The 43,510-nt window shown below is 44.3% G+C and carries 44 protein-coding genes, 3 pseudogenes and 1 riboswitch (1 of these 48 running past the window's edge); of the genes and pseudogenes, 12 read left to right on the top strand and 35 right to left on the bottom strand.

Annotated elements, in window-relative coordinates; genetic code table 11:
• Positions 1 to 337: 337 nt before the first annotated feature.
• The 3 genes from OKX56_RS04025 to OKX56_RS04015 are packed head-to-tail and all read left to right on the top strand — an operon-like array spanning position 338 to position 2,301.
• Positions 338 to 1,021 (top strand): DUF421 domain-containing protein, encoded by a 684-nt coding sequence (locus OKX56_RS04025; protein ID WP_019225535.1) that lies wholly within the window; start codon positions 338 to 340, stop codon positions 1,019 to 1,021.
• A gap of 39 nt (positions 1,022 to 1,060) precedes the next feature.
• Positions 1,061 to 1,441, top strand: a complete 381-nt coding sequence (locus OKX56_RS04020; RefSeq protein WP_019225536.1) for a DUF4363 family protein — start codon at positions 1,061 to 1,063, stop codon at positions 1,439 to 1,441.
• A gap of 44 nt (positions 1,442 to 1,485) precedes the next feature.
• The gene (locus OKX56_RS04015; protein WP_068883342.1) at positions 1,486 to 2,301 is read left to right on the top strand and encodes a YihY/virulence factor BrkB family protein; all 816 of its coding nucleotides are present in this window, start codon (positions 1,486 to 1,488) and stop codon (positions 2,299 to 2,301) included.
• Here the strand turns inward: OKX56_RS04015 and OKX56_RS04010 are convergent.
• The 6 genes from OKX56_RS04010 to OKX56_RS03985 all read right to left on the bottom strand — a co-directional run bounded on the left by OKX56_RS04010 (position 2,294) and on the right by OKX56_RS03985 (position 9,274).
• Positions 2,294 to 3,547: a diaminopimelate decarboxylase family protein gene (locus tag OKX56_RS04010; RefSeq protein WP_068883340.1), complete on the bottom strand. Its 1,254-nt coding sequence runs from the start codon at positions 3,545 to 3,547 to the stop codon at positions 2,294 to 2,296. The two genes, OKX56_RS04015 and OKX56_RS04010, sit on opposite strands and share 8 nt — an antisense overlap.
• A gap of 166 nt (positions 3,548 to 3,713) precedes the next feature.
• Positions 3,714 to 3,884, bottom strand: a riboswitch (Lysine riboswitch).
• 80 nt (positions 3,885 to 3,964) lie between these two features.
• The gene (scpB, locus tag OKX56_RS04005) at positions 3,965 to 4,501 is read right to left on the bottom strand and encodes an SMC-Scp complex subunit ScpB (RefSeq protein ID WP_019225540.1); all 537 of its coding nucleotides are present in this window, start codon (positions 4,499 to 4,501) and stop codon (positions 3,965 to 3,967) included.
• A complete protein-coding gene (locus tag OKX56_RS04000) occupies positions 4,498 to 5,274 on the bottom strand; it encodes a segregation and condensation protein A (protein ID WP_019225541.1) in 777 nt (258 codons plus the stop codon). Before OKX56_RS04000 ends, scpB begins: the two co-directional genes overlap by 4 nt.
• The gene (gene trpS, locus OKX56_RS03995; protein ID WP_019225542.1) at positions 5,274 to 6,248 is read right to left on the bottom strand and encodes a tryptophan--tRNA ligase; all 975 of its coding nucleotides are present in this window, start codon (positions 6,246 to 6,248) and stop codon (positions 5,274 to 5,276) included. The genes OKX56_RS04000 and trpS overlap by 1 nt, the downstream gene beginning before the upstream one ends.
• Positions 6,249 to 6,292: 44 nt before the next feature.
• A complete protein-coding gene (locus OKX56_RS03990) occupies positions 6,293 to 8,896 on the bottom strand; it encodes a CBS domain-containing protein (RefSeq protein WP_019225543.1) in 2,604 nt (867 codons plus the stop codon).
• Between the two features lie 30 nt (positions 8,897 to 8,926).
• Positions 8,927 to 9,274: a hypothetical protein gene (locus OKX56_RS03985; RefSeq protein ID WP_019225544.1), complete on the bottom strand. Its 348-nt coding sequence runs from the start codon at positions 9,272 to 9,274 to the stop codon at positions 8,927 to 8,929.
• Positions 9,275 to 9,485: 211 nt separating this feature from the next.
• Here OKX56_RS03985 and OKX56_RS03980 point away from each other — a divergent pair, with 211 nt between their 5' ends.
• Positions 9,486 to 10,820, top strand: a complete 1,335-nt coding sequence (locus tag OKX56_RS03980; RefSeq protein WP_282432042.1) for an ArsB/NhaD family transporter — start codon at positions 9,486 to 9,488, stop codon at positions 10,818 to 10,820.
• Between the two features lie 126 nt (positions 10,821 to 10,946).
• Here the strand turns inward: OKX56_RS03980 and OKX56_RS03975 are convergent, their stop codons facing one another.
• On the bottom strand, positions 10,947 to 12,275 hold the full coding sequence (locus OKX56_RS03975; protein WP_019225546.1) for an MFS transporter: 1,329 nt from the start codon (positions 12,273 to 12,275) through the stop codon (positions 10,947 to 10,949).
• Positions 12,276 to 12,881: 606 nt separating this feature from the next.
• On the opposite strand from OKX56_RS03975, the gene OKX56_RS03970 reads away from it, so the two are divergent.
• Positions 12,882 to 13,805: a DUF3102 domain-containing protein gene (locus OKX56_RS03970; RefSeq protein WP_038603193.1), complete on the top strand. Its 924-nt coding sequence runs from the start codon at positions 12,882 to 12,884 to the stop codon at positions 13,803 to 13,805.
• A 235-nt stretch (positions 13,806 to 14,040) separates the two neighbouring features.
• On the opposite strand, the gene OKX56_RS03965 is transcribed toward OKX56_RS03970, so the two are convergent.
• From OKX56_RS03965 to OKX56_RS03925, 9 genes are all read right to left on the bottom strand, one after another.
• Positions 14,041 to 14,610: a YdcF family protein gene (locus tag OKX56_RS03965; protein WP_083221873.1), complete on the bottom strand. Its 570-nt coding sequence runs from the start codon at positions 14,608 to 14,610 to the stop codon at positions 14,041 to 14,043.
• Positions 14,611 to 15,032: 422 nt separating this feature from the next.
• On the bottom strand, positions 15,033 to 15,839 hold the full coding sequence (locus OKX56_RS03960) for a dihydropteroate synthase (protein ID WP_025205523.1): 807 nt from the start codon (positions 15,837 to 15,839) through the stop codon (positions 15,033 to 15,035).
• Positions 15,840 to 15,881: 42 nt separating this feature from the next.
• A complete protein-coding gene (locus OKX56_RS03955) occupies positions 15,882 to 17,000 on the bottom strand; it encodes a uroporphyrinogen decarboxylase family protein (RefSeq protein WP_025205521.1) in 1,119 nt (372 codons plus the stop codon).
• 1 nt (position 17,001) lies between these two features.
• Positions 17,002 to 17,622 (bottom strand): cobalamin B12-binding domain-containing protein, encoded by a 621-nt coding sequence (locus OKX56_RS03950; protein WP_025205519.1) that lies wholly within the window; start codon positions 17,620 to 17,622, stop codon positions 17,002 to 17,004.
• A 53-nt stretch (positions 17,623 to 17,675) separates the two neighbouring features.
• Positions 17,676 to 18,131, bottom strand: coding sequence for a hypothetical protein (locus tag OKX56_RS03945; RefSeq protein WP_019225551.1), 456 nt, complete (start codon positions 18,129 to 18,131; stop codon positions 17,676 to 17,678).
• A gap of 4 nt (positions 18,132 to 18,135) precedes the next feature.
• Positions 18,136 to 18,744, bottom strand: coding sequence for a GTP-binding protein (locus OKX56_RS03940; RefSeq protein WP_025205517.1), 609 nt, complete (start codon positions 18,742 to 18,744; stop codon positions 18,136 to 18,138).
• 111 nt (positions 18,745 to 18,855) lie between these two features.
• Positions 18,856 to 19,596 (bottom strand): GntR family transcriptional regulator, encoded by a 741-nt coding sequence (locus tag OKX56_RS03935; RefSeq protein ID WP_019225553.1) that lies wholly within the window; start codon positions 19,594 to 19,596, stop codon positions 18,856 to 18,858.
• 27 nt (positions 19,597 to 19,623) lie between these two features.
• The gene (locus OKX56_RS03930; protein ID WP_019225554.1) at positions 19,624 to 20,262 is read right to left on the bottom strand and encodes a cobalamin B12-binding domain-containing protein; all 639 of its coding nucleotides are present in this window, start codon (positions 20,260 to 20,262) and stop codon (positions 19,624 to 19,626) included.
• Positions 20,263 to 20,550: 288 nt separating this feature from the next.
• Positions 20,551 to 20,823 carry a DUF4229 domain-containing protein gene (locus OKX56_RS03925; RefSeq protein ID WP_025205516.1) on the bottom strand — a complete coding sequence of 91 codons (273 nt, stop codon included), beginning with the start codon at positions 20,821 to 20,823 and terminating at the stop codon, positions 20,551 to 20,553.
• Positions 20,824 to 20,994: 171 nt separating this feature from the next.
• Here OKX56_RS03925 and OKX56_RS03920 point away from each other — a divergent pair, with 171 nt between their 5' ends.
• The gene (locus tag OKX56_RS03920) at positions 20,995 to 21,420 is read left to right on the top strand and encodes a hypothetical protein (RefSeq protein ID WP_025205514.1); all 426 of its coding nucleotides are present in this window, start codon (positions 20,995 to 20,997) and stop codon (positions 21,418 to 21,420) included.
• A 96-nt stretch (positions 21,421 to 21,516) separates the two neighbouring features.
• Here OKX56_RS03920 and OKX56_RS03915 read toward each other — a convergent pair whose 3' ends face one another.
• Genes OKX56_RS03915 through spoVAC form a run of 4 tightly spaced genes read right to left on the bottom strand, consistent with a single transcriptional unit; the run spans position 21,517 to position 24,926 of the window.
• A complete protein-coding gene (locus OKX56_RS03915; RefSeq protein WP_025205513.1) occupies positions 21,517 to 23,040 on the bottom strand; it encodes a spore germination protein in 1,524 nt (507 codons plus the stop codon).
• Between the two features lie 4 nt (positions 23,041 to 23,044).
• Positions 23,045 to 23,407 (bottom strand): stage V sporulation protein AE, encoded by a 363-nt coding sequence (gene spoVAE, locus OKX56_RS03910; RefSeq protein WP_025205511.1) that lies wholly within the window; start codon positions 23,405 to 23,407, stop codon positions 23,045 to 23,047.
• 13 nt (positions 23,408 to 23,420) lie between these two features.
• On the bottom strand, positions 23,421 to 24,431 hold the full coding sequence (gene spoVAD, locus OKX56_RS03905; protein WP_025205510.1) for a stage V sporulation protein AD: 1,011 nt from the start codon (positions 24,429 to 24,431) through the stop codon (positions 23,421 to 23,423).
• Between the two features lie 24 nt (positions 24,432 to 24,455).
• Positions 24,456 to 24,926 (bottom strand): stage V sporulation protein AC, encoded by a 471-nt coding sequence (spoVAC, locus tag OKX56_RS03900; protein WP_025205509.1) that lies wholly within the window; start codon positions 24,924 to 24,926, stop codon positions 24,456 to 24,458.
• Positions 24,927 to 25,117: 191 nt separating this feature from the next.
• Between spoVAC and OKX56_RS03895 the strand changes: the two genes are divergently transcribed.
• Genes OKX56_RS03895 through sigF form a run of 3 tightly spaced genes read left to right on the top strand, consistent with a single transcriptional unit; the run spans position 25,118 to position 26,700 of the window.
• Entirely contained in the window at positions 25,118 to 25,435 is a 318-nt protein-coding gene (locus OKX56_RS03895) for an STAS domain-containing protein (RefSeq protein ID WP_019225561.1), read from the top strand.
• Between the two features lie 30 nt (positions 25,436 to 25,465).
• Positions 25,466 to 25,903, top strand: coding sequence for an anti-sigma F factor (spoIIAB, locus tag OKX56_RS03890; protein ID WP_015042555.1), 438 nt, complete (start codon positions 25,466 to 25,468; stop codon positions 25,901 to 25,903).
• A 14-nt stretch (positions 25,904 to 25,917) separates the two neighbouring features.
• Positions 25,918 to 26,700: an RNA polymerase sporulation sigma factor SigF gene (gene sigF, locus OKX56_RS03885; protein ID WP_019225562.1), complete on the top strand. Its 783-nt coding sequence runs from the start codon at positions 25,918 to 25,920 to the stop codon at positions 26,698 to 26,700.
• A 79-nt stretch (positions 26,701 to 26,779) separates the two neighbouring features.
• Here sigF and OKX56_RS03880 read toward each other — a convergent pair whose 3' ends face one another.
• From OKX56_RS03880 to OKX56_RS03860, 5 genes and pseudogenes are all read right to left on the bottom strand, one after another.
• On the bottom strand, positions 26,780 to 27,952 hold the full coding sequence (locus tag OKX56_RS03880) for a D-alanyl-D-alanine carboxypeptidase family protein (RefSeq protein WP_019225563.1): 1,173 nt from the start codon (positions 27,950 to 27,952) through the stop codon (positions 26,780 to 26,782).
• 92 nt (positions 27,953 to 28,044) lie between these two features.
• Positions 28,045 to 28,533, bottom strand: coding sequence for a CoA-binding protein (locus OKX56_RS03875; protein WP_019225564.1), 489 nt, complete (start codon positions 28,531 to 28,533; stop codon positions 28,045 to 28,047).
• 422 nt (positions 28,534 to 28,955) lie between these two features.
• On the bottom strand, positions 28,956 to 29,423 hold the full coding sequence (locus OKX56_RS03870) for a hypothetical protein (RefSeq protein WP_025205506.1): 468 nt from the start codon (positions 29,421 to 29,423) through the stop codon (positions 28,956 to 28,958).
• A 634-nt stretch (positions 29,424 to 30,057) separates the two neighbouring features.
• Positions 30,058 to 30,246, bottom strand: a pseudogene (locus tag OKX56_RS03865) (transposase); the annotation flags it as partial.
• A gap of 640 nt (positions 30,247 to 30,886) precedes the next feature.
• On the bottom strand, positions 30,887 to 31,279 hold the full coding sequence (locus OKX56_RS03860; RefSeq protein ID WP_025205501.1) for a pyridoxamine 5'-phosphate oxidase family protein: 393 nt from the start codon (positions 31,277 to 31,279) through the stop codon (positions 30,887 to 30,889).
• A gap of 157 nt (positions 31,280 to 31,436) precedes the next feature.
• On the opposite strand from OKX56_RS03860, the gene OKX56_RS03855 reads away from it, so the two are divergent.
• On the top strand, positions 31,437 to 31,778 hold the full coding sequence (locus tag OKX56_RS03855) for a winged helix-turn-helix transcriptional regulator (RefSeq protein ID WP_025205499.1): 342 nt from the start codon (positions 31,437 to 31,439) through the stop codon (positions 31,776 to 31,778).
• 691 nt (positions 31,779 to 32,469) lie between these two features.
• Here the strand turns inward: OKX56_RS03855 and OKX56_RS03850 are convergent.
• Entirely contained in the window at positions 32,470 to 32,937 is a 468-nt protein-coding gene (locus tag OKX56_RS03850) for a hypothetical protein (protein ID WP_025205498.1), read from the bottom strand.
• Between the two features lie 8 nt (positions 32,938 to 32,945).
• A complete protein-coding gene (locus OKX56_RS03845; protein ID WP_025205496.1) occupies positions 32,946 to 33,998 on the bottom strand; it encodes a CHAP domain-containing protein in 1,053 nt (350 codons plus the stop codon).
• Between the two features lie 21 nt (positions 33,999 to 34,019).
• On the opposite strand from OKX56_RS03845, the pseudogene OKX56_RS03840 reads away from it, so the two are divergent.
• Positions 34,020 to 34,589 (top strand): annotated as a pseudogene (locus OKX56_RS03840) (tyrosine-type recombinase/integrase).
• A gap of 109 nt (positions 34,590 to 34,698) precedes the next feature.
• On the opposite strand, the gene OKX56_RS03835 reads toward OKX56_RS03840, so the two are convergent.
• The 6 genes from OKX56_RS03835 to OKX56_RS03810 form a co-directional block, all read right to left on the bottom strand.
• Positions 34,699 to 36,000 (bottom strand): pyrimidine-nucleoside phosphorylase, encoded by a 1,302-nt coding sequence (locus tag OKX56_RS03835; RefSeq protein WP_025205494.1) that lies wholly within the window; start codon positions 35,998 to 36,000, stop codon positions 34,699 to 34,701.
• A 582-nt stretch (positions 36,001 to 36,582) separates the two neighbouring features.
• On the bottom strand, positions 36,583 to 37,416 hold the full coding sequence (locus tag OKX56_RS03830) for a purine-nucleoside phosphorylase (protein WP_025205493.1): 834 nt from the start codon (positions 37,414 to 37,416) through the stop codon (positions 36,583 to 36,585).
• Positions 37,409 to 38,593, bottom strand: a complete 1,185-nt coding sequence (locus OKX56_RS03825; RefSeq protein WP_019225569.1) for a phosphopentomutase — start codon at positions 38,591 to 38,593, stop codon at positions 37,409 to 37,411. The genes OKX56_RS03830 and OKX56_RS03825 overlap by 8 nt, the downstream gene beginning before the upstream one ends.
• Entirely contained in the window at positions 38,562 to 39,533 is a 972-nt protein-coding gene (xerD, locus tag OKX56_RS03820) for a site-specific tyrosine recombinase XerD (protein WP_019225570.1), read from the bottom strand. Before xerD ends, OKX56_RS03825 begins: the two co-directional genes overlap by 32 nt.
• 101 nt (positions 39,534 to 39,634) lie before the next feature.
• On the bottom strand, positions 39,635 to 40,234 hold the full coding sequence (spoIIM, locus tag OKX56_RS03815; protein ID WP_019225571.1) for a stage II sporulation protein M: 600 nt from the start codon (positions 40,232 to 40,234) through the stop codon (positions 39,635 to 39,637).
• Between the two features lie 78 nt (positions 40,235 to 40,312).
• A complete protein-coding gene (locus OKX56_RS03810) occupies positions 40,313 to 40,837 on the bottom strand; it encodes an NUDIX hydrolase (RefSeq protein ID WP_025205492.1) in 525 nt (174 codons plus the stop codon).
• Between the two features lie 137 nt (positions 40,838 to 40,974).
• Between OKX56_RS03810 and OKX56_RS03805 the strand changes: the two genes are divergently transcribed.
• Complete coding sequence (locus OKX56_RS03805) at positions 40,975 to 41,541, top strand: hypothetical protein (RefSeq protein ID WP_019225573.1); 567 nt, start codon at positions 40,975 to 40,977, stop codon at positions 41,539 to 41,541.
• Between the two features lie 101 nt (positions 41,542 to 41,642).
• On the opposite strand, the gene spo0A is transcribed toward OKX56_RS03805, so the two are convergent.
• Both spo0A and spoIVB read right to left on the bottom strand, forming a co-directional pair.
• A complete protein-coding gene (spo0A, locus tag OKX56_RS03800; RefSeq protein ID WP_034362028.1) occupies positions 41,643 to 42,452 on the bottom strand; it encodes a sporulation transcription factor Spo0A in 810 nt (269 codons plus the stop codon).
• Between the two features lie 216 nt (positions 42,453 to 42,668).
• Positions 42,669 to 43,510: pseudogene (spoIVB, locus tag OKX56_RS03795) on the bottom strand (SpoIVB peptidase); its annotated part runs 259 nt beyond the window's last position; the annotation flags it as partial.

Here is a 43,510-nt window from a genome sequence, read left to right as displayed (position 1 = left end):
TTTTGTAACTTTTTCCCATATCTTTTTGGGAATGAGATGGTTTCTTATTGTCTTTTTTACCCACTGATTATTAACTTACTGAAAAATTGACTCGCTTAGGGTCTTGACATATTACCGAAGGACTTATTCTACAAAAAATATGAATTTCCAAATTAATTCTATCATTCTATTCATTGTATATCAAAACAAAGTTCTTGGGAAGATTTTAAACACTCCATTTTCTTGATTTTTTTGGTAATCATATGGCATTTTCCTCATAACTTTCAGGAAATTGAGAATAAATTGCCCGGACAGGGAAAAAATTAATAGAGATATGGACCGAAAGGAGCACACGCCATTGCTGATCGGTATTGTTCGAACGATTATCCTCTATTTGATTATTGTCCTCGTCTTAAGAGTCATGGGTAAAAGACAAATTGGTCAGCTCCAGCCTTTTGAGCTTGTTATTATTCTGATGATTTCCGAACTTGCCGTTATCCCGAGTCAGGATTCCGGTATTCCGCTGGTGGCGGGCTTATTTCCGGTCCTGATCCTGCTTCTGCTCGGTCTAGCCATTTCGGAGATCGCTTTAAAGAGTGAAAAAGCCCGCGGTATCATCTGCGGTACACCGACCATTCTGATCAATAAGGGGCAAATCCTTGAAGGAGAACTCAGAAAACTCCGCTACAACCTCAGTGATCTGCTTGAACAGCTCCGGGCGAAAAATCTGCCGAACATCGCCGATGTAGAATATGCGATTTTAGAAACCAACGGTCAGCTTAGTGTTATCCCCAAAACAGGCAAACGTCCGGTGAATACGCAGGATTTGAAGCTGCAGGTAATAGCTGAAGGTCTGCCTTTAGCCTTGATCATGGACGGTAAGCTCCAGCAAAAGAATCTGGAAAAATCGGGTGTCAATATTCAATGGTTAAATAAGGAACTGACCAAAGCAAATGTTCCGGATATTAAGAAGGTGTTTTTTGCGAGCATCGACTCCCAGCGCAAGCTCTATATTCAGCAAAAAGCAGACCCAAACAAATAATTCCAAATAAATATTCTCTTTTGAAAAGGAGGAGACAGCATGCGTTCGACGCTCACCATTATCCTGGGTTTCGTGATTCTAATCGGATCGACCTTATGGGTGGCCGACAGGATCGATTCTACTTCCGGCGCTGTTCTGGATAATCTGGATCAGGTCGAGCTTCTGATCGCCTCTGATAAATGGGACGAAGCCTCCCTAACGATACAGCAAACCTATGATCATTGGACCAAACTGCACGATTGGTGGTCCATTTTTCTTAATCACAGTATCCTGAACAATATAGAAATTTCCTACAAACGCCTTTCCCAATACGTTAAGTACAAAGAAAAAAGCCATTCCATGGCTGAATTGAATACTCTGACGTTCCTGCTACAGGAGGTCCCGAAATCAGAAACATTGAAATTAAATAACATTTTATAAAAGTTAAACGATCAGACTTGTTCAAAACTGCGGGGCTAACAAATATGAACTGGCGTAGCTTTTTCCGGAAGTATGTTCGAATTATCTCCATCAATGAATTATTTGCGCTTAGCGGACAGGTTGCCTACTACATCATCCTGTCCTTTTTCCCGTTTGTTATTTTCCTTCTGACCTTGGTCGGTTTTTTGGACATCAGCAATGTGGAGTTCTTCGACAGTTTTAAGTTCCTGCTGCCTGCCGAAACCATCCAAATGGTTGAGACCATTGTCATTGAGGTCTTCAGCGTCCGCAGCAGCCCTGCTTTGCTTGTCTTAAGCATGATTGGCGCTCTGTGGGCATCTTTGAATGGTATCAATGCCTTGATGAGAGGAGCCGGCAAAGCCTACGGTCTTCAGGAAACCTGGTCGTTTTTTCGTTTAAAACTTTCGGCTTTGCTTTTTTTTGTTATCGTTGCGCTGGCTATTGTTGGTTCATTCCTGGTATTAATCTTCGGTCAAAAACTGGCCAATATTTTTGTCTATCTTTTAGGGCCGGACAACATATTTCCGCTCATCTGGCAGAACCTTCGCCTGCTTATCCAGTTTATTTTTCTGATTATGATCTTCATCCTGCTGAATATCATCGCAACCCACAACAAATATCCGATCCGGAGTTACTTTGCTGGTTCATTATTTTCCGCAGGCGGATGGATTATTATTTCTCTGGCCTTTGCCTATTACGTGAATCATTTCAACAGCTATACCCTGGCCTACGGAAGCATTGCAGGCATCATCATTCTTCTGTTGTGGCTGTACTGGAGCTGTGTTATACTCCTGCTCGGCAGCGCACTGAATGCTGCGTTAATTGACAGGGCTAATTGAGCCCGTCAAAATCCAGCGTCGCAAAATAATCCTCAATGGTTTCGGCTCTTCTGATCGTCTCAACCCGGCCGTCAGTTTTCAGAAGAAGTTCTTTTGATCTGAGCTTGCCGTTATAATTGAATCCCATGGCATGTCCATGGGCACCCGTATCATGAATGACCACAAGATCCCCGATATCCATTTTGGGCAAAATCCTGTCTACCGCAAATTTATCGTTGTTCTCACAAAGCCCTCCGGTCACATCATACTGATGGTCCGGTATCAACTGTTCTTTCCCAACAACCGTGATATGATGATAAGCCCCGTAAATCCCCGGACGCATCAGATCAGCCATGCTGGCATCGAGTCCGATGTAGTTCTTGTAGATTTCTTTTTTATGAAGCACTCTGGCGACCACATAACCGTAAGGTCCTGTAATCATCCGTCCGCACTCCATGGCGACCTTCAACGGGTCCAGTCCTGCCGGAACAAGCAGTTGTTCGTAAACCTGTTTGATCCGTTTCCCGACATATTCCAGATTTACAGGATCCTGACCCAGCCGGTACGGAATTCCGATCCCACCGCCAAGGTTAATGATCTCAATCCGGATACCGAGCTTTTCTTTCAGTTCCACCGCCAGTTCAAACATCATCCGGGCCGTCTCGACAAAAAACTCCGGATCAAGTTCATTGGAAATTACCATGGTATGAATACCGAATCTTTTGGCACCGAGACTTCTCACTTTGGCATACGCTTCAAAAAGCTGCTCTCTTGTCAGTCCGTATTTGGCATCTTCGGGTTTTCCGATAATCGTATTGCCCTCGCGCAGCGGACCGGGGTTATAGCGGAAAGAGATCATTTCAGGGATTCCGGCTTCTCTGTCCAGAAAATCGATATGGGTGATATCGTCCAGATTGATGATCGCTCCGAGGTCCCTGGCCTTGCAGAATTCGGCTGCCGGCGTATCATTTGAGGAGAATACGATGTTTTCTCCTTTCAACCCGGCCTTCTCGGCCAAAATAAGTTCTGGAAGAGAACTGCAGTCTGCGCCTGTTCCCTCTTCGGCCAGAATTTTTAAAATATACGGATTTGGTGTTGCTTTTACCGCAAAATACTCCTTAAATCCTGGATTCCAGGCAAAGGCAGCCTGAAGCCTGCGTACGTTCTCCCGAATTGCTTTTTCATCGTAAATATGAAAAGGCGTTCCATACTCCTGGGCAATTCTTTCAATTTCCTGACTGGAAAAAGGCAATGATTTATTCGACATGGTCGCATCCTCCTATTAAGGTAAATTGGCGGCAGCCTAAGCTGAAATTCGATGTATCAGAAAGCGCTTACCGTATTTTCAAATACACGAAAAAAGTTTACGGATACTACCCGTAAACCTGAAAAATCCTATTTTCCCGGCATATCAAACGCCGGTAATTTGAAAGGTTCCGAATAGCGCTTCATTCCGTTTCAGAATGACAGTTTTATACTCTTTCAGTATAAACCCAGCCCGACTCTTGGCCATCATCCGGCTTCGGCAGTGTTTCCTTTCTTTATTCGTCATCGACTGGCATCTCGGAATCATTACTCTTAAGCACTGCGCCTCTATCCCTAAAAATATTCAATTTGCCCAATTATTTTAGCACATCCGACAGAAAAGGACAACTTCCGATAAGAATAATTCCTGTCTGATCGATTAAGCTTCCTCTTCCTCTTCTGCCGTATGCTCCAGCGGCGGGAGATCCTGAATAGATTTCAGGCCAAAGTGGATAAGGAAATCTTCGGTTGTCCCGTAAAGGATCGGCCGTCCCGGACCATCCTTCCGTCCCAAGTCTTTGACCAGCCCTCTTTCAACCAGCGTGGCCAGCGCCCGGTCGGATTGGACGCCGCGGATGAAATCAATTTCGCCGCGGGTAATCGGCTGTTTGTAAGCAATAATCGACAGGACTTCCAACGCTGCATTCGATAGTATCTGAGAAGGATGTTTGTACAAGACTTCGATGTAACCGGCAAGTTCAGGCTTCGTTCCGAGCCGGAAACCCTGTTCCAGCTCAATAAGCACCAAACCGCTCGCGGGATCTTCATATCTGTCTTTTAGTGCCTGCAGAAATTCAGGCACATGATCGGCCGGTATCTCCAGTATCTCTGCAATTTTCGTCATGCTCAGCGGTTCCTTGGCCACAAAAAGCAAAGCTTCCAGGGCAGCAATTTCCGTATCCTGAAACAGCATCATCCCGATTCCTCATTTCGAAAGTCCCAAGCTTTTTCGGTTGGAACCAAAAATATTTCATTGGCCTCCTTGCTTTGCTCCGCCCTGACCTTTCCTTCTTTGAGCAGCTCAAGCAAAGCGATAAAGGCTACCACAATTTCTACCCTCGATCCGTATCTTAGAAGCTGACTGAACTTCAGCCCTTTGGGATGTAGGATCATTCTGCGCATGATGTCGCTCGTCATCATCTCCACAGGGATTTCTTCGACCTGTACATACTGGATATCCTCACCTTTTTCAACCCGCTCCAGAACAGCTTGGAACGCCTTGAACAAATCCTCCATGACAATGCCCTGCAAAGGGTTCGGCGGCGGGATTCTGGAAAGGATCTCTTCAAGATCGATTTCCCGGAAATACCTGCTGCCCAGTGTTTCGTCCCTCGAACTCAAAAACGAGGCAATGTTTTTAAAAGCCCTGTAGGTGACAAGCCTTTCCACAAGGTCTTGTTTCATCTCTTCTTCCAGCAGCAGTTCCTCTTCGGTCTTTTGCGGTTTTGGCAGCAGCTGCCGTGATTTCAGATACAACAGATGGGCCGCCAGCACCAGAAATTCCGAAGTCACTTCCATATCCAGCGCTTCTAATCTGCGGACAGTAGCGATGAATTGATCGGCAATGAGCGCGATCGGAATATCATAAATATCAACTTTATGCTCCTGGATCAGATGAAGGAGTAAATCCAAAGGGCCTTGAAAATTAGGGATTTCAACATAAGGGGCACGTTTTAGAGCATCATCCATCAGATCCCCAGCGCTGACCGGACTTCCGCCATGGTTGCTGCAGCGGTAATCCTGGCTTTTTCGGCGCCCTCCTGCAGTACTTTTTCAACCTTGCCGTCTTCATCCCAGAATAATCTTCTTTCCCGATAGGGGGCAAGCACTTTATCGATGTTTTCAGCCAGATACTTCTTACAGGCGACGCAGCCGATTTTGCCGGCGCAGCATTCTTCTTCGACCCGCTTTATATCCGGCGTATAAATATGATGAAACTTGGAAACCACACAGACTTCCGGATGTCCCGGGTCGTCCTTGCGGAGGCGCTCGGGATCCGTGATCATCTGTTTGACCCTGATATTGATTTCTTCCGTTGAGGCTGTAAGCGAGATTGCGTTGTTATAGCTTTTGCTCATTTTTCGACCGTCAACACCCGGCAGCAGCGGCACTTTGCCGATAAGGGCCTGCGGTTCGGGAAAAACGTTCCCATACAGGTAATTAAAACGGCGTCCGACTTCCCGGCAAAGTTCGATATGCGGGATTTGGTCTTCTCCTACCGGGACGGCTTTGGCCTTGTAGACGAGAATATCCGCCGCCTGCAGTAAAGGATAACCGAGAAAACCATACGTATGCAGGTCTTTGCCTTCGTTTCCGAGCTGCTGGAGCTGATCCTTATACGTCGGCACTCTTTCCAGCCACGAAATCGGCGTAAACATGGAGAACAAAAGGTGAAGTTCCGCATGTTCTTTGACCTGGGATTGAATGAACACCGCGCTCTTTTCAGGATCTATTCCGACACTCAGCCAGTCCAGAGCCATTTCTCTGATTAAAGCCTTAAGGTCAAGCTTATCTTCATAACCAGTGGTCAGCGCATGCCAGTCGACAATGCCAAAATAGCATTCATATTCATCCTGGAGCGCAGCCCAGTTCTGCAGAACGCTTAAATGTCCTATGTGCAGCGAACCTGTCGGCCGCATACCGCTAAAAATTCTGTTTCTCAAAGTCATTTCTCCCTTCAGAATTTTACAATTCATAAAGATCTATTTTATATTGGTTTATTATCTATGCAATCAGCTCTATCATTCTTTTCGAGCAGGATTTCGAGATACCTTTTTTCTTCATCCGGAGTCCGGATTTTTCCTTCGAGCCAGGCCAGCCGAATTTGTTTCAGGATGCTGCCGATTTCCGGTCCTTCCCTGACGCCTGATTGCCGCAGATCTTTTCCGGTTGTTTTCATCTGGATTCCCTCGCGCAGCAAACGGTATTTTTTCAGAGGGTCCGTATAGGCATCATCACTGCCAAGAATATTAAACAACAATAACGGAACTCCTGCAAGTAATTCATCAAGGTTTTTCAGATCGCTAAGATCTTCCAGTTTCAAGGCTTGCTTCAGCCGCAGGTATTCCAGCGTAATCCTTTTGAGAGATTTAGGTAAGGTCAGTCTGTCCAAAACAGCGGAAATCTCATTACTGTCCAGATTTTTCAGGCTGATGAGCCATCGTTCAGTCAATGACCTTTGCTCACCGACGGACTCCGCCTCCTCAAAATTCCAGGCATAATCTGCTTTAAACCAGGCTTTGAAAATACCGTTCCGTATTAATTCGCGGCCCATGCGCTGAAACTTGGCTTCCTTATAGATCAGGATCAGTTCTTCCGTAAAGCGTTCCGCACTGATTTTGGCAAAAACGTCCTCTTTTAAGGCGATTGGTATCGCATCCACCGTCACCTTGGCAAGTTTGAACGCATACCGAACGGCAAACTTTATCGCTCTGAGCATCCGGGTAGGATCGTCAATAAAGCTGAGGTTATGCAAGAAACGAATTTCCTTTTGCTGCAGGTCACGAAAACCGCCATAATAATCAATGATATCGCCAAAGTTGTCTTCGTTCAAACATAAAGCCATGGCATTAATGGTGAAATCTCTCCGGAGCAAATCCTCTCTGAGGGTTGACTCCTCCACAACCGGCAAAGCTCCGGGAAAATCATAATCCTCCCGGCGGGTTGAAGCAATGTCCAAATGTGTGCCGTTGCAGAAAATCAGACTGGCCGTGCCAAAGGATGCATGCAAGACCAATTTGTCGCAAGTCAGTTTTTTACTCAGAATCCTGCCCAGCTCAATCCCGTTGCCTTCGACAACTATATCCAGATCATTGTTCGGCATATTCATTAGTAAATCCCTGACAAAACCGCCAACCAGATAGACCTGGTTCCCCATTTCCGAAGCGGCTTCCCGAATTACCGCCAGATCATCCTGAATGTACTGGGGAAGCCCTGTAATATGCCGCAGGATCTCTTCCCGTCTGGCTATGCTTCTGTCTCTGGCAAGCTCATTTAAGGTCGGTACGACGCTGCCATAAATGAGCCGCATCACATCGGATCTCGACACAATGCCGGTAAGGATCTCGTTTTCCACCACCGGGATTCTGCCGATATCATGTAAAACCATCAGCTTCTGGACTTCTTCCCAACTTAAATCCGGCTGGACCGTGATCACGTCCCGGGTCATAAACCCCTTCACCGGAGCGTGCTGCAGCCCGTGTTTCAAGGCCTTGTCCACGTCCCTGCGCGAGATAATCCCGACAAGTTTTTCATCCTGGACAACAGGCAGACCGGTATGCCCGTACTTTAGAAGCATCTTGCCTACCTCTTCGATCGAGGTATCCGGGAAAACCGTTTTAACAGGATAACTCATGATGTCGCGTATCGTCGTTGGTTTCTCTGCCCTCAGCTTGATCTCTTCTCGTAACAGCCTGATGATGCTGTCTATATTGCCATTTTTGATTACGGCTGAAGCGGCTTTTTCATGGCCTCCGCCGCCAAAAGCCTGAACAATTTCATTGAGTGGCAGGCTGCTGCCTCCTCTTGCTCTGCCGACAAGATAGACCCGGTCTTCCATCTTCACGACGAGGAAAAAGATCTCCGCATTCTCAAATTCACCGATCCGGTGCGCAAGCAAAGCCAGCCCTGAAAAATACTCCCTGCTTTCGGCATAAGAGATAAAAACCGGCATTTCATTATATTTTTCGATCACGCCGTTATCCAGTAACTGCTGGAATAAGTCCTTTTGCTCCGAGGTAAGCGGTCTCTGCAGATACTCCGCCATAACGGCAAGCTCAGCCCCTTCTTCCACAAGATAGGCGGCTGCCAGCAGATCCCTCGGTGTTGTGTTTGCAAAAAGCAGGCTTCCGGTGTCATCATAAATTCCCAGAGCCATTAACGTCGCATCGAAACTGGTCAGGTTTATGCCTCTTTGCTGAATCTGTTCGACCAGAATCGTCGTACAGGCTCCGACCATTTCAATAATCTGGTTCTGACCATCCGGTTCGACGACAGGATGATGGTCAATGATCTCAATTGGGATGGTCCGAAGCCTGTCCATAAGCTTTTTATTGCCGATGGACCGTTCGATTTCCTGTGTATCCACGAGAATGATCTTTTCTACCTTGTCCACGTCAATATCTTTGAAGCGGTAGTAAGGCAATTGTTCTTTGGCCAGCGATAAAAATTCCTGTACATAAGAACTGTATTTGCCGTCGATTACCAATACGGCTTCCGGACATAGCTTTTGGGCTGCGGCCATCGCTGCAAGCGCATCAAAATCAAGAAATTGATGTGATAGGATAATGATCATCGCTGATTCTCCATCCATGCCCTTTTCGCCGATAAATCCAGAACGTCTTTACTGCTCAGCATCCTTATTTATCTCACCCATTGCCACGTCAATTTCATTCTGCGTCATACCTTCTTTTTTCAGCCGATGATCAATCGCATCGACCCAGAACCCGCATTTGGCAGCCATTTTTTTGAAAGCTTTACCGTTCACTTTACTTCTCTGGGCACGAGATTCGGCATTGCCCTGAATGATACTGCAGATATACCTGGCTTGGAAACAGGCAGCCTGGTCCATCTCGCTATATGTTTTGTTCAGCTGTTCAATCACACCGGTATAATACGTCTTGAATTCTTCAAATGCAATCTCCGTCTCCATTTGAAGGTATTCCTTCAATTTGGCCATTTTTTCGTCCATTGTACCCTCCTGTATCTCCTCTTCAGATAGAAACGATCTTTTTGATCTTGATTTTAATCTCTATCTATCTTAATTCCTATCCTATTATATAAGAAAATAAAGAATTTGGAAAATAAAAATATATTGAACCTGTTAGCCGGATACTTGTTGATTAATTTGCCAGGAGTGCCATAATGTATTAGGAAAAAGTTTACTGTCGAAGCCGTACCCTATGTATACCGATGCAGAAAAGACGAAGGAAAAAGACGAAGGAGGCCTTTCAGCAATGGAATTCACACCTGCCATGACACTGTCTGTCATTATCTTTGCAGCTGCCTATCTGCTCATCGTTACTGAAAAGATCGACAGAGTGATCATCGCGCTCGGCGGCGGCGTTCTGATGGCGCTTACGGGGCTATTAGACCATGAGAATCCTTACGAAGCCATCGACTTTAATACACTTGCCCTGCTGATCAGCATGATGGTGATCGTTATGATCACCCAGCGCACCGGTGTGTTCGAATTTCTGGCCATTAAAGTTGTCAAGCTGGCCAAAGGAGAACCCTGGAAAGTGTTGGTGTACCTTTCCTTCATTACAGCGATTGCTTCAGCCTTTCTGGACAATGTAACCACAATTCTGTTGATTCTCCCGATCACGCTGGATGTAACAAAAGACCTTAAGATAAAGCCCATCCCGTTCGTCATCAGCCAGATCTTTGCTTCGAATATCGGCGGCACGGCGACCCTGATCGGCGATCCGCCAAATATCATGATCGGGACGAAAACAGGCTTAAGCTTTATGGATTTTGTTATTAATGTTGCGCCAATCATTGTTCCTATCCTGTTCGTCACCATTGGAGCATTTCTGCTGGTCTATAAAAAATATCTCCATACAAAAGAAGAGAATAAAAAAAAGGTCCTGCTGCTCAACGAATATGAAGCAATCAAGGATAAAAAGCTCCTTACTAAATGCCTAATCGTACTGGGCCTGACCATCCTGGGCTTTATCTTGCATAGCGTTTTAAATTATCCGTCTTCGGTCGTAGCAATGACCGGAGCAGTCCTTCTTCTGCTGATTTCCGGAGTCAACCCGGAGAGAGTATTTAAAGAAGTCGAGTGGAAAACGATCTTCTTCTTTGCCGGTCTTTTTATGCTGGTGGGCGGTCTGGAACGGGCCGGAGTTTTGGAGGTGCTTGCGAAAAGTATTGTTCAGCAAACCAACGGTGATATGTTTTTACTCGGAATGGCCGTTCTCTGGGTTTCCGCGATCGCTTCGGCCTTTGTTGACAACATCCCGTTTACCGCGACCATGATCCCGCTGATTCAGGAAGTCGGCGTGCTGACCGGAATGGACATTACACCGTTATGGTGGGCGCTCTCACTGGGGGCCTGTCTGGGCGGAAACGGCACCATTATCGGGGCAAGCGCCAATGTCGTGGCTTCCGGTATGGCCGAGGAAGCGGGATACAAAATAACCTTCGGCCAGTACTTTAAAGTCTGCTTCCCCATAATGCTGATCACCGTCGCCATCAGTACGGTTTACCTTGTTCTGCGCTATTTGATTTAGTTTAATACAAGATGCCTCTCAACAATTATTACCCTGTATCCCTGCTTTTTTAAAATTAAATATCTAGATATGCTTCCTGACTCCGGAAATTCTTGCAGACAATTGATTGCTGTTTCAATCGACTATCTATTCCCTATTAATGGGAGATGCAGCTTTCTTAGCGATTAGTTGAGAAACCACAACACAGATCACTATCAAAAGAAACGGTACCGTTGCGAATACGATAAAGTTTGTTATCAAAGACGCCTCTTGGGCTATCAACATTCCTCCAGTCATCGGTGCGAAAGATCCGCCGAAACGCCCCACTGCATTAGCCCATCCTAATCCGGTCCCACGGAAGGCAAGTGGATAGCTGACTGATATGAATGTAAAGATCAATCCCAATAACCCATACATACCAGCTCCAAGGACAAACAGAACAATTGATACCAGAATTGTATCTAGTTTCAGCATCAAGAGCAGAACAACAAGGGCAGGAACCGCTGCATATAAGGATAGTGTATTTTTAAGTCCAATTTTATTGGCTAACGGACCCGATAGAAGGATACCAGGTATTGACCCGAGGATGAAAGTGAAAAAGAACGTGAGACTGGATCCTAAGTTATATCCTGCACCCATCATCATTTTAGGCAGCCATGTTACTAAGCCGTAAATGATAAACATACATAGTGCCATGATTAACCAATATAAAATAGTATTCACAGCCATGCCATTTCTAAATAGACTTAGGAATGATCCTTTGTCGGAAGGTCGGATTTCTGTTTCGTATTGCTCGTCTATGCTAGGAGTGTATTCAGGGGCAACTAATTTTAAGATCTTTTGAATTTTTTTTCTTTTATCGTCTTTTATCAATTTTTGCATAGATTCAGGTAAGTAAAAAATACAAAAAACAATTAAAATCAGGGGAATAAAACCAATCAGAAACATTGGTCTCCACCCAAACGATGGCAAAATAGCCATACCTGCCAAAGTGCTCAACATTCTTCCAAGCGGCATTCCCAGAGTCGTCGTGTTCATCAATTGAATACGATTTTTTAAAGGACTATATTCAGCAAGCATAGCAAAGGTAACTGGGGCAATTCCGGCAGCACCCATTCCTGTTAAAACTTGGTATAAAGAAAACTGCCATACTGTTGTTGCAGTTCCCATCAGACCTGTGAACATCGCGTAAAAGCCAATAGCTAACATGAATACTTTTTTATTACCTATTTTATCAGCTAACATTCCAAATATTATTCCGCCGGCAATCATTCCATATAGTGTATAACTACCAATTAGGCCAAAAACTGTTGGCTCAATACCAGTATCTTGAATCAGCGAAGGAAGGGAAGTACTGTAAACCCCCTGAGCGTATCCATCAAATAATAGACCCAAGAAAGCTAATACCGCCACGATAACAAAAAATCTATTCATTTTGCTTTGGTCGATGGTTTTTGGAACATTTACAGTACTCAATTAACTTATCTCCTTTTTATTAATCCTAATCTTTAAATTGCGTTCTTAAAAGTAAAACCTCGCAAAAACATACAACATCACCGTAACCGCTTAATTTCTGACTATTTCTTCTCTATCAAAATCAAAACGCAGCTCTCAACATGCCTTGAATATAAAAATTTTTATACACTTCATGCGTATCAAGATCCTTGGCAGCAAACTTGCTCAGCACCTCAGTTATACGGTTATTCTTCCCACAGGCTGGATCATGTAGTCTTTTAAAAAGAGCTTTGAACCGTCATCGGCACCATCTTCACCATCACCATTCCGACGCCGAAACCGGACTTGACCGGCAAGCAAGATATCAAGATCATTGATACCACAATCAATGATCTGTATGAGAGGACAAGCTAAACCAGGGTAACGTTACCTCAGCCAAATTAAAACAGGCGGCCGCAAGGCCGTCTTTATTTATGTATTTATTTACTTCCTTCAATAACTGAAGCGTTTGAAAGCGCTTTCAAATTCTTCGATTTCAGAAATTTTACCGCATGGAAGATTCACATCGCAAGGCTTGACAACATATCATACGAAATAAGAGTACAACCAGTAGGAGGATCATTAACCATGGATGCCAATAATATAAACGATATAAACGATATAATCGAAAGGACGCCGGACATTATCGCCGCTGAAATAACCATGATCAAAGAACAGGCCAAAAAATACATGTTAGTCAGCGCCATTGAAATAGGCCGACGCCTTTTGGAGGCCAAAGAAAAGATCCCTTATGGTAAATATGGTTTATGGCTGGAGAACGCCGTGCAGTATACCGAGCGCACAGCCTATCATCTTATGCGCATAGCGGAAGAATACGGTCCTGAGCTGCACGGCATCCCCGACTCAAGCGCCGCCGCCTCCGGCATCAGCGCGAAAACAGAGCCGTTTGCCAAGATGGGTTATACCCAGGCAATCATTCTCCTGGGGCTTCCGGCGGAGGAACGCGCGGAGTTCATTACCCAATTTGATCTTGAGAATATGTCCGTCCGCGAGCTGCAGCAGGCGGTCAATGACAGGAAACAGGCCCTCGCTGAGAAAGAGGCGCTGCAGAAAGAGAGTGGTGCCCAAAAGAGCGCCATCTCCCAATTATCCAATGAGCTTGGCCAGGCGAAAAAAGAAGCCACGGATAACCTGCAAGCCGTATGGGCCGAGCAGGGAAATGTTTTGAAGCTGCAGCGGAAGCTTGACGTACTTGAAAATGGAAATGCAGCAGCCAAGCGCATCGCCGAGATAGAACTTGAAAGCAAGATCTTAAAGCTCAACCTGTCCATGACCCAGGCAGACGCCCGCTTCGATCTGATAGCCAAAGGATTCGACGATCTGTTTATCGCCATCAAAGAAATGGCCGCAGCGGACCCGAATGCTTTCAAGTTTTATTTAATTCAGACCAACCAGTTTATATTAAAAACATCGGCGAAATTAAAGCGAATTGAGAGAGCTGTTCTCGCCGCTCCCAAAGTTCCGGCAACTCCTGAAGCTCCCACCCCATGAGCGCTCTTAAAAAAGCTGTCGGTCGGTGGGATGATCCCACGATTGGCAGCTTTATTTCTTTAAAACAAAGAGCTCAGTTTTCGGAAATAACAAACTAAACAATAAGAAAATTAAACAATCTTCATACGTTCTGCCAACATAGGTTCGTACATCATAATTGCATGATTTTCCGTGACAAAATCATCACCTATTTGATTATCATCAAGATCAAACACTTTACACGTCGGCAAATATCCTACTTTATTAGAAGATACATATAATATCCAATAAATTCTCTTGTTAAGGAGTATAAATCACGTAGTTCAAAGGTTGTTGCATGAGCAGAATAAACCTTGTTAATACCAACCTTGTGCATTGCTAATGTCGTTCTGGTTATATGGTAGTACTGGGTAATAACCATTGCACTTTGAAAATTATTCCGATCCATAATAACCTTAGAATTCTTAGCGGTCATAAATGTATCAACACCATGGCTGTCTTCAATGATCACATTTTCAGGTATTCCTGCTTTTACCAGGTAATTTTTCATTACTTTGGCTTCGTCAAACCCTTCCTTACCTGTGCCCCCACTGACAATGATATATTGAAAATATTTGTCTTTATAGAGTTCTGCGGCTTTATCTAATCTACCCTGCAATCTTTGTGACGGAGTTCCATCCAATTCAACCTTATTTCCTAAAACGATCCCAACATCACACTGACCCAGGTTATTGGCTAATCCATCAATCGTGATCAAAATAGTATGTGATAGAAACCATAATAGACCGGCAATTATTATTACTTTAAAAAACCTCTTCAGCATCATTTACCTCTCTGTAAAGCTTTAAGCTCATCCTTTCTGATATTCCTCAGCGAAATATCCGTCTTTTTCGCTTGCATACTTATAACTGGTATTTATTTCTAATATAACATGGTGCGTGACCAACTTCCATGTTTTTATGACCATTTCGTTTGTTTATAAAAATTCTCTGATTCTAACCCAAATCTTACTCAATAATTCAAAAAAGACGCTGTTTGAATCTGGCATCTCCTTGACGGCAGGCCATATTAAGTAATGTCCAAATAAGATAAAACTGCGCACATATTTGCGTTAAGAAGACACCCGCACAGTTTTAAAGAGATTCTCACCTGAGACTCAGGTTGAAATAGCCCAGATTAAGGAAATTGGCAAGCAAAAAAATGCCTGAAAGTATCAACCAATCAGACATTTTTTCTTTCAGTCCAGTTCTAGTTTTTTCTGCTGAAATTCGTTTTTGAGGCTTTCGTATAGTTTCTGCAGAAACGGTCCCTGCCCAGCAGAAGCTCTGTGGCATATAATGACTCAATCAGCTGCACATTACTCGGATTGACAACCGCCGAATCCATTCCGGCTTCCAGGGCCAGTGTCAAAAAGGTCCTGTTGATCAAGGCGCGTTCGGGCAGCCCGAAAGAAACATTGCTGAGCCCTCCGCTGATATGGGCTTCCGGGTAGGTAGCCTTGATTGTCCGGATACATTCAAACACCGTCTTGGCTGCCGTCTGGTCTGTGGCTACAGCCATAATCAACGGATCAATAAAAATCTTCTCATCCGGAATCGCCATTTCTCGTGTTGCCTTAAATATCTTTTCCAGAACGACCATTCTCTCTGCCACGGTCTTAGGCATATCGGATTTGGACTCATCCATAGCCAGTGCGATGACCGGGCAGTTTCTTTCTTTAATTAGTGGAAGGAAGCTTTCCAACCTCTTACTGTCGCCATTGATGGAATTGATCATGGGCGTTGCGCGGATAACCCCCATGGCGGCTTTAATGGCTGACGCTGTTGAACTGTCAATGCAGATGGGGACGTCAACCACCGCCTGAACCGTCTCGATCAACCAGAGTAAATCCTCGGTCTCCCGATTGGGGTCGGTCCCGGCATTAACGTCGAGATAATCTGCCCCTGCTTCCGCCTGGGATATGGCAATCCTCTGAATATATTCGGCATCCCTCTCTAATACTGCTTTTTTGATTGCGCTTCTTGTACCATTGATTGATTCACCGATAAATATCATGCGAATATACTCCCTATATAATCATTAGAATTCATCGCTTTATTAAAATTCTGCTGCCGCCTTAAACATTGCTACCATATTTTCGAACTTAGCATTGGCCGGGGCATCACATCCTGGAGTCACAAAAACCCCCTCAGTGCCGATATCATCCAGAAGTCTCTTCACATAGTCGCTGACTTGTTCCGGAGTGCCTGTAGCCAGCAGCTGGGCCGGTACGTCTCCCATAAACGCTATATGATCCCCTAATTTCTTCTTGGCGTTTCTTAAATCGGTCATGCCATCGGTATTCAGGATGCACTTTTTGGCCGGCACTTCCAGAAATCTCTCAATATCCCGATCCCAATTCTGATCGAGATGGAAAATCGGGGTTAGCCCATTATCAACCAAGGTTATTGCTGCATCATATATATAGGGCCATACTAATTTTTCCCATATTTTTGTTGACACTAAGGCACTGGCTCCACGCCACCCGCCTACCCAAGTGCCAACTCCCTGAGCCGCCTTGGCAATCCCGACTGCAGAATTTACAATATCAGGCAGCATAGCGTCCAAAGCTGCTTTTACTTTGTCCGGCATTTTATAGCAGTCCATATAGAACTGTCCCATAGTGCGGGCGCCACAAAGCATTTCAAAGGGCGGACTGATCATGGAAGCGGTAATGACCGGATAACCGGCATTAATATATTTCCCGGCATCTTTGGCTCCATTTTCCTGATTATACCGGATAAATTCCTGAAATTCCGCCATATCAGCCACTTGAGGAAATATTTTTTCAAACAGCCCATTGTAGCCCTTTTCAATAACCAGATCATAATCTGCGTCCTGCATTACCTTTTTTTCTTCGACTTGCCAGAGGGAATTCTCCGGAAGATCCCTGCCCGGTACCTTTATTTTAGAAAACCATGCTGTGGCCAGCGCTATGTTGGGCTTTGGCATGTATCCACTGTTCAGGCAGTCAACAGGTGCGGTGGCATTAATCTCATTGACATAGTCAATGAATATGTCCAGCCCCTTTTCCTGATCGTTTATATACTCCGCCATGGTTATCCCCATGTGTGCCGGAGGAGTTGCCGTTCCAATATAACAAGAGGTTACTGAATCATTTTCAAAGACAATGGTTTTCTTGGCTTTTTCCAGGCGTTCAAGATATAACGGATTCATATCAGATCAACTCCTTACATACTCTTACCGCATCCTGGGCATCTTTGCCGAATGCATCCGCTCCTGTAAATTCCACAACTCCCTGGTCAACCGGTCCGCCGCCGATCATGATCTTCACTTTATCCCTTAGCCCCGCAGCTTCCACTGCCGCCACCGTAGCTTTGACTGAGTCGTATGCGGTGGTCAGGAGGCAGGAAAGCCCAAGTACCTTGGCGCCGCTGTCCTGCAAAGCCTGGACAAAAGCCTCTGGCGTTACATCAACGCCCACATCCACAACATCAAAGTTTCCGGCCTTAAGCATGGCAACCACCAGATCCTTGCCGATATTATGAATATCCCCCTGAACTGTGCCGATGACAACTTTTTCCGCATTGGAGCTTCCTAACACTTTGAGAAAAGGAGTAACAATTTCATTGACGCTCATAAAAATTGCCCCTGCCATCATCAGGTCGGAAACAAAGTATTCCCCCTTCTGGAACCGTTTGCCGATCTCCACCATACCTTCCTGGCATGCCCCGAAAATTTCTACCGGGTCAATGCCTGCGTCAAGTTGTCTTCGTACCTCAAGTATAACCTTTTCGTCTTCCAGGCCTGCAGTCATCTGGATCAATACATTGCTCACGTCAATTTTCCCCCTTTGTCCTTTAAATATTATTAAATTTTATCTATAACCACTCAGTGGTTATGATTATGGTTGGGGTCCTCGTGGTGATGTGCATGATGCCCGTGATGGTCATGAGCAGCTTTTTCAAGATTGAATGTGCTTTCAAGCAGAAACTCTTTTTTTATTTTCTTGGAAACTCGCCTTAAGACTTGAACTGCGTCTTCCTCCGCAACTCCATAGACCAACGAATTCAGGATTAGAGGAATGCTGTGATAAGATGATTCCCCTACGGATACAACCTCTGCAGGTATGTCGCACTTAAACTTGCTGAATTTTATGTACTCTTTTTTATTAAGGATGGAAATTGCTTTAATATGCCCTATATACACCTTTGGCCTCTGGCACAGTTCACTGGAGTATTGCGAAAAATAATAGTTGACAATATCCGCCCACCGTTTGACGGATGCTTTATCCTGAAGGATCAGTCTGATGCTGAATGTAACCGGATGAAAATGATCTTGATGCATTTACTCACCTCTTTACGATCAGATCCGCAATATACCCAGACAATTCCCCCGACAAGGATTGACTTGCATCAATCAGGAAGTTTGGTGAATGTGGTCCATGGGTCAAGGCCAATTCCCGGCATTTTTCAATGGACTCCCCGTCTGCCAGGTCTATTTTATTGATCAGTACACAATCCGCTAGCTCAAGACTGGAAATCAGGAGTGGCGTTAATATCTCCAAAAACATCTCAATCCGGGTGGGATCCAAAATAAAGAAGTTTGCAATTCTCTCTTTCTCGATGCCAAAACTGATCAGGGAATTGTAAACGGTTTCCGGATTGGCTGCTCCACTGGGCTCAATGATAATTACATCCGGATGATAATTCTTTTCCAGCTCCTGAATCGTATGTTCCAGGCTGACGGATAACGTGCAGCAGATACACCCGCCGAAGATTTCCCAGACGTTATATCCCAGCTGCTTCATATATTGGTTATCGATGCCGATTTCCCCGGCTTCATTGACGATAAGAGCCGCTTTGATATTTCTTTGCGCTAAAGATTCCACCAGCTTTACGATAAATGTCGTCTTTCCTGAACCCAAAAAACCAGACACAAATACGATTCTGGTGAACATCTTCAGCTCTCCTTTTTAAAACTTCAATATGTACCTGTACGTACTAGTTAATTTAATATTATACCCTGTTATTGAGAATGTCAATCGGCCAAATGATAATTGTCTGTTAATTCAAAATATTTTTTTACTTGCATCTTCCTCCGGAGTTTTCGCCGTAAGCATAAAATACTCCTTACGAATATAAAACAAGCTGTAAGTCAGTGGAGAATGGTCATCCTTTTTCATGATCCTCTCGCTGATTTCAAATACATCCTCGCCCGGGGCAATACTCAGTCTCATGCAGATGTCTTCACCGGCCTTTACCACTTTGATAACCAGCTCTTTAGTTAAGCCAAAGGTTTCTTCCCCAAAAGCCAGCTTCTTATCCAAGTTATATGCATAATTGGCAAAGTTAATTCTGTCCTCAACCACTGGAGTATTGGGTATGTATTGGGTATTGACAACTTCGAGAGCCACCGGCTGATCATCGCTGTAGACTAATCGTTCGACTCTCACCACCCGTCCGTTCTCCTGCAGCAAAAGGTTATCCATTACATCATCCGAAGCGGTATTCACTGTAACCGATAACAGTTTGATCCGGTCAACTTTGGACAGCAGATTATCGTAACGGTTAAAACGGAATTGATAAACATCGGTATCTGGTTTTTTGACAAAATTGCCTTTACCTGGAACGGAATAAATATAGCCCTGATTGGATAATAACGATAAGCTTTTTCGTAAGGTCATTCTGCTTACGCCGTATTCTTTCATCATTTCCGATTCCGACTTCAGCATATCCCTAGGAGAAAGATGCCCGGAAACTATTGCTTTCTTGATTTCTTCAACGACTGCCAAATATAAAATATCAGCCAACGATCATTCATCCTTCCTGTGAAAAAGCTAACTGTTTTTCCCGACCCATTCCTGGCATATTTTAAGCCCTTTATACGCATCGTTGACAATTTCGTCCGCCAGGTTAATGTTGGAATATTTTTTACTGATCGCAGTCCCGCCTATGATTATTTTCAGGTTATCTCTTAACCCTGCATCTTTGATGACATCAATCGTCTTAAAAATATAATTGATTGAGGTGGTCATGGTGCAACTTAAGCCCAGAATATCCGGGTTATATTTCCGTATGCCTTCCACAAATTTTTGAGGAGGAACATCCACCCCCAAGTTGATTACTTCAATGCCCCCGGAAGCCAATAACTCCGTCATAATATCTTTGCCGATATCATGAATATCATCGCAAACCGTACCAATTAAGATCCGTCCCTTGTTTTGAGGACTATTGGCACTGGAAGAATCCTTCATTTCTTCCAGTGCCAGGACTTCTTTGACGAGCATACCGGAAACGATCAGATCCCCGATGAAATACTCTCCTCTTTCATACTTTCTCCCGACTTCTGTAAGGCCTAAGAATATCTGATTTCGGATTTCCTTGGGCTCAATCTTCTGAGACAGCATTCTCTCTACCTCTTCTTTTGCGCTGTTAATATCGAGCATCTTTACGTATTCACTCACTTTATAATCCAAAGTATCCCCTCCTTACGTACCTGTACTTACTTACATTATAAATAAACACTAAAGGTATTTCAATTATGCAAACCGTCAAAAATATCACTATTAGCAATCGCTTCAACCCGCTCAGGTATTGCTACCGATAATAAACTTGTCACTTGTTCTATATATAAAGTAACAGGAGTTATGAGTTGATGGAAATAAGTAACGGTTCATAATCCAAGAAAAAAGTTAAAAAACATCATCCGCCTTTTAGAGCAAAGACAGACAAGCCCTGATAATTATTCAGGGCTTCGTACCTCATTATTTTTCGTCTAATTCCCGGTTAATTCTCTCCTCTATCTCCTGATCGGTTAGATCATACGCGTCCATCAATTCCCTGGCCCTTTGTCTCTGTTCATAGTAGTAGGCGCGTTTTCTCCGCCTGAGTTCTGAGATATCACTGCCCCTATCATCGGTCCAGTCAACGTTCCGTCGGCGTCTGATCGCTTTAAAGAAAAAATACGAAAGCGACGCTGTGACGACCAGCATCAAAAGCGCCGTAAGCGGACTTCCAAAACCAAAACCTATGATCACGATTAACCTCTCTCCATAAATTACCATGATTGTATCACAATGGCAATTTATTTCGTATAATACCTTAGCATGGTCAACGCTATATCTTCTTTCTTTATCATATCATATTTTTGTTGAGTTTTAATGCCTCCAAATCAGGTATCCGGTACGAATTAATTGAGGGAGATCAACATGAGCAATATGTTGTTTACCAACCATATATCTTTGGCAGCAGCTGCAAACGATCCGCGTTATTTTTCTATGGCCAGAGGGAATTACGCTAATCCCCGGACAGTTTCATACCCGTATTCCCGTACAGGACAGACAGGACAGCCAAGGGCCGTACTTCCGGCGGCATTTTTACCCGGTACCGTCCTACCGGCTGCAAATCTGCCTGGTACACTCCTGCCGGGACCGGTTCTGCGAAGTCCTGTTCCCCCCTCTTCTATCCTTTCAGGTTCTTATCAAAACGGCTATCTGATGCCTGCCGCCCGGCAGGTGACTGTCTCTGCAAATAATCTGAATAAGATCCTAATCGCCATTTTACTTCTTGTTTCCCTGGACTTGGTGTTTGTCCGGCCGGGCCGCTCTTTGCCATCCATGGCATCGCGGCACTAGGCCATCCGTAGCCGTCGCCGCTCTTTGCCATCCATGGCATCGCGGCACTAGGCCATCCGTAGCTGTCGCCGTTCCTTGTCTTCTGTGACCATCCGTCTAGGGATTTGTTCTTTCTTTAGGCTGACTTTCCTTAGTCTGTCTATCCTTAGGCTGTCTGATTCGGTCCTTCGGTTTGAAGATGCTCGGTCTAAGGTTGTTAATCGGGACCGGATTACGTATCAGGATTGTGGACAGCGCCTTGATATCCATTGGAATCAATGGCCAGAGATACGGTACACCAAAAGAATTGGTCCGCAGCAGAACAAATAGAACAAGCAAAACGCCTGCTCCAAATCCCCAGAAATTAAACAGCCCGGCAGCCAGGACAAGGAATAGGCGGACAAGCCTGTTAGCCTGAGCCAGTTCATAACTTGGTGTCGCAAATGTCCCGACTGCCGCAATAGCGGTATACATTACAACCTCCGGTGTAAACAGCCCGACCTGTATAGCCACATCACCCATCATGAACACCGCGATTAAACCCAGGGCTGTAGCCAGAGGCGACGGGGTATGAATTGCCGCCATTCGCAGCATATCGATTGACAATTCTCCCATTAGCACCTGAAACAACAAAGGAATTCTAGCCGGTTTTTGCACTCCAATAAACTGAAGTCCTTCGGGAAGCAGCTGCGGATTCAAAGCTGCAGCGAGCCAAAGCGGCGTAAGAAACACGGACAGAAATATCGCGATAAACCTGACCCACCGCAAATACATACCCACAACCGGCTCTTGGCGGTATTCTTCCGCATGCTGGACATGATGCCAGAACGTACAAGGTGCGATAATAATACTCGGAGAAGTGTCGACCATCACAATAACATTGCCTTCAAGCAGATGTATTGCTGCTACATCAGGCCTTTCCGTATACCTGACTCTTGGAAACGGGTTCCAGAATTTACTGCCGAGGATGAACTCTTCAACCGTTTTTTCCGCCATGGGTATACCGTCAATTTTTATATTTTTGATTTCTTTTTCAATATACTCCACCATTTTGGGATTCGTTATATCTTCAATATAAGCAATGCAAACATCCGTCTTGGAACGGCTGCCTGCTTTCACGAGCTTCATCCGCAGGCCCGGATCACGCAGCCGGCGGCGGATCAATATTGTATTAAAAACCAGTGTCTCCGTGAACCCATCGCGTGAACCCCTTGTTACCCGCTCAATATCCGGTTCCTGTGGCATGCGGCCCGGATAAGTCCTGAGATCTACAATGATAGCCTGCGTTCTTCCCTCAATCAGTATCGCCATTGTTCCGGATAACAGAAAGTAGATGACTTCATCCATGGCTTCGACTTCCGAAACCTGCAGGTCAACTATTTTAGACTTTACAAGCTTGTCTACCGCATTCACGGCGAGTTCCACACGTTCAATCTTCGAAAGCACTTCCAGAATCATATTGCTGGCAGGTCTGCTGATCATTCCATTGACGGAATAGATTGCAATCTTTTTGCCGCCGATGTTCATTTCCCGAAGTACAATGTCAAAGCTTTCAGGTACGCCGAGTTTTTGATTCAAATAACTGACGTTTTCCTGATAGTTTTTGGAAATGCTCATTGTCGTTTCTGCTGTTGAGCTCATATCATCAACCTTTCGGATTAAATATAATTGCTGTCAGATAGCCGAACAATACCGCAACAGCAATTCCTGTTGCACCGGCCTGAACACCGCCGGCCAGAACCCCAAGTATGCCGCCGCTTTGTGCTCCTTCGATCGCACCTTTGACCAGCGTATATCCAAAACCGGAAAGCGGCACGGTTGCACCGGCACCTCCGATTCTAACCAGAGGTTCATAAAGCCCTAGTCCGCCAAGAATAACTCCGCCGGTCACGTACCCGACCAGCACATGTGCCGGCGTGATTTTGGCTTTCGTCAGGTCCATCAGCAGCTGTCCGGCGACGCACAGAAGTCCGCCAACCAGAAAAGCAGATAGAATGTTATTCAGCATCAAAAGACCTCCCTTAACTCATTTCAATCGACACGGCATGACCAATTGCCGGCATGGATTCACCCTGTTGGGATGATACAGAACTATGAAGGCTTCCGCTTCCGACAAATAAGATTTTTTGCAGTTCTCGGCTTTTCAATTTATTCAGGAGATGCCCTGTCAGCACGACCGCGGAACAGCCGCACCCGCTCCCACCGGCATGCGTATCCTGTTCGCTGCTGTAAATCATCACGCCGCAATCCGAGAAGTTATTGGACAGCTGCAGGCCGCTTCGTTTCAAAACCTCAAGTAAGAGTTGAAGCCCGACCGTCCCGAGATCTCCGGTAATGATCAAATCATAATAATCCGGCTGACGACTGAGGTCCTGAAGATGATTCAGGATGGTGTCGGCAACAGCAGGCGCCATGGCCGCACCCATATTATTGGTATCGGTTTCACCGTAGTCTAAGACCCTGCCAATCGTTGCACTTGTGATTTTGGGTCCTTCTCCTTGAGCAGCCAGAAGGATGCTGCCTGCTCCTGTTACCGTCCACTGGGCATACATTGCTCTCTGGTTGCCCTGCTCATTTGGAAAACGGTATTGTCTCTCTGCTGTCTCATGATGACTGGATGCACTGCAAAGTACTTTAGACGCGAACCCGCCGTCGATCAGCATTGCACCGAGGGCCGTGGAAAGCGCCATCGTCGAGCAAGCGCCATAGAGGCCGATAAACGGAAGACCGATTTTTCTGGCAGCATAGTTCGACGAAATAATCTGGTTCAGCAGATCCCCTGCCAGGTTATAATCCACGGAATCCAGCGGAACATTTGCCTTGGCCGCAGCTCTCGTCATGGAAGTTTCCAGCATTTTTATTTCCGTTTTTTCCCAGGTCTTTTCCTGCCCATAACTGTCTTTTAAGACCATGTCAAAAGTATCTTTTAGCGGACCCTGTCCTTCCTTGGGTCCGACAACGTTATACCCAGCCAGAATAACCGGCGGCTGCTTAAAAACAACCGTCTGATTGCCTGCTCTTTTGGAATGCAACATGATTTCCTTCTTTCTCCGTGATTATCTGATCAATAAATAGATCAAGCCAACAATGATTGAACTTGTAATTCCATAAACCAAAACTGGGCCGGCAATCGTAAAAAGCTTCCCGCCTACACCGAACACATAGCCTTCTCTCTTATATTCAAGTGCCGGTGAAACCATCGAGTTTGAAAAACCGGTCACGGGAATGATCCCTCCGGCTCCTCCGTATTTTACAATCGTGTCATAAACACCGAGACCGGTCAAAATAGCCCCTATCATTATCAGCGTTGCTGTTCCGGCTGTCTGAGCAGCCGTTTTAGCCAGCCCGAGGTAATTCATGTAAAAATTGACAATCATCTGGCCGAAACTGCAGATGATTCCGCCGACAACAAATGCCGACAGCGCATTTTTCAAAACCGTTGGTTTTGGCGAAAGCTTTTCTGTTAATTGTTTATATTCCTCCTGGGTCACCGCAACGGATGGAGAACGGAGCTTTGATTCCGACAATGATTTTCACCCCTTTTTTTGATTAATAATTCCCGATTTTTCGCTAAGAAATTCAGGTATTGTCAATTGTTTTATTTGTTTATCGACTTTATACCAGAATCAGTCAATAATTTCAGGACCAAGCACGAAGGAAATATTTGGGTGATGTCGAAGATAGATTTAACGACTTGTAATATAGGAGCGTGGCATCAATGAATAAAAGAATTGAACGACAAACCCTGCATTTATATCTTGAAGGCGAACTAGATATGAAGAATGCCAGTGAGCTAAAAAGCGTGATTGATCTGGATATAGAGAAAAAAGGAGTCAGGACGGTGATCTTGCATCTGGATGATCTCCGTTTCATAGACAGTTCCGGTCTAGGGGTTATTTTGGGACGATATAAAAAACTGCTTCCTCTCGAAGGAAAACTTAAAATTGCCAATGCTCCGCCGCATATTTACCGGATCATGGAACTGTCGGGGCTTCCCAAAATTATAGAATTTTTACCAAAAGAACCTGCCGTATAAATGAATTTAGAGTTGAAAGGAGAATAATCAATGGAAGTCAATAAAATAATCCTGACATTCTCGAGTCTGCCGCAGAATGTAACAATCGCCCGCATGCTGGCCTCTTCGCTCGGAGCCCAAATGGATTTGGCCTTAAGCGAGCTTGAAGAACTGAAGGTCGCTGTCTCTGAAGCAGTTTCCAACGCAATTATCCATGGTTACAGCAATGCACCTGATCAGTTTGTCACGTTAGAGCTGGAGGCAGATGAAACGAAAATTTCCATACAAGTAACCGATAACGGCTGCGGTATCCCCGATGTGAATCAGGCCATGCAAGCTTCTTATTCTACGGACCCTGACAGAATGGGACTTGGTTTTATCTTTATGCAGTCCTTCATGGATGAACTGCGGGTTGAGTCTGAAGTTAACAAAGGAACCAAAGTATTGATGGTGAAATACTTAAGCCACAACCGTCCGTCCTCTCATTAAGAGGGGGTGTGAAGATGATTCAACGACTTTCAGATATGAACCTGCCCCGTTTTCCCCTGCTCTCCGACCAAGAATTGATGGAGCTTTTACACAAAGCCCAAAATGGCGACATCGATGCCCGGGAGCGTTTGGTCAATTGTAATTTGAAGCTCATTTTTAATATGATCCAGCGTTTTTCCCACAGGGGATATGATCTGGAGGATCTCTTTCAGATTGGCACCATTGGCCTCATCAAAGCCATCGATAAATTTGATTTCTCGTACGGTGTTAAATTTTCCACGTACGCCGTACCGATGATCATTGGAGAAATCCGAAGATTTTTGAGAGATGACCATCCTATTAAAGTTCCACGTTCTTATAAAGAGCTGGTTTACAAAATCAACCGTTCCCGGGAAAAGCTTTCCTCGGAATTAAATAGAGAACCCACGCTGAACGAAATTGCCGAAGATATCGGCACACCGAGTGAAGATATCATACTCGCCATCGAAGCAGTGCAAAGCCCGTCGTCGATTCATGATACGCTTTATCAGGACGATTCTGATCCTATTTATGTTATTGATCAACTTCCGCAGGAGAAGGATGCCGATCCGGGATGGTTTGAAAAAATTGCCCTGCAGGAAGTTCTCGATAAACTGCCCGGAAGGGAGAAAGAGGTTCTGTATCAGCGATTCTTTGAGGACAGAACGCAAAATGAAATTGCTAAAGTCATGAACCTCTCCCAAGTCCAGATTTCCAGGATCGAACGCGCGGCCTTACTCCATTTAAAGCAGATTTTGAACGACAGTCCTTATGAGTAGATCGCTTTGTAAATCCCGTTAACAACAAAGATAAAGTGGCTTTGCTCGGATTAGTCAACGTTATGTTGGAATCGAGCTACTAGTTGGCATAGATCGGCGGGATCATGCTGTAGGACTGCCGGACCGTACGCTTGAACATCTCCAGCAGTCCTGCTTTTCCAACTTCTTCTCCAGCTACAAGCTTTATGCTGTCTGCTTCTTTCTGACCGCAATAAATGATCATCTCTCCGAGCTGCTGTCCCTTGGCAATTGGTGCGGATACCGGGTTTGCAAAATACCTGGTTTCAATCCGGCATTCTTTCTCCTTCCCTTTTTCAATACACAAGCCGACAGCTTCCTGACTGACAAGGTCAACTGTTTGCAGCTTCCCTTTATGAACAATGACTTCTCCCTGTTTGGAACCGGCAGGGGCAAATTCTTTATAAACATAATTGGCAAAACCATAATTGTACATCTTCATAGACTCCTGAAAATGGCCTCTGACCTGCGGGACTCCCATGACAACACAGATCAGTCTCAGGCCATCTCTTTTTACAGTTGAGGCCAAGCAGTATTTTGCTTCCTGCGTCCAGCCGGTCTTAAATCCATCGGTTCCCTCATACCACCATAAAAGTTTATTGGTGTTCCACAATTTAAAATCACCGTTGCGCAGTTCATATTCCTTCATGGATGTCAGCTGTGATACCAGCTGGTATTTGAGTGCTTCCCTGCCTAAAATCGCCAGATCATAGGCACTCGTGTAATGCCCCTCAGCCGGCAGTCCGTATGCGTTGGCAAAATGGGTATTCTTAAGTCCTAATTCCTTGGCCTTTCTGTTCATCGAATCCACGAATTCCTCATGGGTTCCGAAGATATGTTCCGCAACAGCCACGCAGGCATCATTTGCCGACCCTACTGCGATCGAGATCAAAAGTTCTTTCAGGGTGAACTTCTCTCCTGGTTCAAGATATATTTGCGATCCGCCGAGAGAAGAGGCATTCTCACTCGCCGTCACCGTGTCGGTCAGTTTGACTTTGCCCTCTTCAACAGCTTCTGCTGCCAGCAGCATTGTCATCAGCTTCGTAACGCTTGCCGGAGGCAGTTCCTTGTGAGCATTCTTTTCATAAAGAATTTTGCCCGTTGCCGCATCCATAAGAATGGCACTTTCAGCGGATGTCTCAATATTTGCGGCCTTTACCGGCACCGCAATCCATCCGAGCAAACATGCCGCGGCCAGAACCACTGTCAGCATCCGTAAACAAAATTTAGGCATACTAAAACCTCCCAAGCTAAATTGTGTTTGTTGTTTTAGTATGCCCTTATAAAATTAAATCATGTTATGTTTCCAATATTCTTCAGATTGGATTAACTCCTCTGATACTTTCCCGGTACTTTATTAACCTTCCAGCCGTGCCAATAACAAGGATTCAAATACGCAAATGGTCTTGGATAGATTTTATGTTTCAAAACGCAACCGCGAACCACTTCGATTTCATTCTCCACACACGCTGCGTCAAGTTCAGGCGTCCAATTCTGTTCCTGAAACCAGATTGCTTTGGCCCCGCATTCCACTGTTTTCCTGACAATGTCCTGAATCAACTCCGCCCTAAGGCACGGAACCACAACATCAACTCTACCCTGAAGTGCGCTTAAATCCGGATAAACCTTGCTCCCTTCAAATGTTTTTAGATCCGGAGCAACCAGGTAGACCCTGCAGCCAAAGTACTTAAGACAATGGGCTGCTTTCCAGGCATGCTTATGCTTCAGAAAACGGTCAGAACTGGCATAGACAGCATACCGCATGCTTGTATCCAGACTGCCGGAAAACGCATAGATCGTCTTGGCTTCTTTCATCGGTTTCACTCCAGTCAGCGTCAGTATTGGGTTAGACCCCACGCATGAGCGTAATATTTACAAATGATTGATCAACAGGTATGTAAAGAACCGTTAAATAGCTATTATTTAAGAATAGTCTATGAGATGAGCATCTAAAAATTGCCTGAAGACACAAAAAGACCTGTAAGCGATGGAACACATACCGTATGAGATAAAAAAACAACTCCCCTGAATTGGTGTGGAGTTGTTTTAATAATAATCCTTCTCAGTTAACTTTTAATGCGATGTAGTTATACTGTCTCCGTATCAGCTTTCTGAATTGCCCATCGGATAGCTCATTAAACCGTCATATTTCTTCTTGACCCGTATCCAGTTTATCGGACACAGGTGAGTTAGAATAAAATAAACCTGTGGAGGACGAAACAATTCGTACTAATTCCTTATTTTGTAGGCGTATATTGGTCAAGTAACTTTTTCATTTCTTCTTTAGTATTTTCATCTGGAAGAGAATTATCAATTTTAAATGATCCAATTACAGTTTTCCCGTCAACAGCATATAATGGTATTTTCCGACTGGTCTTAGATTTATTTTTATTTTGTATTGCTATTGCTTCCTCTGGGGTTTTTGGCATTTCTCCATTTAAATCAGCAGACAAAACATATCCTTCAGTACCGTCCTCCCCAACAGCAGCAATTAAATCAGGTGTTTCCTCTGAAGACTTAGCATAAAGCTCAGAACCATATGTCTGTCCAGATTTATTTTGGGGATATACATGAACAGATGTTTGATTGCTTTCATTTGATATTTTAGCTAACACAGGTTCGAAACCTAAAGATCCTACTAATAAACCTGTTATTAATGCAATACTTGTGATTATTGTTCCTATTCCAAGATGTTTAAAATTCATGAAAACAACCTCCTAAATATTAATGCATGGACTTTGATATGTATATCCATAAGTATATCCATTACCATTATATGCCGCACACCGACCATAACTATAGTATCCATCACTAGTATAAATTGGTAAGGTTACTGTTGATATAGCCGACGTACTCGTAGCATTATATTCCCAATCTTTAGATGCACATAAACTACCAGAATCATTGTACAACCTAGGCATTGCGCCCATATACCCTGCCGGTACATTAGAGCTTGCGTATATTGTAGTATAAGCGACTGCATCATTATTATAACTAGCAACTATAGCCACGCTCTGGTAATCCTTCCCGTATATAGTGTAAGGCTTATAGGGGCTAGACGCAGAAACTGCAAAAACAGCTGATGTACTCATCGCCAATAAAATTCCTACAGTAAACCCTAGAACCGCTTTCTTTAGATTGCTTTTGATTAACATATTATCTACCTTTCTTTACTGAATTTTCTATACGTATAGAAGACCTTCTAGAAGATACCCTAGTAAATATATACCAAAATAATCCATATTTCAATGCATTCGACAGTATTTAGCAAAAAGCGAATAAATTTATTATATTACATAAAATTTATAATTATCTTAAATTCGGGATAAAGGGTCTGTTGATAAGTAGCATTTTTACCAAAATTGCCGGGTCAACTGATGATCGTCCTATGTCGCTGTACACCGGTCTCATAATTTCATATATGAAGCTGAAATCGATTGCCGCATCCAGCTTCCGAAGTTCAGGTACAAGGTCTTCCATCAATACGCACAACATCCGGTTTTGTCTGCTTTTTTGCTCTGTCATCATCGTCATCACCCTATTTAATTATACCATTTTAGACATTGATATTGCTTGATTCTACAAGACCAATAGAGTGAGTTTAAAAATTTGTCGTTTTAGATTTTGAGTACACCTGTGTAGTAATTTCAAAAATAGCCAATTTTTAATTTGGATTGCGAATTGTCTTACACCCATTTGTCAACAGACCCTAAACTAACAATTTGGAGTCACGGTACAACTGTTATTCGATTTATTACTTGAACTTCCGCTTGATTTATTAGCGTTATTGGTATTATTGGAGCTGCTACTTAAGTTGGCGTTAACATCATTGGACGACTTTAAAGATGAATTTGAACTTCCCGATGACGAGCTTGAAGAACGATTTTGCGGGCGATACTTAGTTACATCAATCCAAGTCCCTACGGGCATAGTTCTGGGATTATACATGTTCCTGTCAAGCCTATTACGTTATACGCTATGCCCAATTATAACATTTTTGTTCATATCTTACATAAAAATACCCACATTCTAATTAAAAAAATATAGGTATTCAACTTATTATTTGACCTTTTCAGTATCTTTGAACCTTGTACAGTTCAAGTCTTTATCCGTTTTTAGTCTTGGTTTCGTTTAAGTCATATTAGTTTTTTAGGTGATATTGAAATTCTCAGAACGTGATCTCCACCGGATCTGCGGTAAAGGAATAAATCGCTGCTGTGGCTTGCGTAAAGTACAAAACCTCACAAAGGCCGTCATCGCACTTGTACATATTTCTTAAACTCGGATTGGCTTCGAACATCGCTTCACGTGCTTCAGGGCGCGGATCAACGGCAACTTCCCCGACGAGACGGATCCATTTGTCTCCAACCATTCCGGAAATTTCAACTTTCGGGTTCTTAAGCAATTGTGCAAAGATATTTTTTTGATTATTGGTGCAAATGTACGTTTTCCCGTCATACTCTGCGACGGCGCCGAATGGACGGACATGCGGCTGATCACCGTCTACTGTAGCAAGGTAAAATGTCTTGGCATCGGCCAGAAACTGGACAATTGGATTCATGTTCTTGACTCCTTTCAAAATGACGCGTTATAATTGTGACATATCATCATAATAACAGATATCCCATATCGAACAAGTACGATTTTTTTCTATTCTAAGTATCTAAATAGATACTATAGACACTAACCATGTTATTACAAGAAGTGGAGCAAAAAAAATGGAACAAGAAATCAATTTGTTTGGCAAATGTCCGTACTTTACCGCCCAAAAAATTTTTTCCGGAAAATGGTCCATTCTGATTATTAAGCATCTCAGAGAGAAGACCCATCGCTTTGGTGAATTGCAGCGCAAGATTCCGGGCATAACCCAGGCCACACTAACCAAACAGTTGAGATTTCTCGAAGAGTTCGGTATGATTGACCGCTATGTTTATCCGGAAGTACCACCAAAAGTCGAGTATTCTCTTAGTAAGATCGGCCAGGAATTTATTCCGGTATTAGAGCAGTTTGAAGTTTTCGGCAATAAGTTTATCGCCCAGATGTCCGAATATAAAATATAACAGTCTTTTTAGGGGTAATCCCAGCGAAGCTGTCACCAGAGGCAAAGTAGACGATTAACCGACCAGGGTCGGATCTGGATGCGAAGAACACGTAAGTATAGAACACCATAAAAATTACTTTTATGCTCCCGGCACATCCCGTCTTAGCTACCGTGATAGTATAAAAAAGCCAGGTGTCATAAGGTATCATCATCTCCGTAGCGCGCAATAATTTTCTAAAAATTTTATGAGAGCCTTTCGTGAAAAGGCTTTCATAATAGTACTATTGCTATTTAACTTGTTTGCTTAGTAATTTGCATAATATGCATCAGGAAGAGGTTCAACGATTCAATCGCTACCCGAGGTGCTGTAAACATAAATAACTGTGCCCGTCCACATTGCTCCATTCTTCTTGCCCACATGTTCATGTGCGCAAGAAGAACTCCCGGTATTTCCGTATCCAACAGAATCTCTTGCGGCAACTGTAGATATCGTCTATTTCTATTGAATAAGATGAGTACAAAAGATGCAGATTTAAGAAACTCTCCATAATAGTACCCTTTTTTAAAATTATTGGAGATTGGTAATATATCCCAGGCTAGACCGGTGAAGATGAGGGAGAAATATGCCCCAGCCGATTGCGGAAAAACAACAAAGAAAAACCGGGAGTTGTCCCGGTAGCAGTTTGAAATTGATATATCGTATGATAATGTTATGACTTTGGGAGCAACCCCTTACTCTTTTTGAGATAAAATGTATTGACCGCATCGAAGGTAATATCCTTCGATTTGTATTTTATTCCGTCAATATCTACAATGTCATTTGCGTAAACAAAAAAGCTGATTGAGCCACTGTCGTTAGAAAAATTAATGTAAAGTAAGGGTGTTTGTATACTATCTGTACATTTGATAAAAGAGGTTTTATTGAATAAACTCTCCATCTGATTAATGATTTCCGGGTCTGTGATATGGACAATACAGTTGCTACTACTGCTGGCTATGTCATGAATACTGATGCTTTTTGTATTTTCAATCTTCAAAGAAATATTATCTTTATCTTTTGAAATCGTGATTTCCCCTTTGTTTAATAAATTAGGATTCCCGCATGCTGCCAAGATGATTACCAGTATAACCAGGAAAAGAATACCACATACAATCCGGTATTTTTCTATTTTAATCATTTTCCTTTTTAACGTCTCCAGAAGGTTTTGACAATTATAACAGAATATGGACAATCATTAATAGGATGACGATATAAGCCAGCAGCACCCCATTTGGATGTAACTGTTATATTGGAGCCGTTTACAGAATAAACGATTCCGGAATGCGTGTTTGTCCAATATACCTTGTCCCCGGCCTGGGGGGGCGTTACTTGTGTATAACCACCACCAGACATATATGCAGATGGATCATTCATCCACCACGTATTGCCAGTTGAGGCTAAATACCAGGCATATGAATGACAGTTGTAGTTATAAGTGGCAGTACCTAGCCTTGTTGCTGTTGGATATGCCGCATCATAAGATGCATTTATTGATGCTTTATCAGCAGAAGTCAAATCCTGCAGTCTAAGGACTAAAACCTGTTGTAACATCGGAGTATAAACATAGCCATAGCCTAAGATATCTCCAGGTGCTGCCGCCGTTACCGCTGTTCTTTCCATTACAAGGGGCGATGTCTGAAACTTATTAGATATTTGTTTCGAAAGTTCCACTATGGCATATTTTTCATCCTGACTCAGCATATTGGATACTTTAGGATAGACAAATAGCGACTCCATAAACTTTTTTTGCATAATTTCTTTATCGCTGATATTGTTTTTTGTTTCAACGGCCATCATTTTTTCTATGGTATTCTTGTAAATAGTTTTAAGGTTTTCCGTCAAGTCTGCTCTCTGCAAAAGAACCGCAGCGCCGTTAAACTCTAAAGAAAGACCTTCAAACCCTTGCGTTGTATTGTCATAAGCAAAAATATCAATCATGAATGGGTAGTCTAGTACTGTCTTTAACAATGTTGCCGTATCCATTTTTTCAGCTGTGCTTAGCGGGATATTCAACATTTCCTTCAATTGCACTGATGAGTAGTTTTTCCATTCCTTTGATTTTGGTGTCATAGAAAAATTGAAAGAATTTTGTGAATCGTATACCAAACTAGTGGTAGCGTCATCAGCAAACACTGTAGTTGCTCCAACACTTAACAACATCGTAATAACAAGAATACAGGCCATTAGTCTTTTTTTCATTTTAATTTACCTCCTAATTTTATGCATATAAACATGGATAACCTTTTTAGTACCAAAAATCCTCCTTTCAATTTATATACATATTTTACCATATATAAATGGAGAATTTTGTTGGAATTTGCAATATTTACGATGTGGTTTGGAAATCCAAAAACTTCCTTCCGAGATATGATGATAGTTAAAACATTACTTTATACCGGCGCAAGGGTTAGTGAATTAATAAATATCAAGCTTGCAGATGTTGATTTTCATTACTGCCAAATACGAATAAATAAAGGGAAAGGGAACAAGGATCGCATTGTCCCGTTCCCTCAGTCATTTAAGGAGTTACTGGCCATGCACGCTGATTTAATGTCCAAAAAACAAGCCGTTTACCTGTTTGAATCTTCATGAAAAAAGAAATATTCATCAGACCGTGGTATCCGAAAAATCCTGGCTAAGTATACAGAAGAAGCAGAGCTGGCACAAAACTTATCACCGCATAAATTAAGGCATTTTTCGTTAACCTGGTTAAAAAAGCAAGGCATCGATGATGCACTGATTCAACCTTATTCTGCCTACGAGAGTCGAAAGTCATTAGAAGTATATTGAAATTAGCAATAACAGACGCACAAGCAGAATATAACGATGTTATCAACAAATTCCCCATATAACACCATTTACTTTGCCTCTGGTGACAGCTTCGCTGTTACTACCCCTTTTACCGGATCACTGTCGAAACCGTTGGCTTAAGCAGCGGCTTTTCTTCGCCAATTGTAATCGCCTCTGCAGCCTTTGCCAATCCAAGCGAACTTTTTTCGGCAGAAGAAGTATGCAGCATGCATAATGGCTCACCGGCTTGAACTGCGTCACCGGCCTTTTTCAACAGATAAACGCCTGCGCCAAAGTCGATCTCACTGTCTTTGTTTTCCCGGCCGGCTCCAAGAACCATGGCCAGAAGTCCAATCTTCCGGGCATCAATATGCTGAATATAACCTGCTCTTTCGGCTTTATAAACGATTTTCTCTGAAGCCAAGGGCAGGTTTTTGGCATGCAGCACGGCCGTATCGCCTCCCTGGGCTTGAACAAACGCCAAAAATTTCTCCCAGGCCCTGCCGCTCTGCAGTGTATCTTTCAGGATCTCGCCAGCTTCCGTGATTGTAGCAGCTTTCTTCCCGAGCACAAGCATCCAGCTTGCCAGTTCCAGACACACTTCCATTAAATCATCAGGTCCGTTCCCCTGCAGACACTCAATCGCCTCGAGAACTTCAATACCATTGCCGACGGCCCTCCCGAGCGGCTGATCCATACTGCTCAGTACCGCCACCATATCTCTGCCCAGATTTTTACCGATCCCAATCATGATTTCCGCCAGTGTTTCAGCTTCTTCCAAAGTCGCCATAAAGGCACCTGAGCCGTATTTTACATCCAGCACAACTCCCTGGGCACCCGCAGCAATCTTTTTGCTCATGATCGAAGAAGCGATCATCGGAATCGAATCGATGGTTGCCGTAACATCCCGTAAGGCATAGAGTTTTTTATCTGCTGGAACCATCCTTCCGGTCTGAGCGATAACCGCTAAGCCGATCCTGCCGACCTGCTGCAGGAATTCCTGCTCTCCTAACTCGACCCGGAATCCGGGAATAGCAGAGAGTTTGTCGATGGTTCCCCCAGTGTGTCCGAGTCCTCTACCGGACATCTTGGCAACCGGGACGCCGCAGGCCGCCACCAGCGGAGCGACAACCAGCGTAGTCTTGTCCCCGACACCTCCGGAACTGTGCTTATCGACAAATACTTTCCCCGGAAGGGACAGTTCAAGCTGGTCTCCGCTCTCCGCCATCGCCATGGTCAGCTCCGATGTCTCCTGAACGGTCATTCCCTTAAAATAGACCGCCATCGCCCAGGCCGAGACCTGATAGTCCGGGATTTTTCCTTGAACATAACCCTGAACGATAAACCTGATCTCCTCCCGCGTCAGCGGATAGCCGTTTTTCTTCTTTTCAATCAGCTCAACCATTCTCATCGTATTCATGCCGCCTTATAACTATTTATTTGGGGCTGGTCTGTGTGTCACAGCACCGCTCTTCGGCTATTGCGCCCTCCGTGGCGCAAAAAGCCGCGCTCCGCATCGTGCTCCGCTTCTCGCGGAGTTGTGACACCCAGACTGATTACAAGTCTAAGTCTATTGTGCATGTCATGATGTAAGAAGCGTTTTATCATGGCATTGTCGCAAGCATTTCAATACGAAAGCGACAACCCTACATCCACAGATGAACAAAGCTCACAGTTAATAGATGAGGCTTCCAGCTAAAGAAATGAGTTATCATTGGAACAACTGTATTTTCAACAATCATCTGCGATTATCTGCGCTGAAATAAAACCCTCAGATCAGTCAGCGTGCCACGGCTCCGCGAAGAGCGGAGCAGGATTGCGTAGCGCGGCTTTTTGCGCCACGGAGGGCGCAATAGCCGAAGAGCGGTGCTGTGGCACGCTGACCTACCCAAATAGAATTTTTACACGGAGATCTACCCCTAAAGTAATTTGGAAACCCAGACAGCCCCTGAAGAGGTTTCCAGGCGTGAAAGCATGCCTATAATGCATACCGTTAGTCCAGCAACGCGATTAGCTGCCCCATGTACCGCAGAAACGTCTCCTCAATTCGATCCGCCGTCGCCAATACCTCCTGATGGTCGAGCTTTTGCTCCAAGATCCCGGCGGCCATGTTGGTCACACATGAAATGCCGAGCACTTTCATCCCGCCGTGATTCGCAACAATGACTTCCGGTACGGTGGACATCCCAACAAGGTCGGCCCCAATCGTTCTCAAATAACGGATTTCCGAAGGCGTCTCATAGCTCGGTCCGCTGAGAGCCGCATAGACTCCCTGCCGTGGATTCAAGCCGTGCTCCGTCATCAGGGAGAGCGCCAGCTCTCTCCATTTGCCGTCATAGGCTTCACTGAGATCCGGAAAACGCGGTCCAAGATTGCTGAGATTCGCTCCGCGCAGCGGATTGCTTCCAGTCAGATTGATATGGTCTTTGATCACGATCAGATCACCGGGACGGTAGTCCGGATGGATGCCGCCGGCGGCATTGGTCACGACCAAGCCTTTCATCCCGATCGTTTGCATCAGACGGACGGGGAAAGTCACTTCATGCATCTCATAACCTTCGTAATAATGGAAACGTCCCTGGAGAGCCATGACCTTTCTGTCCCCCAGTGTTCCGACAATCAGCTTGCCGGAATGCCCTGTAACGGTAGACACAGGAAAATGCGGGATCTCACTGTACGGAATAACGACCGCATCTTCCACAAGTTCGGCCAGCTTGCCAAGACCTGAACCCAGAATGATTCCTAGTTCAGGAATATATGGGATTTTCTTGAGCAGAAAATTTTGGGCATCATTCAGCCATGTCGTCATGACTTGTTCATTAATCATGCTGGTTCTCTCCTTTTAATTCCGTATAAAAACTGGTTCCGTTTTCAAGCCACTGTACCCCTAAATATTCGGCAATGGTCGCTCCAAGATCTGCAAAGCAGGCTCTCTGTCCAAGATTCACTCCCTGCTTCAGCTTCGGCCCGTAAACAAGCAGCGGAACGTATTCCCGGGAATGATCTGTGCTTGCTGTCGTCGGATCACAGCCATGGTCGGCCGTAATAAACAGGATATCATCCTGCCTGAGAATGCCGGTAATTTCCGGAATTCTGGCATCAAAGGCCTCAAGGGCCTCGGCATAACCCCTGACATTATTGCGGTGTCCATAAACCATATCAAAATCAACAAGGTTTGTAAAAATCAAGCCGGGGTCATCCCGCCGCAGATATTCAAGAGTCTTGCTGATTCCATCGTCATTTCCACGGGAGCTGACATGCTCACTGACTCCTTTGCCATTAAAGATATCGTTGATTTTGCCGACTGCCAACACCTTCTGCCCGGCTTCAGTAATCCTGTCCAGCAGTGTTCTGGCAGGGGGGTCAACTGCAAAATCATGCCTGTTGGTCGTTCGTTGATAATTGCCTGCTTCACCGAGAAAAGGACGCGCAATAACGCGGGCAACCCGTAATTCACCCTGCAGCATTTCCCGGGCAATTCTGCATATTTCCATCAGTTCGCTTAGCGGGATGACCCCTTCATGCGCCGCAATCTGGAATACCGAATCGGCTGAGGTATAAACAATCGGTTGTCCAGTCCTGACATGCTCTGCCCCGAGGCGCTGCATAATTTCCGTGCCGGATGCCACCTCATTGCCTAAAGTCAGCCGGCCGATTCGTTCTTCAAACCTTCTGATAAAATCATTTGGAAAGCCGGACGGAAAAGTTGGGAAGGCCTGATCCAGAATGATACCGGTCATTTCCCAATGGCCGGTGATGGTATCCTTGCCTTTTGATCTTTCAGCCATGAACCCGTAATTTGCGGCAGGATTGCTTTGGGGAGAAACAAAAGGAATTTCGCGTGCGTTGCCAAGACCCATACGCTCAAGATTCGGGATTTTCAATCCGCCTGCCTGCTTGGATATATTCGCAAGTGTATTGCTTCCTTCATCGCCATATTGGGCTGCATCCGGCATTGCTCCGATGCCAACACTATCCATTACGATCAGTATCGCCCGAACCATCTGTATTTCCTCCTTTTTTAGCCCGCGGATGAGATTTGCGGAAAACATCCAGCAGGCGTTTTTTTGTTAAATGCGTATAGATCTGAGTGGTCGATATATCGGCATGTCCAAGCATTTCTTGAACCGAACGCAAATCAGCGCCATTATCAAGCAAATGCGTTGCAAAACTATGTCTTAACAGATGCGGGTAGACACTTGATCCCAAGTTGTTTTCCGCTGCCCATTTTTTCAGAATCAGCCAGACACCCTGACGTGTCAGCGGTTTGCCGCGTGAATTGAGAAAAAGGATATTCCTGGCTTCTGCTGTTGGTTTCGGGTTGCGGGCGAGCAGCATTTGCCTTGTGGAATCAATGTATGCCTTTAAGATAAGGATACCGGGCTCACCCAAAGGTACGATTCTTTCTTTATTCCCTTTGCCGCGGCAGCGAATATATCCTAAATGATAGGAAATATCGTTCAGGCTGAGTCCAATCAGCTCTGAGACCCTGAGCCCGCTTCCATAGAGCACCTCGACAATCGCCCGGTCCCTGCTGCTGAGATCATTTTGACTATCGTTCTGGTCAATTGCCCTGGTCAGATTGATTTCCGACAAGACGTGGGGCAGCTTTTGTTCGAGTTTAGGGGCCGCCAGAAAGACCGTTGGATCGTCATTTCTTTTGTCTTCCTGAAGCAGATACCCGTAAAATCCCCTTAAGGCTGCCGTATACCTGGCCAGTGTTCTTGCAGATTTCCCCTGCTTCTTTTCATCCAGAATGAAAGTGATCAGGTCTGAGGTACTGCACTGCAAAACTGTCCTGCCATTTTCCTGAATAAAAAGCACAAATTTATAGAGGTCCCTGCTGTAATTGGAACAGGTATTTACGGAAAGCCCTCTTTCAACACGCAGATGGTACAGATAATCTTCTAACAGATCATCCCTTAATTTGCTATCTTTAGACATAAATATCCTCCCCGCAGTTCATTTCTACGCAAGGAGGAATTATCCTTTTCTTTAGGGATTATCGTTCATATTTAATTTAAAAAATAAGACTCGTACCCTGTCTATAAACCAAAAAGGCGGGCCCCCAGTATGGTGAAATATCCCTGTATCACGCCTGTGGCTAAAGCCGCGATGGAGATCAATAAGGCCATGCCACAGTAGTGGAGAAAGTTATTCTTCAAAAAATCGCCCCGCATCCTACCCTGCAGCAGAAGAAACGAAAAAACAGTCGCTAGACCGGCTCCGAGCAGAAGACACGGAACTGCCAGAAGCGATGGAAAAAGGACCGTAAACAGAACCAAGCCCAAGCCCATCATTTTTTTCAACTGAATAATAAACACAACGGTAAAACCGAAGATAAATCCTCTCGTAAAGACGATCAGGTACACCAGCGGAGCTCCGATCACCGTCAAGCCGAGGACCCATATCCCTGCCATCATAATAAAGTTATCCCTGGCCAGCTGCTGAAGGAATGACGTGTCGATGGCGGTTGGTTGTTCTCCGAGCAGGCTGTTAAAAAAACCGGTTAGTTCTTTCGCTTTTTCTATGCCCAATGAACCGACCCCAACTGCTCCGAAAACACCTCCTGCCAGAAATACGCAGCAGAGCGTCAGATAGATAACCCAGTACTGCTTGATATGATCGTACAGCATTTTCTTCATCATTCTACCTCCCCGAAGACTTGTCCTCAAGAAAATCATATTCAGGAAGGCAGAAGACTATGTCAACTAGGACAATGTTTATAAAGCCAGAAGCAGACCAATGGCAGTTTTGGCATCAAAGAACCCGCTGCTCCCTGCCATTTGCAGGGCCTGTTCCCTCGGAACAGCTACCACATTCAGAAACTCATCCTCATCACAGTCCAGAGGGGACCAGCTCAGATGCTGTGCCCGGTAGATATGGATAATCTCATCGGTAAAACCCGGTGATGTATAAAAGGAGCCAAGATAGTTCAGTTCTCCTTCATAACCTGTTTCCTCTCTTAATTCTCTTAAGGCGCAGGTTTCCGGGTCTTCACCCGGGTCCATTTTACCGGCTGGAATTTCCAGCGTCTCTTTGTCCAGCGCATAGCGGTACTGGCGAACCATCAGGATCTTGCCTTCGTGTTCAGGCACGATGGCTACAGCACCCGGATGCCTTACAATTTCCCGAATAGACGTTTTTCCATTCGGTAGTTCAACGGTATCCTGATTGACACTGATGAACTTTCCGGAATATACGCTCTGTTCGGCAATACATTTTTCTGTCAGGCCGATTTTGTCCATGCTAACCTCCTGTATTCGTATTCCATAAAATCTGTGGATTGCACTCTTCATAATGTTTTTTGTACCGGCTTCCGGCATATTATCGTCTCCCTCCATACTAAGATAGAATAGGTTTGTTTGGTCTGGGAGGCGTAAATATGTCGACTGAATCTCATCATAACACCTATCTGCTGCTGGTAACGATAACAACCTTTATCTTTGCTGTTACCTCCATGATTACCGTCTATATTTCCCTGACAGCCTGGAAGGAAGAACGGGAATCAGTCAAACCCTACCTTACCTTTACGCAATCTCCTTCTGTGGAGATCCTCCATAAAAATGATCTGACATTCAGCTTTCATTTCACCAACGTCGGTACGCATCCGGCAGCTTCACTCCATTGCCAGGCCATCTTTGCAGACAGTGATTTAAATGCCGAACCGCTCCAGGTTGATCAGATCTCCCTCGCCAATTATGTTTCTCCTGATTCCACTGTGGATTTAGTTGTCACCGTCGATATTCAGACCCAGGGAATTGATACCGGACAGGTCAATCAGCATTATATTATTTTAAATCTGAAATATTTTGATCCGGTATTTGAAAAACAATACGAACAAATTATCTATTTACGATGGGCCGGTATCTCCAAAGGCCAGCTTCAGCCAATTTATCATGCTTCCAGGGAAGACAAGGCTCAGATCATCCAGTATCTTGGCAAAACCTAGACCGCCATTCAATCGTATATAGCTGAACAATTTAAAACACCTCAGAATTTATTCGAAATTTATTCGAAATAAAATTCTGAGGTGCTGAGTTCAGCAGGCAATTAATCAGCAATTCTCAACTTATCTGCGACCATAGCGATAAATTCGGAATTTGTCGGTTTCCCGCGGTCAACATTAATCGTATAGCCAAAAAATTTGTTCATGAAATCAATATTTCCTCTGTCCCAGGCTAGTTCAATCGCATGGCGGATTGCCCTTTCCACTCTGCTGGGAGTCGTCCCATAATTTTTGGCGATCATGGGATACAATTCTTTGGTCACAGCACCAAGCAGAGAAACATCTTTGATCACGGAGACAATAGCATCTCTCAGATACTGATAGCCCTTAACATGCGCGGGTACTCCCATCTGCTGGATCATCTTGGTAACTTCAACTTCAATCATCTTGGAATTTTTGGCGTTAACCTGGATAACACTGCTCATATTCGAAGATAACATCGCATTTGAAATATTGTTAAACGAAGGAGCGGCTTCATAAACCCCGACCAGCTGCCGTATTCTTTTCCCTAACGTTTCCAAATCAAACGGTTTCAATATGTAATAATCAGCCCCCAGCTGAACTGCCCGCTGTGTCATATTTTCCTGGCCAAAAGAAGTTAAAATGATCACTTTGGGCCTTTTGATCGTGTTTATTAGTTTTTCCATAACGCCTAATCCGTCAAGATGAGGCATAATTATATCCAGGACCACGACATCAGGTTCCTCTTTTTTGATCATATCCAGTGCGTCGTTTCCGTTATAAGCTACACCCAAAAGCACCATGTCCTTTTGATTGCTTATATATTCCTTTAATACTTCAATAAAATCGCGGTTATCGTCAGCCAACAAAACTTTTATCGTTTTCGTTTCCATCGAACTATCCTCCAGTTTCCAAAGATACGCCGAAAAAACATATAAATCCAATTCTGTTACTCTTCGACAAGAATTTACCAATTCCTTCTGATCTATTGGAAAAATATATATATTCAGTATCAAGTACCATTTTTTATAATAAGAAAATATAAGCATGCATGTACTGAAGAAACCGCCCTCGCGGGCGGCTGCAGCTTTACTTATTATACCTGATTCGTCTATCATCTTCTCAATAAATATTCCGTATCCCCGGGTAGAATCATTGACAAATACATGCGTAACGGCGCCAACAATTTTGCCATTTTGAATAATCGGGCTGCCGCTCATACCTTGGACGATCCCTCCGGTTTTTTCCAGTAATTCCGGATCGGTGATCCGGATAATCATGTTTTTGTTGTCAGTCCGGTACTGCATAATTTTTTCTATTTTAATGTCAAATTCTTCGATGGTATTGTCTTTTAAAACCGTATAGATTTTGGCCGGCCCAACCTCAACCTCGGATTTCCAGGCTATAGGCACAATGGTACTGAAATACGGATTCCGGACTTCACCTTCATAAATACCAAATATCCCGCTGCCTGAATTCTTAGCAATTTTACCGGTGAAATTTGACTGAAGCATAAACGTACCAATTTTTTCTCCGGGGTCTCCTCTTTGACCTTTTTCAATGGAGTAGATTGTGGATTCGACGATTTTGCCGTCACTTAATTCAATTTGGTTATTGGTATCAATATCCGTGATGACGTGTCCCAAAGCCCCGAATATTTTCGTATTGGGTTCAATAAATGTCAGAGTTCCCACTCCTGCAGCCTCGTCCCTGATAAACAGCCCTACCCGATATCGTTGGGTTTCTGAGCAGAATACCGGCTGAATCTTTTTCTCCAGAATTTTTTCTTTGTGTTTGATCTCAAGCACAATGGTTTTGTTTTCTTTGCATTTTTTATCGATTTCCTGTGCTACCTGAAAATCATTCGTTGCTGTGATGCCATTAATTTTTAAAATGATGTCCCCGACTTCTATTCCAGAATCCTTTGCAGGATAAGACTGTTTGCCTTCCT

Source organism: Dehalobacter sp. (genome assembly GCF_030063005.1).
Classification (GTDB): Bacteria; Bacillota; Desulfitobacteriia; order Desulfitobacteriales; family Syntrophobotulaceae; genus Dehalobacter; species Dehalobacter restrictus.
The sequence above is the reverse complement of the archived record's forward strand: the minus strand, read 5'-3'. Positions and strand labels throughout refer to the sequence as shown.

Bases quoted from the DNA above. Each gene is read 5' to 3' on its own strand.
- OKX56_RS04020 (WP_019225536.1), top strand. From the start codon at position 1,061: ATGCGTTCGACGCTCACCATTATCCTGGGTTTCGTGATTCTAATCGGA.
- OKX56_RS04015 (WP_068883342.1), top strand. From the start codon at position 1,486: ATGAACTGGCGTAGCTTTTTCCGGAAGTATGTTCGAATTATCTCCATC.
- OKX56_RS04010 (WP_068883340.1), bottom strand. From the start codon at position 3,547: ATGTCGAATAAATCATTGCCTTTTTCCAGTCAGGAAATTGAAAGAATT.
- scpB (WP_019225540.1), bottom strand. From the start codon at position 4,501: ATGATGCTGTTTCAGGATACGGAAATTGCTGCCCTGGAAGCTTTGCTT.
- OKX56_RS04000 (WP_019225541.1), bottom strand. From the start codon at position 5,274: ATGGATGATGCTCTAAAACGTGCCCCTTATGTTGAAATCCCTAATTTT.
- OKX56_RS03990 (WP_019225543.1), bottom strand. From the start codon at position 8,896: ATGGATGGAGAATCAGCGATGATCATTATCCTATCACATCAATTTCTT.
- OKX56_RS03985 (WP_019225544.1), bottom strand. From the start codon at position 9,274: ATGGACGAAAAAATGGCCAAATTGAAGGAATACCTTCAAATGGAGACG.
- OKX56_RS03980 (WP_282432042.1), top strand. From the start codon at position 9,486: ATGTATACCGATGCAGAAAAGACGAAGGAAAAAGACGAAGGAGGCCTT.
- OKX56_RS03970 (WP_038603193.1), top strand. From the start codon at position 12,882: ATGGATGCCAATAATATAAACGATATAAACGATATAATCGAAAGGACG.
- OKX56_RS03965 (WP_083221873.1), bottom strand. From the start codon at position 14,610: ATGATGCTGAAGAGGTTTTTTAAAGTAATAATAATTGCCGGTCTATTA.
- OKX56_RS03960 (WP_025205523.1), bottom strand. From the start codon at position 15,839: ATGATATTTATCGGTGAATCAATCAATGGTACAAGAAGCGCAATCAAA.
- OKX56_RS03955 (WP_025205521.1), bottom strand. From the start codon at position 17,000: ATGAATCCGTTATATCTTGAACGCCTGGAAAAAGCCAAGAAAACCATT.
- OKX56_RS03945 (WP_019225551.1), bottom strand. From the start codon at position 18,131: ATGCATCAAGATCATTTTCATCCGGTTACATTCAGCATCAGACTGATC.
- OKX56_RS03940 (WP_025205517.1), bottom strand. From the start codon at position 18,744: ATGTTCACCAGAATCGTATTTGTGTCTGGTTTTTTGGGTTCAGGAAAG.
- OKX56_RS03920 (WP_025205514.1), top strand. From the start codon at position 20,995: ATGAGCAATATGTTGTTTACCAACCATATATCTTTGGCAGCAGCTGCA.
- OKX56_RS03915 (WP_025205513.1), bottom strand. From the start codon at position 23,040: ATGAGCTCAACAGCAGAAACGACAATGAGCATTTCCAAAAACTATCAG.
- spoVAE (WP_025205511.1), bottom strand. From the start codon at position 23,407: ATGCTGAATAACATTCTATCTGCTTTTCTGGTTGGCGGACTTCTGTGC.
- OKX56_RS03895 (WP_019225561.1), top strand. From the start codon at position 25,118: ATGAATAAAAGAATTGAACGACAAACCCTGCATTTATATCTTGAAGGC.
- spoIIAB (WP_015042555.1), top strand. From the start codon at position 25,466: ATGGAAGTCAATAAAATAATCCTGACATTCTCGAGTCTGCCGCAGAAT.
- sigF (WP_019225562.1), top strand. From the start codon at position 25,918: ATGATTCAACGACTTTCAGATATGAACCTGCCCCGTTTTCCCCTGCTC.
- OKX56_RS03880 (WP_019225563.1), bottom strand. From the start codon at position 27,952: ATGCCTAAATTTTGTTTACGGATGCTGACAGTGGTTCTGGCCGCGGCA.
- OKX56_RS03875 (WP_019225564.1), bottom strand. From the start codon at position 28,533: ATGAAAGAAGCCAAGACGATCTATGCGTTTTCCGGCAGTCTGGATACA.
- OKX56_RS03870 (WP_025205506.1), bottom strand. From the start codon at position 29,423: ATGAATTTTAAACATCTTGGAATAGGAACAATAATCACAAGTATTGCA.
- OKX56_RS03860 (WP_025205501.1), bottom strand. From the start codon at position 31,279: ATGAATCCAATTGTCCAGTTTCTGGCCGATGCCAAGACATTTTACCTT.
- OKX56_RS03855 (WP_025205499.1), top strand. From the start codon at position 31,437: ATGGAACAAGAAATCAATTTGTTTGGCAAATGTCCGTACTTTACCGCC.
- OKX56_RS03850 (WP_025205498.1), bottom strand. From the start codon at position 32,937: ATGATTAAAATAGAAAAATACCGGATTGTATGTGGTATTCTTTTCCTG.
- OKX56_RS03845 (WP_025205496.1), bottom strand. From the start codon at position 33,998: ATGAAAAAAAGACTAATGGCCTGTATTCTTGTTATTACGATGTTGTTA.
- OKX56_RS03835 (WP_025205494.1), bottom strand. From the start codon at position 36,000: ATGAGAATGGTTGAGCTGATTGAAAAGAAGAAAAACGGCTATCCGCTG.
- OKX56_RS03830 (WP_025205493.1), bottom strand. From the start codon at position 37,416: ATGATTAATGAACAAGTCATGACGACATGGCTGAATGATGCCCAAAAT.
- OKX56_RS03825 (WP_019225569.1), bottom strand. From the start codon at position 38,593: ATGGTTCGGGCGATACTGATCGTAATGGATAGTGTTGGCATCGGAGCA.
- xerD (WP_019225570.1), bottom strand. From the start codon at position 39,533: ATGTCTAAAGATAGCAAATTAAGGGATGATCTGTTAGAAGATTATCTG.
- spoIIM (WP_019225571.1), bottom strand. From the start codon at position 40,234: ATGAAGAAAATGCTGTACGATCATATCAAGCAGTACTGGGTTATCTAT.
- OKX56_RS03810 (WP_025205492.1), bottom strand. From the start codon at position 40,837: ATGGACAAAATCGGCCTGACAGAAAAATGTATTGCCGAACAGAGCGTA.
- OKX56_RS03805 (WP_019225573.1), top strand. From the start codon at position 40,975: ATGTCGACTGAATCTCATCATAACACCTATCTGCTGCTGGTAACGATA.
- spo0A (WP_034362028.1), bottom strand. From the start codon at position 42,452: ATGGAAACGAAAACGATAAAAGTTTTGTTGGCTGACGATAACCGCGAT.